The following is a 57,208-nucleotide window of genomic DNA, read 5'->3' as shown; positions in this document are numbered from 1 at the left end:
CCACGACTGCTGAGGCGAGCAAGGAGGGATCCGGTGCCGAGCGGGCGCCGGCCAGGGTTTCGATGACGGAAGAAGGGGTGGGATCGTGCACGGGTCAATAAGAGACAGCGGCCCTGATATTCAGTCAGCATGTGGGCGGTGACCCGGTCCGCTCCTGCGAGCCGGCGCTCCTGGCGAAGGACATCCCCGCTGTACCGGAGCAGGGGAACGGCACGGGGGAGATCACGATCGTTCTGGGCGAGGACTGAGCTCCTGCGCGCGCTGCAGTCAGGTGCCCACGAGGTCCAGTGCTTCGCCCAGGGATAGGGCCGAGACCACAGGGCTGGGGGCTGCGGCGAGGAGCTCCTGGAGGGGCCGGGACGGTGCAGCGACCACCAGCGTCGCATGCTTCTGCAGTGTCAGAAGCAGGTCGATGACGTTGCTGTCGGCGGACTGGACCGCCGTGCCATCCACGATCAGGGGCTGGCCGGCTTTGTTCAGGATTCCGTCGAACGTGTCTCTGACGGGGGGAGTGTGCGTTAGTTGAGGTCTCCGCCGAGGCTGACGACCCAGGCGCGGCCACGGCGTTGCCTGCTCAGGGCCTGTGGCGCGACAGGGGCTGCGGAAGCGTCGGGTTCAGGCATCCTCTACACCCAGCAGACCTTTCCGCGCCAGCCATGCCCCGGGCCACATGCCCACCACATGACGCCCCAGGATGGTTCGTGCCTTCGCCGGTGAGCGGGGGCACGGGTGGGCTTGGCCTCGTGCTGCGGGCTCAGAACTGGACTGAGCTGCTGTCCACGATGTCGGCGTCCATATTGGTGTGCATCATCTTCAGTGCTGCTTTGGCCAGGTCGTCATGGATGTGCGCGACGGTATCTTCCGGGACGGTTACTTGCAGGTGCCGGATGTGGGCGTCGAGCGCGGAGTACATGATGCATTGCTCGGTGACCTGCCCGCACAGGATGACGTGTTGCACCTCGAGTTGGTTCAGCAGGTAGGCCAGGGGTGTCTCGTAGAAGATCGAGTGTCGTGCCTTGACGACAAACAGGGACTTGTCATCGGGGCGAAGCGGCTCGACCAGTTCGGCACGGGGCCCAGCGAGCGCCGTCTCGAGGATCTCGCCGTGGTGTGAGCGCCATTCGCCGAAGTTGTCGTTGACGTAGATGACGGGGACTTCGTGCTGCCGGGCGCGGTGGATCAGCTGCACGATCGGCGGTATTGCCTTTTCGACCGAAGGGAGCAGCAGATCCGCATCGGCATGATCGTACGTATTGATCATGTCGATCACGATGAGGGCGCTGTTCCTGTGGCTCATGTCCTCATGTTGGCTGGCGTTCTCTGTTTGCAGGTTCGACGACAGGATCTCGGCTGCTGGCGCGCCGCGAGCCCATAGCCACGGACGCTGCTTACCGAGGCTCCTACGGTGCCCGAGGCAGGTGAGGCCCGGGGCACGGGGCGTCGGTCAGTCCGTGGACAGGGCTTCGAGCAGGTCGCCTACCTTTGGGTCCGGCAGGGTGCGGGCGACGTCGGCCTGGGCGACCATGCCGACCAGGGTGTGTCCGTCGATGACGGGCAGTCGGCGCACCTTGTGCTGGGTCATGGTGTGCAGGATCTCGTCGGCGTCGTCGTCGGCGCCGATGGTGACCGCTTCGCCCTGCGCCAGCTCGCCAGCCTTGACCGAGGCGGGGTCCTTGCCCGCGCCGAGGACCTTCACCACGATGTCGCGGTCGGTCAGCATGCCCTTGAGTTTGTTGTCGGTGCCGCAGATTGGCAGCGCGCCGACTTTGAGGTCCTTCATTTTGTGTGCCGCATCGAGAACGGTTTCCTCGGCTCCGATGCACTCCGTTTCCGGGGTCATGATCTCTCGTGCCGTCGTCATGGTGGCGGTCCTGCTTTCTGCGGATCGTGCCGCCGCGTGGCCTGGCCGCGGGCGGTGCAGGGGGTGACGCAGGACGTGTTCCCACGGCTGCGGGGTGGTAACACGGCAGATTGTCAGGGTTCGTAACCGGCTGCGCGGTCCTGGGGGGCCACGGGTGGAGGCGACTGTCGCACGGCATGGCCGCGGGGATGCCGTTCCCGCGGTGGTGATCCGGCTTGCCCTGTCGGGTGAGCCCAGGCGGCGACGCCGGAGTGCGGCCCCGGAAGTGCTGTGCACGGCGACTGCCACGCCTGGTGATCGCAACGGATATGAGCCGCTACCGTCGGTGCGGAGACAGCATCCATGTTGCCGCGTTCGGCTCGCGTCAGGTCCCGGCAGTTTCGGCCTCAACGAGCTGGACCAGGGCAGCGCGATGAAGGCCGGCAATCGGGTTGAGCAAGTCGGGGTGGCGCAGCAGGGGCGCCGCATCATGGTCGCGGGGGCCGGGGAAGGTCAGCCGACGTGCGTCTCCGACGGTGCCGGTGCCGTGCTCGGTAGTGGACAGCGCGGCTTGCGCCGCGGTGGCGAGGTGGGGGTCGGCGAGCAGGTTGGCTGCCCAGCTGACGACGGTTTCGTCGACCCAGGTGCGCCAGGAGTGTTCCGTCTCGTCCCTGTGCTGCTGGGCTGCCCCGGTGAGTGCGTCCAGTCGGTCGGAGCCCGTGGGGCCGAGTATGGCCAGCAACTCAACATCGAAGGTCGTGGGGTAGCGAAGCGAGGCGGCGATAGCGGCCGCCTGGTGTGCCTGGGCTTCGGCCAGAGCGTGATTCAGGGCGCCGGCTGGTGCCGGGAAGGCGGTCAGCAGCCAGCGCGTGGCGGCGGCGGTGACTGGCGTGAGATCACTGGGCATGTGAGAACCGTCCTTCAGTTGCGCGGCCGGTGCCCGTGGGTCGTGGGTGCCGGCCGCGCTGTCGCGCGAGACGCGTCAGCGTACGTGGCCCTTGTTGGGCATTGACAAGGAGCTGCGTCACAGGCGCCGGGAGCAGCTATCGCCCTGAGCGGTGCCCCGGGTCAGGACGTGCCGCGGCCGGTGACGAAGTCACGCACGCGGTCCACCAGGCCCGCTCCCGGGGCCAGCAGCTTGTTGGCGGGCGGGGTGTCTGGGGCGGAGGGATGCGGCCTCGTGGGCGCCATGGTCTTGGCGCGGCGGATCTTGTCGCCCAGGTCATCCAGCGCTTCGGTCGTGCACGCCTGGCGCAACTGGGGGAAAAGCTGTCCCTCTTCATCGCGGACGTGGGCGTTGACGTCCTCCATCAGCTTCTGCAGGGTCGAGTGGAACTGTGCGTCGTCGACCCTCATCTGTTCGAGCTTCTTCATGAGCTTCTCGGCCTCGGCGTGTTCACCGATCTCCTTGTCTGCGAGCTCAGCGCCATTGGCGACGTTCTCACGGACGGCCGGATAGAGGTACTGCTCCTCCGCTACCGAATGCCGCACCAGCTCGATCGTGACCTCGTCCACCAGGTCACGCAGTCGACTGTCACCGGTCGGTAGCGCCTCGATCTGGGAGAGGAGCTGCTCGACCTCACGATGGTCGGCCATGAGCTCCTCGATCACATCTCGGCCGTGCCCCATGCGTCTGTTCCTCTCACTCGTCCGACGACCGGGGACTGCCCCGGCCACGGCTGATGCGTTCCCCTCCGCCCACCGCCCCCTACGACATCCCGGTCAAGCCACCCTGTCGGCGGCAGCGGTCTTCCCCCGTCTCAGTGGCCCTGGCGCTTTCTCCAATGGCTCGAAGCCCTGCACCGAGAGTTCGCCCACGACCCCCGGCCACCTTGCCTGCGCCAAGATCCATAAGTGATCGCCGACCGACCGCCCGGGGGAGCCGGCCGCCTGCCCGGGGCCCTCACCGGGCAGGCGGCCACGCGCCCCCGCGCAGTGCTCCCGACGCCCGCGCTGCCGTGCCTTCCTTACCAGCACGCGGATAGGACTTGCGTTCGGTTTCCAGAGGCGTAAAACATGGTGAGTGAGGCAGACGAGGTGCCGACCGGCAGTTTCCCGGGACGCCTCCGGCACCAGTGGCGAGCAGTCGGGCGGGAGGACCTCGCGTGAACAGTTCCCTCGACATCGAAGTCATCGAGCACAGCCCCGGGTGTGTCGTGCTGGCCGTCAAAGGCGAGCTCGACGTGCAATCCGCATCGGCCCTCCACCGTCAGGGCATGGACGCCATCAAGGAAGGCGAAGCCCTCGTCCTCGACCTGAGCCAGGTGGGCTTCTGCGACTCTTCCGGCTTCAACGCACTGCTTCGGCTGTATCGGCGCGCAGTCCTGGACGGAGGCGGCAGCTTTGCCCTGCTCTCCCCTCCAGAACAGGTCAGCAGCCTCCTCGCACTCACCGGCGGCGAGCAGATGATCCCGATCCACTCGACATGGGAGCAGGCCTGCGAGGCCCTCCACACACCCAGGCCGGACCGAACGGCATGAGGTGATCCTTTGTACGCGATAGCCGTACGAAGAGGTGGGTGTCTTGGCGGGCCGGGCGGGCGGCTCGTTCGTTGACCACCCCGCATGTGCTGCCGTCGCGTGAAGAGAGCCGTCCGCACACTCAAGAGCGGACGCGCCCAGCTCACTGCTCGAGGTGGCCTTGAGAATGTGCTGTGAGAAGTAGTGCCTCATTCGGGGTGGTGACCCCTGGCTGTGGGGCCGTTGAATGTCTGGATGCCACCAGAGCAGACGGATCCGGAACGGCTGGGCGGTCGAGACGACCATGGTTGGGCCTCGTCTCAGCCGCCCGCCGTTCCGGAGGCCAGTGAGTTCTTCCCCCGGCTCGCGCCGGCTGGCCGAGGCGATGCGCGGACGGGGCCGGGAGCGGCGGCTGAGCACTTCCACGCCGAGTACGTGAAGGCCGACGCGGTGAGCGAGCGGGAGCCCGGGGGCGTCATCGGCGGACTACTCGGAAACGAGCCGTCGCTGGCGCCGGACATGGCATTCGGTCTGGCCGAGACCGCGTCGTGGAGGGCCCCTTGGACGCGCGCGTCGTCCTGGCCAGCGGGGGTCGTAGATCGCTGCGCTCGCCGCGGGACGCGTGCGGAGGGCCTCCAGCGGCAGCGGCCGTATCAGTATGCATCGGGTCAAGTCGGGTAGACGATCCACGGCACCTGTCTGTCGGGTCCGACCCAGGAGGAGCACATCGTGGACGCCCAGCACGAGCAGGAGGATCCCGTCACCCGGCATCCGCAGCCGGACTTCGCCTCGCAGGACCAGCCCCACCCGGGCTGGACCGGTCCGATGGACCCGCCCCCGGACCACGGCGAGGAGAGCTATCGGGGGCACGGACTGCTGCTGGACCGCGTGACCGTCGTGACCGGCGGCGACTCGGGCATCGGCAGGGCCGTCGCGCTGGCCTTCGCCCGCGAGGGAGCGGACGTGGTGTTCACGCACCTGCCCGAGGAGCGCGAGGAGGCGGACCGCACGATGGGACTTGTGGAGGGCGCCGGGCGCAAGGCGGTAGCCGTGGAGTGCGACATCCGCGAGGAGGACCGCTGCCGGGATCTGATCGACACCGTCGTGCGCCGGTTCGGCCGGATCGACGTCCTGGTGAACAACGCCGCGTACCAGATGTCCCAGCCGGATGGGATCGGCGCGATCACGACCGAGCAGTTCGACCGGGTGGTGCGGACGAACCTCCATGGCATGTTCTGGCTGTCCAAGATGGCGCTGCCGCACATGCGCAAGGGCGCAAGCATCGTCAACACCACGTCGGTGCAGGCGTACAAGCCGAGTCCGCACTTGCTCGACTACGCCATGACCAAGGGCGCGATCGTCACGTTCACACAGGGGCTGGCGCAGATGGTGGCCAAGCAGGGCATCAGGGTGAACGCCGTCGCGCCCGGCCCGGTGTGGACGCCGCTGATTCCGGCCACCATGCCGGACACCGTCGAGTTCGGCAAGCAGTCCCCGCTCGGCCGCCCAGCCCAGCCTGCGGAGATGGCGCCGGCCTTCGTGTTCCTGGCGTCGCAGACCGCGAGTTACATCACCGGCGAGATCGTGAACGCAACCGGCGGTACGCCGCTCCCGTGACGTCAGGTCTCGGCTCCCACCGAGGAGAGTCCATGCGGTTCCGGACGAGCCAGCCGTCGCGCCCCGATTACAGACGGCGCAATCGAGGCCGGGAATTCCACAGCGTCTCAGCACACCATCCATGGACAGGGCGGGGAGGATCGTTCACTCGGCAGCAGGAATCCGCCCGGCACACCTCAGGAGCGCCCATGGCCGTGCACCACCGGCTGATCGAGCGGTCCCCGAATGCGGTGTGGGCGGCGCTGAGCGACCCGATCCGCCACTCGGACTCGGTCGTCGGCACCTCCGACACGCACGGCGACGGTGGTGACTGGCCCGAGACCGGCGCCGCGCTGCGGTACACCGTGTCGCTGGGCCCCTGGCCGGGCAGCGGGCGGACCGTGGTGCGCCGCCGCGATCCGCCCCGCGCCCTCGAACTCGAGGCCGAGAGCGGACGGCTGGGCACCGTGAGAAAAGCCCTCGACGTGAGCCCCTGGGGCGAGGACACCGGCGGCGGGCTCGACGAGCACCCGCTGCGCGGCTCCGGTGCCCCGCTCCACAACACTGCGCTCGACGCGCTGCTCATGCTGCGCCACCGGCGGATGCTCAGCCGCCTCGCCGACACCGTGCAGCGCTCCACCCCGGCGCCCGCCGGACGGTCGTGAGCGCCATGCCCGACGTGGTGGTGATCGGCGCCGGCCCCAACGGGCTCGTCGCCGCCAATGTGCTGGCCGACGCCGGTTGGGACGTTGAGGTCCTGGAGGCCGGGACCACGCCCGGCGGCGCGGTCCGCAGTGACAACGGTGTGCATCCTGAGTACATCAGCGACGTGTGCAGCTCGTTCTACCCACTGGCGGCCGCCTCTTCGGTGATCAACGCGCTCGGGCTGGAGCGTGAGGGACTGCGGTGGAGCCACGCGCCTCGCGTGCTGGCCCACCCCTTGGCCGACGGGAGCTGCGCCGTGCTGGAGCGGCGTACGGCGGACACGGCGGCTGGCCTGGATTCCTTCGCTCCCGGCGACGGACGGGCGTGGCAAGACCTTTGCGACGTGTGGGACCGGGTCGGCGCCGACCTGCTGGGCGCTCTCTTCACACCGTTCCCGCCGGTACGGGCCGGGCTGGGGCTGGCGGCCCGGCTGCGCGGCGCGGGCGGACTCCGGCTGGCGCGGTCGATGTTGCTGCCAGTCCGGCGCCTCGGCGAGGAAGAGTTCGACGGTGAGGGCGGCAGGCTGCTGCTCGCAGGCAACGCGCTGCACGCCGACCTCGCTCCGGAGGCGGCCGGCAGCGGCGGTTTCGGCTGGCTGATGTCGATGCTCGGCCAGCGCTACGGCTTCCCGGCGCCGACGGGCGGCGCGGGCCGCCTGACCACCGCGCTGGTGCGCCGCCTGGAACGGCTGGGCGGCACCGTCCGGTGCGGCGAGCGGGTCGTGGAGGTCGTCGTGCGAGGCGGCCGGGCGGTGGGCATACGGACGGCCGGCGGCGAGAGCGTGCCCGCCGCCCGGGCGGTCCTCGCGGACGTAGTGGCGCCCGACCTGTACGGCGGACTGGTGGGCGAGGAGCATCTGCCGGACCAGGTCCTGCGGGACATGCGCCGCTTCCAGTGGGACTTCGCCACCTTCAAGGTGGACTGGGCTCTTGACCGGCCCGTGCCGTGGACGGCCGAGGCGGCGTCCGGCGCCGGTACGGTGCACATCGCGGACGGCGTCGACGGGCTGACCCGGTTCGCGGCGCAGCTCGCCACGGGGCACGTCCCGGACGAGCCGTTCCTGCTGTTCGGCCAGATGACCACGACGGACGCCACGCGTTCCCCGGCCGGTACCGAGTCGGCCTGGGCGTATACGCACGTCCCGCACCGCATCAAGGGCGACGCGGGGGACGGCGGGCTGACCGGCGAGTGGGACGAGGGGCAGCAGGAGGCGATGGCCGACCGGATGGAACGCATGGTCGAGCGCTTCGCACCCGGCTTCCGTGAAACGGTCAGGGCCCGTCGCATCCTCGCGCCGCCGACGCTCCAGGCCGAGAACTCGAACCTGCACGGCGGGGCGCTGAACGGCGGCACGACCGCCATCCACCAGCAGCTGGTCTTCCGCCCCATCCCGGGCACCGGCCGCCCGGACACGCCAGTCACCGGCCTCTACCTGGCCTCGGCGAGCGCCCACCCGGGCGGCGGCGTTCACGGCGCGCCGGGCGCGAACGCAGCACGAGCGGCGCTGCGCGCAGGCCCGGCCCGCACGCTCCTCAGCGGCGCACAGCGCGCACTGGCACGACGGGACCGCGCGGGACGGCGGACGCGGGACTGAGCAGCGCCCCCCGGGGGTGCTGGGCGCGGGCGCGTGGCCCCTTGCATCCGGGCCGGGGTCGTGGCAGCGGCTGGGTGGCCACCGGCCCCCGCCTGCCCCGCTCTGCCACCCGCCGCCGCGGATTGCCCGGCCTCCGTATCTGGTCCTCGCGCTCCACCTCCTCCTGGCGGCACAGATCCGCCCGCACCGCCCTCACCTGTGCGCCGGTCGCCCGGGATCTGCTCCCCGGCATGCTCCAGGCGGCTGTCGTCCTGGGCGTTCACCACCACGTCGAAGCCGCGTTCACCGAGCTGTCCCGCGATCTCGAAGCCGATGCCGCTGGACGCACCATGACAAGGACCAAGGACTGCTGTCGTCCATGCAGCGCCGAGCACCCGAGATGCCGGATTTCACCATCCGGGTTTCCGCTCCCTGAGCGCGCCGGGAGCGGTACGGAAGGGGCGGTACTGAAAGGCGCCGTCCCGGGCAGGCGTAACAGGAACATCAACGGACGCAACGGCAGAGGCCACCGCACAGGCTTCCCGGGGGACACATGTGGTGCACCTTGAGAACGGCGGCGACATTCACCCCCGCCCACGATCTCCGGCGGCGGACTGTGTGCGTGCCGCTGAGAAAAGACTGCCCGCTCCTGGCCTGGCCATTCGGGATGGCCGGCCCTGCGACGCGCCACTCCCTGGCAAGGCGTGGACGAGGGTGTCGACACAGTGCGCCAGGGAACCCGGCTCACGAAAGCAGTACGGCGATGCGCAGCGCGATTCGTTCACTCGAAGAGCAGGAGGAGCCATGTCGCATGGAACAACGCCCCCTGATTCGCCCGTTGCGGTCGTCACCGGCGCGGACTCCGGCATCGGGCGGGCGACAGCAGTCCGACTCGCGGACCAGGGGATGGACCTCGGCATCACGTTCCACACGGACGAGAAGGGGCGCAGGACACGGCAACGGAAGTTCGGGCGCACGGGCGGCGTGCCGTCGTGGCACGCATGGACCTGACGGAACTTCCCGAGGCAGCCGAGGTGGTGGATCGGTTGGCCGCAGAGCTGGGCCGACTCGACGTGCTCGTCAATAACGCCGGCACCGGAACCGCGACACCGTTCCTGGACCTTGACCTCGAGATCTTTCGCCAGGTCGTCGACGTCGACCTCCTCGGCCCCTTCCTCTGCAGCCAGCGGGCTGCGCACTGGATGATCGACCAGGGCGAGGGCGGCCGGATAGTGAACGTCACCTCCGTCCATGAACATCAACCGCGGGTCGGGGCCGCCCCCTACTGCGCGGCAAAGGGTGGCCTGGGCATGCTGACCCAGGTCATGGCGCTCGAACTCGCCGAGCATGGCATCACGGTGAACGCGGTGGCTCCCGGCGAGATCGCGACGCCCATGACCGGTCAGGAGGACGAGGACGTCCGGCAGGCGGAGCGCCCGGGGATTCCGCTGCGGCGCCCGGGAGATGCCCGAGAGGTCGCCGCCGTCATAGCGTTTCTTGCTGGCCCGGATGCCGCCTACGTCACCGCAGCGTCGTGGTCGGTCGACGGCGGGATGCTGCGCATGGGGCCGATGGCGGGTTCCCACCTTCACGAGGACGAATGGCGACGTCCGTGACGACCGGGATTGTTGTCGGCCTGGCGGGTCGCTCGCGCGGGGAGGTTCGTGGGTGAGGGACGGGGAACCCGGTGCTTCGTCCATCATCAGCCGTTCCACCGCGGCAGCGGCGAGGGCGGGTGGTGTCCAGCAGGGAAGGCGGGCGGTTGCTGCTGCGACGCTGCATGCCATGCCTGCCTTGCCCAGGCGTCGCCCCTGGGAGGAACGCATGCCGGAACTGCCGGATGTCGAGGGCTTCCGCAGGACGATGCGTGAGTGTGCCCGGGGTCGGCGTATCGCGAAGGTCGAGATACGCGATTCCGGAGTTCTGCGTGGCGTCACCCCGCAGCGGCTGCGTAGGGAATTGGAGGGGCGTCGCCTCGGAGAGCCGCGACGCCACGGCAAGTGGCTTCTCAGCCCGACCGGCGGGGGGCTCACTCTCGTGTGGCATTTCGGCATGACCGGCAAGCTGCTGTGCGTATCTCCGGACGACCCGTTCGAGCTGCATGACCGGGTTGCCCTGACGCTCAGCGGCGAGCGTCAGGTCCGCTATCGGGACCAGCGCAAGCTTCAAGGAATTCGGTTGGCCGACAGCGACGCCGCAGTCGAGCGCATCTTGGCCGACCTGGGCCCCGATGCCCTCTCCGTGGAGCGGGAGGAGTTCTTGGCGCGGCTGACCGGGCGTCGGGGAGCCGTCAAGGGCGTGCTGATGGATCAGTCCGTGGTCGCGGGCCTCGGGAACCTTCTCAGCGACGAGATCCTATGGCGGGCGCGGGTGTTGCCAGGGCGCCCGGCGCGGAGGCTTAGCGATGCGGAGGCTCGTGGGATCTACACGGCGATGCGCCGTGTTCTCACGTCGTCCGTGCGGGCCGCGTGCGTGCCGCCGCGTCGGAAGTGGCTCACCGGCCACCGGGACGAGGACGAACCGGTGTGCCCTCGTTGTGGCGGGCGGCTGCTGTCGCGCCGTATTTCCGGACGTCGTTCCGTCTGGTGCCCGGACTGCCAGGAGTGATCGAGGAATGCTCCGCAGAAGCAGAAGCAGAAGCAGAAGCAGAAGCAGAAGCTCGTTTACTGATGGCCGTGCCGGAATCCCGTCGGGGGAACGAAGGGCACGTCGGCGGGCACCACCGCTCGGACGGTCGTGAAGCCTGCTGGGCCTTCGATCCGCCGCCGCATGGTGAGCGGCTATCAGCCTTCGATGCCCGTCGAGGTGTGGGCGGCGCCGACGGGTTTGGATTCGGGTGAGCCGCGCTGTCGAAGGTAGGCGGAGAGGATGGCCATTGAGGCGACGGCGAGGAGTTCGGACTGCCAGTTCTGGAGCGATCGGCTCCAGAAGTCGGCCGAGATCAGGTACTCGCCCCAGCTGATGGGGGCCTGCAGTTGTCGGAGGCGTTGTTCGTCGTGAGCGGCCACGCCGGCGATCGACTGGGCGAGCCAGGACAGGAAGAAGAAGCTTGCGATGACCAGTCCGAGCGACCGGGAGAAGACTGTCTGTCGCCAGTCCTGTGTGCCGGCCCAGCGGGGGGTGCCCCTATGTGTTTGGTCAAGGTCCAAGGCCAGTAGGTTCGTGCGGTCGAAGGGCGGGCCGAGCCGTAGGGGTGTGCATGAGTGATAGCCAGGTCACGATCAAGCTCACGAGTGACGAGGCACTGGTGCTGTCGCACTGGCTGGAGAAGCTCCAGATGACGGACCTCAGCCGCGTTGTCGACGATCCGGCGGTCTGGGCGCCGATTCATCGGATCGCCGGAACGCTGGACAAGACGCTTCCTGAGCTGTTCGCGCCTGACTATGACCAGCGGCTTGAGGCTGCTCGTCAGCGACTTCGGCCGGAGGACTGACCGAGCGGAGGGCCACGCCGAAGGCAAGGGTCAGTGAGTTGTCCCGTACGAAGCAGCGCATACGTCCTGTCCTTGCCCTATTCATCGGTGCAGGAGTCCCAGCGCGATGAAGTAGGCAAGGCCGCCGAGGACCTCTGCCAGGCAGAGGGTGAACAGAATCCTCACCGCGCTCACGCCCCCTTGACGGTGCACTGATAGGGCTTGTCCGATTCCGGTACGCAGCCGGCGGCGACGACCGCCAGCCGGCCGGGAATTGCGACAGGAACAGCGTGTCGCCCTGAAGCGTGACCATCGCCTGACGGCCGTAGACCTCCACGCGCTGGACAGTGCCCCCGTCGGGCAACTCCTGCTCGCTCAGTGCAGTTCATTGCGTGGGGCACGTGGCCGAGGTCCAGGTTGTAGTCGGTGGCGGTATCCGTCAGACACCGGGCATGCGTGCGGGAGCGGTCGGCGAGGTCGAGGCCACGTGTGTTCGTCGCGATGTCGCTCGCGTGTGGCTGTCGGTCGCGGTGAACATCTGCACCGGCACCGTCACCAGCCCGAACGTCAGTACTCCGCTCCATACCGGACGTGCCATTGCCACCACCTCGCGCTGCGATACCCCGGCGCGGAGCCTCGCTTCCAGGACGCCGTGTACGGCGTCTGCCCTGTGGTCGACCGGGCCTGACCTGGGAGGACGAACGCCGGTGCTTCACCACAGGTGCCCAGAACATAACGCAACAAACTGCTCGGCAAACGGCTGAGGCCGGGTAGCGGTCCCCCATGCGATCGCAGTGCTGGCGAAGGGGTATGCCTGGCTGCCGCATGAGCGGCCCGGGGGTGCCGTCACGGATGCCTCGGAGCAGCGCGCCCCGCCGCCGTGCGGCCGGAGACCGGATCAGCCGTTCCATCCGGCGGGAAGCCGCATGAGTGGCGGGGGCCCTACGGGCTGATAGGCCCCCTGCCTTTGCCGGTGGCGGCCCATGCCTGGGAACGCGACAATGAAGCCCGGCGTCATCCTCAAGACCACGCATGGCAGGGCTGAGGACTACCGCCGCATTCCCACGCGGCCGACACTGCCGGGGAGGTCGTGATGTTGCTACCGGACGAGAACGCCGTCGCACAAGTCCTCGCCCGCTACCAGGAACAGGAACTCCTGGTGATGGCCGACCCGTGCGACCACAACGCCCGGAGCACCTTTGAAAGCACCGCCTACACCTTGTGTGTGTTGATGGGTGAGTGCACCGGCCGGTCCGCAGCCCAAGCTGCGCAACGATACGTCGCACGGCGGGCAGAGCATGGGCCAGCGTATGCGGTCGGTGACGGTTGCCGGCCACTGTGACCGACGCCAGCGGGGCGGGGCGGTGCTGGCGTCACGAGTCAGGCGGACGTGACCAGCAGTTCCCGACTGCGGATCCGTCGCCACCGTCACCTGTCCAGCCTGAGTCAGAATCGAGTTCAGACCCATCACGAGCGCCCGGCCAGCTTCCCGCACCTCCGCCAGTCGGCGCGCCTCGGCCTCGTCGCCATGGACCTGCATCACGGGGTCATCAGATGCCTCCCGGATTCAGCGCACGACCACTCGGTCCGCATCCAGGGCGCGGACCTCCAGTCCTGCATCTCCCACCGCCAAGCAATCGAGCCCTGCATGAGTAAACGTGGCCCGCACCCTGGACAGCAGATCAACAGCATCACTCTCCGCTTGCACCGCGCACTACGCTTTCCTCCTTGCACACTCGCCGGAAGCCTGCCAGCCCGCCATGTCAGGCCATCACAACTTCGTCGCGTCGCATGGATCCATCAGCGGCACTGACCCTGCGAACACCGGCGTACGCGGACCACATCGACCGCTCGCCCTTTCGGCTTCCTACGACTCGGGCGGTTCCTGCAGTGCTGGCTGCGCAGGCCGCTGCCGGTGGCCTGTGCCTGGTATTGGTGTGAGCCTGGGTTTGTGAAGCCGCCCGTTGCTGTCGCTCACGTCCGGTCGGTGCCGCGGCTGCCGGTGGGACCGGGCTGGTGGTACGAGGCGAAGTTCGACGGTCAGCGCTTGTTGATGTTCCGGACCCGTATCGGGGTGCTGTTGCAGGCCGTTTCGGGGCTGATCGTCACACCGTGGTGGACGGACCTGGCTGTGGCGGGAACGGCCCTGCCCAGGGGTGCGGTGCTGGACGGTGAGGCGGTCATCTGGTCCCGGGGCCAGCTGGACCGTGGCGCGGTGAGGATCCGCCTCGACAGCTCTGCGGAGCAGGCTTTTGAGCTGGCAGGCGTAGCGCCGGCCTCGTATGCGGTGTGGGATCTGCTGTCCCATCCCGCCGAGGGTGATCTGCGGCTGAGGCGGTATACCGAGCGGCGCCGCATGCTCCTTCAACTACTCGCCGACCATCAGGTTGCGGCGGCGATCCAGATGGTCCCCGCGACGGACGACATCGATGTGGCGAGGACGTGGTACAGCTCGCTGCAGGCGCAGGGCATCACAGGGATTGTGGCGAAACACAGCACATCTGCGTACAGCACCGCGGGCCACGTCTGGTTGTGGGCGCGGCATGCCGCGACCGTGACCGCAGAGGTAGCCGGTTTCACCGGCCCCCGTTCCCGCCCGCGGCAGTTGGCGCTACGCCTGCCCAATGGTCGTACCGCCCTGACCCAGCCATTGCCCGTGGCGATGTCCGCCGCGGCCGCCATGCGCCTCACCCGCACGGAATCCTCCGCCCACACCACCGACGGCCAGGCATACACCACCACATCGGGGCGGCTCACTGCTGACGTCGCCTGCGACACGATCAAGGACACTGTCGTCACGGTCGTGCGTATTCACTGAAGGACAGCCGGCCTGCGGCGTTGTGCGTCCGTGTCCTCGCTGCGGCAGCCGCCCGTCTGAAACAAACAACCGCCAGTGCTCCGGCCGGCATTGCCGCCCTGGGTGTAGTGCCCTGTGAGGTTGGGGACGCGGCTGGCGGGTGGTTTGCCTGCGAGCGCGGTGTGTCCGCGGTGGTGATTGTGGGAGTGCAGCCAGCCCGGGAACGCGTCGCGTCGTTCCTGCTCTGAGCGGTAGGGGCGGGCGTAGGCCCATTCGTCGAGCAGGGTGCGGTTCAGCCGTTCGACCTTGCCGTTGGTCTGGGGCCGGTAGGGCCGGGTTCGTCCGCTGCCAGGGCATCGCGCCAGGTGCGGGAGCGGTAGCAGCTGCCGTTGTCCGTCAGGACGCGTTCGACGGTGATGCCCGCGCCGGTGAAGTAGGCGTGGGCCCGCTGCCAGAAGCCGGTCGCGGTTTCCTTCCTCTCGTCGGTCAGGATCTCGCTGTAGGCGAGGCGGGAGTGGTCGTCGACGGCGGTGTGGATGTAGCTGTAGCCGGCGCCGGACCGGGTTGTGCGGCCTGCTTGGCGGCCCAGGGCCTTGTGGCCGCCGCCGTCGGGGATGTTGCCGAGCTTCTTGATGTCGACGTGGACGAGTTCGCCGGGACGCTCGCGTTCGTAACGGCGTATGACGTGGCCGGTTGCCCGGTCCAGATGTGCCAGGCGGGCCAGCCGGTAGCGGGTCAGGACGCGGTGAACGGTCGAGGGCACCAGGCCGAGCAGGCGGGGACGGCCTCCCGCCCACCGAGGGTCCAGTGCGGTCAGGCCCCTCTCGTTGAACGCGTGGATCACATCACGGACGGTGTCCTCGTGCGCGGCGACCAACCGGGCGATCGCCGTCACCGGAGTGCCCGACGCCGACGCCATGATGATCAAAGCCCGTCGGACTCGCACCGACTCGTGTCTGCCCCGCCGGACGATCTGCTGCAGCTTCTGGCCCTCGTGGTCACTCAACCGCCTTGCCCTGACTGGCTCTGTCATCCACGACCACACCCTCAACAGCGATCATCCGGCCATCGAGAGCGAGCCTGGCAGACCCGGAACCGCAAGCACCAACCCACGTGCCCCCGGCGAACGTTCGTGGACAACGCATTAGCGAGCACAAGGCGACCACTGCGCTGCGACCCTTGCCGCGCCCCTGCGCGAAGTGCCTCCCCCGGTGCATCGGTGACCGGGGGGTGCGTAGGGGCGTTGGCAGGGCTGTGACGATGTCCACGATCGGTATCGAGGGCGGCCCGCTCGACGGCGGCGCCGCCACGGTGGAGCGAACGAGGGCTGGTCTCCCTTCCGCGTCATGCGCGGCCGTCGGGGAGGGCCGATCAGGCCGACCGGCCTGTGCACCACCCAACCCCTGCCCCAGATCTGAACGCATGCCTTGGGGCAACGGGTGGGTTCAGGGGGGTGTGAGGGTGTCGAGCCGGGCGGCGAGGTCGGGGTGGGCGGCGGCCAGGTAGGGGCGGGTGGCGGTCAGGGGGGCGATGAGGTCGGCGGGGTCGTCGTGGGCGAGGGCCGCGTGGAGCTTGTTGAGCGGGCGACGGGCGGCGGCGGGCAGGTCGGTGAGGGCGGTGATCTGGCCCACGATGCGGCGCAGGTCGGCGGCGTTGGCGCGGGCCCAGGCCGCGGTGGTGCGTTCGGCGGCCCGGGCCTGGCGGGTGGCCGTCACGCGCTGCTCGCCGGTGGTCCCGGCGGGGCCGGGGCGGCCGCGCAGATAGCGGCGTTCGGCTGCCTGGCGGCTGGCGACGCCGAGGGGATGTGCGAGGTCGGCCCAGCTGGCGCCTGCGTCGCGGGCGGTTTCGATCAGGCCGGTCTCCCATCCGGCGAGCTGCTCGCGCACCTGCCGCAGCAGCATCAGGGAGGCCAGCGCTTGCTCCGGCCCGGGACCGAGGCCGTCGGACATGTCCGGAGAGTCCCGCTGGGCGTCACACAGGGCGTCGTCTATCGCGTTCAGGGCCGCCGCGGCGGCGAGGAACGACGCCGGGCTTTGGGCGTTCGTGCTGGTCGTGGACGGCTGGTCGGCTGCGGTCACGGATACCTCCCTCGGATTGTCATCACCTAGACGACATCATGTTTGTCATCCATTGGATGACATGTTACAACGGTGTCAGTGAGCGCATTGGCAGCAACTGCCTGAACCTGCTGGAGGTGTTTTCACGATGTTGATGCGCACTGACCCCTTCCGTGAGCTGGACCGGCTGACGCAGCAGTTGATGGGCCCGGGTACCTGGTCGAGGCCGTCGGCGATGCCGATGGACGCCTACCGCGAGGGCGACGAGTACGTGGTGGCCCTCGACCTTCCCGGTGTCACCGCGGACGCGATCGACATCGACGTCGAGCGGAACATGCTCACCGTCAAGGCCGAGCGCCGGCCGGTGACGAAGGCCGACGACGTGCAGATGGAACTGTCCGAGCGGCCGCTGGGCGTCTTCTCCCGCCAGATCGTGCTCGCCGACACCCTCGACACCGAGCACATCCAGGCCGACTACGACGCGGGCGTGCTCACCCTGCGCATCCCGATCGCCGAGCGCGCCAAGCCCCGCAAGATCTCCATCGGTGTCGGCTCCGGCCGTAAGGAGATCTCCGGCTGACACCAGCCGGACCGGTGCGGAGGACGGGCACCTGATCTCCCCTCACCCCGCCCTCCGCACCCCCGTGGGCAGTCCGAAGAAGAAGGGGTGACGGCCGAGATGACCCTGCGACGCGAAGCGTTCCTCGACCACGTGAAGGAACGCGGCGAATACGGCACTGCGGAGGAAGCCGAGCGCGCGGCCCGCGTGGTGCTCGCTCTGCTCGGCGCGCACCTGGTCGGCGAAGTCCGCGCCCAGCTCGCGGCGCGCCTGCCGGAGGGCTTCGCCCTGATCCTGCTCAACCCTCTCCAGAGCGCCGAACCTCTACCCACGGAGCGGTTCGTCCGGGCGACCGCCGCCTGGATCGAGGGCGCCACCGAGCAGACCGCGACCTGGGACGTCAGCGCCGTGCTGTCCACGGTCGCCGACGCAGCCGGCGATGACCTGCTGGGGCAGATCCTGCTCCAGCTCCCCGTCGGCTACGACCTCCTCTTCGGCCGCCCCCAGCCCACCTGACCGTGACTCGTGGTGCCGCACCCCTGGCATCACCCAACCCATCCCGGCTCCATGAAAGGCATGCTCTGCAGTGATCTCCGACGTGCGCATACCGCTTGAGCACCCGCAGCCGTGCGGGACGGCGTACCAGCAGATGCTGGAGAAGGTCCGCTACGAAGGCGCCTACCCCACCCGCGCGAAGGCCGAGGAAGCCGTCCGCCTGGTCCTTGCGGGGCTGGGACGCCAGCTGACCGGCGACGAACGCGTCGACCTGGCCGCTCACCTGCCCCTGGAGGCCGCACGCATCCTCACCACGCAGATCCCCGACACCCAGCCGCTGACCGGATGGGCCTTCGTCAAAGACCTCGCCGCCCGCTCCGGCGCCTCCCTGGCCACCACCCGCTGGGACACCGGATCCGTCTTCGCGGCCGTCGCCGCCCACGCCGGCCCAGACCTCATCACCCGCATCCTGGGCCAACTCCCCACCGGCTACGCCCTGCTGTTCGGCCGCGCCGAACTCACCCGGGCCGCGTAGACGGGTGACATGTGTTCTCGGGGCGGGCGCGCGCCTCCGCGCCATCCAGGCATCCCTGTTCACCCGCGGCATCCTCCTTCTGCGTGATCGCTGACCAGCCTGCGCTGAGCTCCCCGTCGGCGCAGCGGTCCCCGCGACGTGTCGGCTTTCATTACGGCGTAATACCGGACGGCCCATTACGCCACGCCCATCGCTGGCTTCGCCTGCTCCACGACGCCGGTCGCTCCAGACGCGGCCACGCGGCAAACGGCTTGCAGATCCTCCGCCGGCGCTCGCCCACGCTGCGCCCCCCGATGGCGCGCTCTCCCAGCGAGCGCGGCGGCGCACGTACCGCCCGGCCGGTGGCCGTTCGCGAGGTGGAGGGGTGGGGTTGGTGGCGGGGAAACGGATCACGAATCCGGCGGGGTCGTCGAACGAGTTGCGCGGCAATGTGCTGCGCGTGCTGGGTGTGTTGAAGGTCGCGACCGCCGATCAGATCCAGCGGATCGGCGCACCGCACCTGACCTTCCGGCACACGACGAAGCCGACGCTGTCGGAGCGGAAGACGGCCCGCACAGCTGCGCATGCCGGGGCACTCGCCGATCTCCGTAAGCACGGTCTGGTCGAGAACGGCGGCGGCACCAGGGCGGGGGAGATGCTGCGGGACCTGACCGTCAAGGGCCTGGAGGCCGCCTCGTTCGAGCTGGGGCGCCCGGTGTCGGAGATGGGCTCCACTGCGCGCGGCGCTGGCTCCAGTGGTGGCTCTCATTGGATGGCGGTGAACGAGACGGTGATCGCGCTGCTGCGCCCGAAGCCGAATCTGGCCCTGCTCGATGGTGAGCAGGCTGACGCGGCCGCGGCCGCCCAGACTGTCGTCGACGCTCCCGACGGTCTCGGCTCCATCGCCTCGTACGGGACCGAGGTCCCGTTGCCCGCCACCGGAACCTGGAGCGCGCCCGGCCGGGGTGGTGCTCAGGCCGACATGGTGCTGACCGCTCCGCAGGACGGGGTGCCTGTGTTGTTCGTGGAGGTCGACAACTGTCATGAGAGTGCTGAGGAGATCGCCACCAAGCTGGAGAGGTACGCCCGGTTCTTTCAGCGCGTGGTGAAGGACACCGATGGCATGGAGCGGCCGATGTGGCGGACCCGCTGGACGGCCCCCGATGGTCATTACGGTGACGCCCCGCACTCGCCCGTGCTGCTGGTGTTCCATCGCATCGGGGCCCGTTATCCGAACCGGACCGTTCCGCGGCTGCAAGAACTCACCCGCCACCGGTGGGCGGGGAAGCCGCACCGCGATGGGCATCGCCTCTACGACGGGAAGATCCCGGTCATCGCGACCGGACTGCAGTTCCTGCGCGAGCACGGACCCGCCGGCCCGGCGTTCCACCGCTTCGGCCGCAATGGCTTCCAGCCCCTCCTGGACGCGATCGGCAACCCCCGCCGCGACGCCGCCGACGCACGCCGCCGCGAGGAGGGGGCCGTCAAGGCAGCTGCGTACCAGGCCGAACAGCAGCGCCTGGCCGAGCAGAAGGCAGCCGAGCCTGAGTCCCGCCGTCCCGTCTGCGCCTCCTGCGGGGCGAAGTTCACCGACGACCGCTGGCAAGTCTCAGGAGACCCTGGGCAAGCCCTCCTGCGGACTGCTCAGGACAGGCAGCGTGGGAGGCGGGGGCCCTGAGCCGGGCGGGGTCAGGGCCCCCGGCGCGCATTCCGGTGAAGGACGGATTGTGCACGCGTCGGGTGCACAACGTGGCAGTACGCCGACGAGTCACGGGGCTTGGCCCGTCCGTGGTGGCTGCTGCTCCGGAAAACGAGGGTTCGGGTGCGAGAGGTGCTAGATAGGGGGGTCGATGTTCTCGCGGCCCTGGGCGGCGTGCTTGCTCTGCTCGCGGAGCCGGCGGGCCTGGTCCTGAAGGCGTCGGCGCTCGTCCGGGTCGGCCGTGCGCGCGGCGGCCTCCTGCATTTCCTGCGCCTTCTGACGCATCTGCTTGGCACTACCGCCGGGGTCACCTGAAACGCTCATGATTACTCCTCGATGTGGGGGAGCGGGCCGTATCAGCGAAGCAACGCCCCTGGGCTTGCGCATCCGGAACGGTTACACACTGCCATCACTGCAGGCCAGGTCTCTTCCGATCCGGCCCGCGGCTTGTCTCATGGCGCATTCGTCGCAGCGACGACGTGATGCTGTTCCGGTGAATGCCCGCCCCGACTGACTGATGCAATGGCGGCCGTGCCGTCCGCACCGGCCAGGCTCTGTTGCGGCAGGTAATGCGAGGGGGTGAGAGCAGGGTCTGGGTCCGGCAGGGCTGCGCTGGCGTGTCTGAGTGGTCGGCTGCTGCGGCGAGGGTCGCTCGAGGCTGAGGGCCGTGGATGACGACGGGTATGACATCGACGCTGCGCTGCAGGAAGCGTTGGACCGTCTGACCTTGCTGGCGGATGTCGGGGCGGCTCTGGCCGGCCCTCTCGACATCAGGGAGGCACTGCAGCGGGTGTCGCATCTGGTGGTCCTCCACATCGGTGACTGGTGTGCCATCGATCTGCTGGAGCCTGACGGAAGTCTGGAACGCGTCTGCGTCACGCATCACGACCTTGGCAGATGGGCCACCAGCGCGCTGGAGGGCCCGCTTCCCGTGCCGCCGGATGTCGCGACCGGCCCTGTGGCCCGGGTGCCGCGCGGTGCGGGGCCTCTGCTGCTGCACCGCAGCGACTTCCCTCCCGCCCTCGCCGATCCGCTGCGCTCCCGTCAGCTTGAGCTGTTTCGGCAGCTGGATGCCGAAACCGCGATCGTCGCCCCACTGCGTGCCAGAACAGATGTTCTCGGCGCCCTCACGATCGGCCGCATCCGCAGCGACGAGCCGCTCACCGAAACCGACAGCCCTCTTGCCGAGGAACTGGCCCGACGGCTGGCTCTCGCCGTCGACAACGCCCGTCTGTACCGGGAGACGTCCCGCATCGGCGAACGTCTGCAGCGCTCACTTCTGCCCAACCTGTCCGGTCAGGGGCGCGCCGCAGCGCGCGGCCCGCTATGTCCCCCCAGGCAACCGCGCAGGTGGGCGGGGACTGGTACGACAGTTTTCCGCTCCCTCACGGTCAAACAGCTGTGATCATCGGCGATGTGGCGGGCCACGATCTGCGTGCCGCAGTCACAATGAGCCAGTTGCGCAACATGCTCCGGGATCTCTCTGACCGTGAAGAACCTCCCGGCCACATCCTCAACCGCCTCGATACCGCTCACCACCAGCTCTCCCCCGATGTCACCGCCACGTGTCTGTACGGGGTCCTCCATGGCGGCGACGACATGCTGTGGGAATTGCACTACTCCAACGCAGGCCACCTGCCGCCCCTCCTGGTCACGCACGACGGCGACACCCAGTTCCTCGAGGACGGTCATGGACCCCTCCTCGGCGCTCTGCCCGAACTGCCCCGCGACAGCGCCCGTCTGGAGCTGCCCGCCGGTTCCACTCTCGTCCTCTACACCGACGGACTGATCGAACGCCGCGGTGAGCCCGTCGCTCGCGGCATGACGCGGCTGCGCCAGCATGCCGCCGCCATGGCACGCAACCGCTGGAAGACTTCAGCGACTAGCTTCTGACCGGCCTGATCACCCACGCCGCCGATGACATCGCGCTCCTCACCGTCCACTTCCCGGTCCACTAGCCCGCCGCATGACCCGGTGTGCCCGCGCGCTCTTCACCACGGTGAGCTTCTGCCGACGGCCCTGATCCTGCGAGAGACCTTTGGCCAGTGGGCAGCAGGGCACGGGGCCGCCCCGCCGATGCCGTTAGGGGGCCGGGGTGTGGGGGCACCCGTGTGCTCCCGGGCCTCTGCCCATGGGGGAGTGCCCGCAGCCCGAGAGTGAAAGGGAGTGCTGACCGATGACGAAGGCTCGCGACATCATGACGGCGGATACCGAGTGCATCGGCGCTCAGGAGACGGTGCTTGAAGCGGCGAAGAAGATGACTCGGCTGGGCGTCGGGGCACTGCCGATCTGCGGCCTGGATGAAAGGCTCAAGGGCATGCTCACCGACCGGGACATCGTGGTGAAGGTCCTGGGGGCGGGCAAGGACCCGGCCGAGGTGAAGGCCGGTGAGCTGGCCCAGGGCGAGGCGGTCACCATCGGTGCCGACGACGACGCCGAAGAGGTCCTGCGCACCATGAGTGAGCACAAGGTGCGCCGGCTGCCGGTCATCCATGGTCACACGCTGGTCGGCATGGTCGCCCAGGCTGATGTAGCCCGCGCCCTGCCGGACCCGAAGGTCGGCGACCTGCTCCAGGCATTGTCCACCGACTGACCGGGTACGCCGCGGGAGATGCCGCCGGTTCCGCAATGACGCGGCGCAGGGATGGCGTGGCGACGGCCGGAGCCCCGGGTGCCGAGGGTTCGCCCCTACATGTGTGGCTGGCGGTAGTAACGGGCGAACTGCTCTAGGTAGGTGGGTTCGCCGGTCTGCTGGGCAGGGTCGAATTCGGGGGCGTCCTTGATCTGGTCCTTGGTCCGGCTGACGTGGACCGTTTCCGCGGCCGTGTCGATGCGTTCGATGATTCCGGCGGGCAGCAGGACGTGCTTGCCGAAGATCCAGACTCCGGTGTCGACGACGATGTGGGAGGAGCCGACGTCCTCGGAGTGCCTGTCGACCGTGCCGATATGGCCGTCGGTGGCTTCGACCCGGTAGCCGACGAGATCGACCCCCCTCTGATATCCCGCGTCCGGTCGATAGCCCCAGATGTCTTCGGTCATCACAGTGCCTCTCGGTGTGTGTTTCGGCCGATTGCCGCTGAACGTATGTCCTTTGGTTACGGCGTGCCACTCGGCGCCGGTGTTGCTCCTGGCGCGTGCCCGGCGCCGGTCGGCTGCCGATCGAATGGCCGATCCCTGTGCTGTGTCGGTGATCGTGCGCCGTATCCGGACCTTGAGTACTGATGGTCGGTGGGCCCCATCAATCGACATACGAGGTGAGCGTGCCGCGACGCCGGATATCGAGCGTTGCGCAGTGGAATGAGCCGCCGAACGGCGCGTAGTGCAGCATGTTGCACGGGATCGGCTCGAACCCCCACTTCTCGAGTGCGCGCAGCATGTCAGTGTGGTGCTGCTCCGCGATGACCCGTTTCTCGTCGATCATGAGAACGTTCATGTTGAGCCACTTGCCGCACATCGACGTGATCTTGAGCAAGGGCTCCTCGATCGGGTTGGGCTCGGGGGCGAGGAGGATGTCCCACGAGCTCAGGACGTCGGGGAGGTGGTCGACGTCGATGTACTCAGGGTTGACCAGTGCCTTGCCGGGCGAGAGGGGGAGGAACGTCGTGTCGATGTGCATGGGCGTACGGTTGCGGCTCTCGATCTCGTGGATGCGATAGCCCGGTCCGAGATGACGGCGCAGCCAGTCGATACCCATGCGGTTGGTGACGTTGCTCCTCGTAACGAAAAGGTCCCGGCCTGCCCGCACGAAATCCGCTGCGTCGAATACCGGCTCGAACTCGGTGAGGAGGTGGCGCACAGGCTCGTCCGCCTTGGGGATACGGAAATCCGGCTCGTAGAGTGCGTCGGTGAGTTGCGGCTTCGGTGCCGCAGTCCAGCGTGCACCGCGCCGGAAGTAGTCCTTGAGGATCGCTCGGTAGGGGTGGGTCTCGAAATATCGGCACGGCCATGCCATGGGAGTCTCGATGATCTCGTCGCCGATCACGAGCATGCTGTCGCGGGGGCACGCGCTGCAGAATCCGCGTGACGACCAGTCGGCGGTGCCGAAGCGTTGCCTGTGGTCGACCACTTCCGGGCGCCTGACCGTGACGCCGAGGGACTCCAGGAGAGCGATGAACTCATCGAGCTCGTGCTGCGCACGCCGGATCAGCATGCGCGGATACCTGGAGCCGGCGACAAGCCTCTGAAAGCGCGCAGCCCATGGCGGGATGTTGCAGGACACGACCGGATGGTTGGAGGGGATCGTCGCGCCGTCGAGACGCCCGACGATGATCTCCTCGAGCGGATCCCACTCGTTGTGTGAATTTACGGGGGAAACAAGAGGATCCGCCGCGTCAGCTGTGACGGTTGGCGCCGGCATCATGCGCCGGCGCTTCGGGCAGTGGTGTCCGCCGGCGCTGTCAGAATGCTGAGCACTGCTCCTATGCTTGGGGCGTGCAACCCAACTACAGCTGTCGGCGTCCTGCCCGGCGCAGGGCGGTGTGCGGGTCGGCCGGTTGACTGGCACGTACGCGATCGGCCGCGGAGGCTTCCTACTGTTGGTCGCGAGGGGCCCGCACGGTGGAACCGCCGTTGCGTAGTCTCCAGGTCGCAGCTGCTTCCAGCTGGAGCAGGTTGAGTCCCGTCTCGTTGGCGAGTTGCTCGGTGGTCAACTCGTTGGGGTGCTGTCTCATGGCTCTGTCGATCTTCAGTAGCCATAGTTCCTCTTTGACGAAGGGCCGCTCGCGGTACTGCTGCTGCAGGTCGGCGAGGTGAGAGCCGGAGCAGGCGATCAGCAGGCGTTGGCCGTCCTGCTCGGGGTCGGCAGGATGGGCGAACGAGGAGTCACGGACCTCTCCGTAGACCGTCGCACCCGGCTCGACGGCCTGACGGCAAAGATCGCAGAGTTCCGGGAGAGTGAGATCTTCAGGCAGGGGTCCGTCGTCCACGACGGGGCTCCTCTCGACACGGATGGATCAAGGCGGGTGTGCTTACCCTGCGGCGGTCGCCGGTTCGGTCCACGGGGGCGTGCCGCAGACCGTCACGGCCGAAGGCTCATCCGTGTCTCCTGTGCCGCGTGCTTGCTGCCGGTTCGGTGGGTTCAGCGGCCGAGGGCCTGGCGCAGTTGTTGCTTGTTCATCGAGGAGCGTCCTTCGATGTTCTTCTTCTTTGCTTCCTCGTACAGCTGGTCCTTGGTGGGTCCTTGGGATCCGCTGTGGGACCGTTCGCCGCCGCGCTGCGATGCCGACTTCCGGTCCTGCGTGGACGTCTTGCTCGCCGTCTTCGACTCTCCGGATCGTGCGCGTTCCTTGTTGACCGTCCGTGCGGCGATTTCCTTGGCCCGCCCGGTGGAGGCGCCGCGCTTTTCGGCGCCTTCCTTGATGTGTTCGTATTGGCGCTCCCGCTTGGAGCTGGACCCTGCAGGCATGATGTCCTCCACCGATCTTCCCAATCCGCCGAGTCAATTCGGCGTCACCCTTCGCTTGCCCGCAACCCGGCCACGCACCGGAGAAGCGGGGAGCGGGGCGTCGTACTGGTGCACTGAGGGCCTCCCTGCCCGTCACGGGGCCGAGGCCGATATCCGTTGAGGCCAACGAGGCCCGTCCGCGGATGCGCCGCGCGCAGTCGGCTGGACGGTATGTTCGGCGGGGCCCTGGTTGAGCCTCAGGCAGCAGGGTCATGCACAGGCCGCGGACCGGGCCCGCGAGAATCTGCTCCCCGAGAGAGTGTGGACACGGTCGCCTCGGTGCTCGGCCGCTGAGTGGGACCCCCTTTCGGAGCAGCGAGCACTCCTCCTGGCCAGGCGTGACCCCGCCTTCGGTGATTGCCTGGCGAGAGGCAACCACCGAGCAAGGAGTGACCGTGACGCCCAAGGCACCTGACTACACCGTTCCGGGAATGACGAAGCAGGACAGCGCCGCGGTCATCGAACTGCTGCAGATGCGCCTGCACTCACTGAACGATCTGACGCTCACCCTCAAGCACGTCCACTGGAACGTGGTGGGACCGCACTTCATCGCCGTGCACGAGATGATCGACCCGCAGGTCGAGCAGGTCAGGTCGATGACGGACGACCTCGCAGAGCGCATCGCCACACTGGGCGGCGAACCGCAGGGCACTCCCGGCGCGCTCGTCTCCGACCGCACGTGGAACGACTACTCAATCGGCCGCGCCGAGGCCATCGAGCACCTGGGCGCACTCGATCTCGTGTACACGTCGATCATCGAGGATCATCGCGCCGCGATGAAGGCGACCGACGAGTCCGACCCCGTCACACAGGACATGCTCCTCGAGCAGCTCCGCGTACTGGAGCTCTTCCAGTGGTTCGTGCGCGCCCACCTCGAGAGCAGCGGCGGGCGGCTGAGCACGGCCGGCGCGTCGACGGAACGAAACGCCGCTGCGCAGGCCGCCGACGAGGCTCGCGGCCGTCCCTGACAAACCGGCGGGCACTCAGGGCATCGACGACGTCTTGCGCGCATGGCGAAGGACGCCGACGGGATGGAGCGGCCGATATGTCAGCGACGAACTCCTGACCGGCCTGATCACCCACGCCGCCGATCCCCTTGTGCCGGAACAGTGCTCCGGCATCTCAAAAGGACACTGATGACGACGCCGTTTGCGAAGTGGTGCCTGGCGCCTTGGACGGGTTCACCGACGGAAGGCGTTCGGGATGACAAGGTTCAGGGAGCCGGAGTCGCGACAGGGCTGCGGTCGGCGCCTGAGAGTTGGTGCCGTGGCATGCGATGAGGGATTGAACTGATGGCAACAGGCACGGTGAAGTGGTTCAACGCCGACAAGGGCTTCGGCTTCATCCAGCAGGACGACGGCGGCCCGGACGTGTTCGTCCACTTCTCCGCCATCCAGACCACCGGCTTCAAGGAGCTGCTGGAGGGCGACAAGGTCGAATACGACGTCACTCAGGGGCCCAAGGGGCCGCAGGCGGAGCAGGTCCACCGCCTGTAGAGCATTCTTGGCGCCTGGTCCCACCGGCTACCCGCTGAGACCGGGCGCCCGAGCCGATTCGTCAACAGCGTTCAGCTGCCTGCCGGGGCCTTCTCCGGTATCAGTCCTCCCTGGGTATCCAGGCCCGGTCCTCCCTGGGTATCCAGGGCCCGGATCTCCAAGCCCACGATCGGCGTACCAGGCTCGATGCGGCCGTTGTCGACCAGCTATTTCTGCACGACCGCGGTGACATCACCCGAGCCGCGTCGACCATGGCCTTGAACTCGCGGGCGTCGAAGCCCTCTTCACCGGATCCGGGGCCGCCACGGTTGTCCGCGTAGGTGCCTTCCTCGGTGCCGTCCCGCCGCTGCACGCGGGAGCGGGCCTCCTGCCAGTGCTCGGCGCAGAGTTGCGCCGCGCACGAGGTCATGCGCACGCGCTGCTCGGGCACCACGGTGTTGGTGCTGTGGTAGGCCCGTCAATCGGCATCAACGCCGCAGCGTGCGCCGCCTTCGGCCTTCTCGCCCTGCTCGTCGTGCGCCCCACAGGCCCCGGACCGTCGCCGTACCCGGCCGCGCCTCACTGCACCACGCCCTGGTAGACCGTCGACTCCGGCTCTTGTGGCTGGCAAGTGTCGCGGCCTGAATCTGGGCCGGGAGCATGTTCTCCGCTCTGCCCATGCTCATGGTCGCCCGCGGCTTGTGCGCCGCCGCCTACGGCTGGACTCAAGCCGTAGGCGCGGGCGTCGTCCTCGCGGTACCACCGCCGATCACGAGATGGCTCAGCCGCCGCGCAGCACACGGCCCCTGCTCGCGCCCTTTGCCGCGAGCTCGGTCATCCTCGGCGCAGGGGTGGCGGCCGCCGGTTTCGCATCCACGGGCCTTGGCTACATGGTGACCATCATCGTCCCCGGTGAAGGCATCCTCTTCATCGCGGCCGGCAAATTCCTGACGACCATCGCTCCCGCACACGCCCGAGGCCTCTACAACGGCGACTGGGGCAGCACACTGGCCGTCGCGGTCATCGTCGTGGGCTCAATGAGCACAGGTCACGTTGGCCGATGACGAGCAATCTGTGCCATCGCGGGATCGTCGGCGGTCACGGCAGTGAAGGCAGTTGAGTCCGTGTCAGGGCTGGTCGATTTCCGGGCTCGCGGGCGGGCGAGACCATCGAGAACGGTGACATGCTTTACTCCGGCTCCGCCTCGTGCGTGGCGGATCGGGCCAGCTCGGTAATGAGGTGCTCAAGCGCGACGGTGGCGATGGTGCCGGTGGCGGCGACTTCGGGCACGATGTCGCAGGCGGAGCGGCGCAGTTCGAGCCATCCGAGGAAAGCGGCGTACGCGGCGACTGCCTGGCGCCGGGCTGAGGCGGGGGCCAGGCCCAGGTCGGTGTAGAGGTCAGTGAGGTAGCCGACCCGCCGCTCGGTGACCCGGCGCAGGACCGGGGCGACGCCAGGGTGATCGGCATGGGCGACGATCGCGGGCTCCAGGCCGTTGATGCTTTCCGGCCCCAGCGCGGTGGTGAACAGGGCTGTCAGCCGCTGCCTGGGATCGGCGATGTCACCCAGCTCCGAGATCAGGGCTGTGGTGGTGTCCTGCTCCCACATTTCCAGCGCGGCCGTCAGCAGTGCATCGCGATCCCTGAAGTGCCAGTAAAAGCTGCCCCGGCTTGCCCCCAGCTCGCTCGCGAGCGCGTTGACCGATACTCCGGCGACTCCGCCGCGTGCCATCGCGCGCAGCGCCGCGGTCGACCAGTCCTGGGGGGTGAGGTGCCTCCTAGCCATGTCCGTACAGTACTGTATGGTCGTCCCATACAGGGCTGTATGGAATGGCTGGGGGAGCAGTATGACGCTGACGAAACTCGCCGGTGGGACGGCCGCAGTCGGCCTCGGCGCGGTTGCGGCACTGCACGGGATCTGGACCTTCTCTCCCTGGCCACTGGCCAGCCGTGCCGAGTTCGCCCGTACGGTCGTTGGAGTCGCTGAAGCCGACCTGCCCACACCGGAGTTGACGGCCGCAGTCGCGGTGGCGCTCGGGGCAGCGTCCTGTGTGGTCGCAGCCCAGGCCGACTTGTTCCCGCAGGTGCGGCCACGTCGATTGGTGCGCCAGTGCGTGTGGGGCGTATCAGGCGTGCTGCTTCTGCGAGGTGCGGCTGGCCTGGTTTCCTCCGCTCTGACCAGCCGACCGACAGATTTCACCCGCTGGGACCTGGCGCTGTACTCCCCGCTGTGTCTGGCACTCGGGGGGCTGACGGCGCACGTAGCCGCCTCCACTCGTGCCCCTCGCCGCCCAGACCGGCGCCACGTCACCAGGAGACTCAAGAACCGTGAGAACCAAGGAAGCTGACAATGACCCGGTTGATTCCCCGACTGGTGATCTTACTGACCGCAATGCACTTCGCGGTCGCTCTGATCGCCTCTACTACCTACGGTGACGTGGCCCGCGACGGATTCTGGAGCGCTGTTCCCGGAGAGCCCCAGCGCGAGTACGAGATGTGGTTCTTCCTCGCGGGGTTCGGCCTCCTCGCCTTGGGCACACTCAGCCAACGTATCGTTCGTGACACCGGCAGGCTCCCGGCACAGCTGGGCTGGTATCTGCTCGCCATCGGTGTGCCGCTGCAGATCCTCTATCCCGTCTCCGGCGCACCCGGACTGATCGTGCTCGGAGTGCTGGCCCTGATCGCGGCCCGGCGGGACAGCGCGGGGGAGGGCCGTCGGACACCCGTTCCGACAACTACCGACCGTCACCAGCGCTCATGATCAACCGGATCTGCTCGGACAGTGCTCATGATCCGCCGACACTGCTCACGAAATCGCGGATCCTGCAACCACCCCAAGGCCTGAAGCCGACACGATGACTCAGCCAGCCTGCCGGTAACCCGCTGCGGCGACGGCGCAGGGCGGTGTACCGGCGCGGCCGCGGTCCAGCGAGCGCCGCATACGTACCGTCCAGGTCTCGCTGGTTCTGGATCAGGTCATGCGGGTACGTCCGGTGCGCAACACCTCGAAGTAGTAAAATGTTTGTTCGATTTTCTGTGCCACCCGGACGCGTGCCAGTCCTGCCAGACCGACCGTGAGTGTCCTGTGTCATCGAACCTTGATCATTGCCACCGAACCTTGATGATCATTAGGTTTGTGCTATCGAAGTTCGAGTGGCACGGGGTGCCCGTGTGTCGGGGGTGATGGGGAAGCTCGCGGGTGCGTGCGCGGATCCGGCTGTTGGAGCGTTTGACCTTGGCTCCTTTGAAGGCGGCGTCCGGGTGCGACCGCTCCGATCCTACTGGGACGTCCGGTTCGAGCAGGTGACTGCGGGCCGGGACCAGCGACGCGCGTGCCGCCGTTGCCGCAGGATGTCAGAAAGTGAGCAGACAGATGCAACCGACGTTCGTACTGGTTCACGGAGCCTTTTCGAACTCCTTCTCATTCGCACCACTCCAGGCCGAGCTTGGCCTCCTCGGACACCGCTCGGTCGCCGTCGACCTGCCTGGCCATGGATTCCAAGCGACCTACACGCGCGCCTACCAGACCCCACAAGATCTCGAAGGGCTCGCTACGGCACCCGGCTCGATCAAGGGCGTCACGCTCGCCGACAATGCGGCGCACCTGATCGGGACCCTCGAAAGGGCCAAGCAGAACGGGCCGGTGATCCTCGTCTCCCACAGCCGCGGCGGCATCACGGCCACCGCGGCAGCCAACGCACGGCCGGACCTGATCGACCGCATCGTCTACGTCTCGTCTTGGTGCCCTGTCGATCTCGACGTCAACGACTACTACGCCGAGCCGGAGATGGCCACGGTCGACGCCGCTTCCCTGGGCCTGGCGCTGGCCGGGAACCCGGCCGAACTCGGTCTGCTCCGCGTCAACTTCCGCACCGCGGACCCGGACGCCCTCGCGGCCTTCAAGGCGGCCTTCCTCGCTGACGTCACCGACGAGGAGTTCCTGACCTTCCTGAACACCTTCCAGCCCGACGAGAACCTGGACGTCGGCACCTCCACCGACCGGGCACAGGCCGAAACCTGGGGCCGCATCCCGAAGACCTACGTCCGCCTGGCCGACGACACGAGCCTGCCGCTCGCCATACAGGACCGGTTGATCCGCGAGGGCGACGCGCTGAGGCCGGACAACCCGTACGACGTCCGCACCCTTGACGGCAGCCACCTGAAGTGGCTGGTCGACCCGGCACCAGCGGCCCGAGTCCTGGGTGAACTCGCCGCACTGGCGGGATAGCCGGGGGCAGGAAGAGCACGGCCCGATGGCGACATCAAGGCCACGGCGGACCACTCCATGCCGCCGTGGCCGGCCGAAACCTCGATGACACACGCTCAAGGTTCAGTGTCAGGACAGTGAGCTGGGAAACCTCGGCCCCCCACGCACCTGACTGTTCTCATCCAATCAGGTCGTTTCTCGGCGAACCCAGACGTTTGCGGTCATCTCAGCGAAAGTAGTCCGCGCCAGGGGGCTGGGATGGATGCCTCCCTACGCTTCGGCGGCGAACGCCTCGGCCGTGACATCTTGCTCGAGCTCGACCAGCTCATGCCCATAGACGCTTGGCGCCGAGACCCTAACGATCAGGCAGAACCGATCGACGGACGGCAGGGTATTCACCAGCTCCTGATGGTGGTGTTTGAGAAAGTGCACCGCCGCGCGATTCGTGTTCGCCACCTGGCCACAGATGAGGAACACCGGGCTGCTCGCACCCCGGGGCGTGAACTTGGCGACGACTGCGTACTCCCGCTCGCCACGCACCCACAAGAACTCGCGGCCCCCGACCACAAGCCCAAACGCGTCGGGGCCATCGCTGAAAGGCCGGAACATGACACCAGGCAGGTTATGCGCGAGGTGCCCTGCAGAACGCTCGTTGGCTTCTGGCCCACCGATGCAAAACTCGGTGCGATTTCCATTGCTGCCACGGATCTCGGTGACCGCTTCGAACGTGATCTGTCCGCGCATCTGGTCCACGAGGGCTGCCGCCTCGAGCAAAGCGTAAACATCGTAGCGAGACGTTACCCAAGGCGAGTCGTGACGATGACTCAAGATGATCAGGCAAGTCTGACCTGGGCTGATACCGAAGAACGCCCCCTGGCGCCGCCATACACGCGCTAACCTGGCACGCTGCCATGACCACACAGACGTGCCACTGATGACGCTGGTGATCAGTCCGATCAGGATGTTCGCAACAACCGACGACATCTGCTCCCCCCTTGCCCCTGAGGCTACTGACCACCGGGCCGCCCTCGCCATAGCCCCACCTTGCGCAACCACGGCGCAAGCTGCGCAAAGCCCATCGATTGGTTGCGTCCAGAGAAGTGGTGTACGGGTTCGACCTGATCCGGGGGTTTGCTCCCACGTCGGGGTGACGCCCGCATAGATGAACGGGCACCGGCTGATCTTCGAGACGTCGAGTCACGAAGGACATCAGCACGATGACCGCACCCGACAGTCTGCCCCTGCATGCGCTTGCGGAGGACAACCTTGCCGTGGCGAGTCCCGATCTGCTGCGCGCGATGGTCAAGACGTTCGCCGACGCCCTCATGTCCGCCGAGGCCGATGCCCTCTGCAAGGCCGAGTACGGGCAGGTCAGTGACGAGCGAGTCAACCACCGCAACGGATATCGCCCTCGCGAGTGGGACACCCGCGCAGGCACCGTCGAACTCGCCGTTCCCAAGCTGCGTCAGGGCAGCTACTTCCCGCACTGGCTGCTGGAGCGTCGCCGCCGGGCCGAGCAGGCCCTCATCAGCGTGGTCGCAACCGCCTACCTGCTCGGCGTCTCCACCCGCCGAGTGGAAAAGCTCGCCGAGAGCCTGGGTGTCACCCAGCTGTCGAAGTCCCAGGTCAGCGCAATGGCCAAGCACCTGGACGAACATGTCGCCGCGTTCCGCAACCGGCCCCTGGACGCCGGCCCCTACGCCTTCGTCTGGGTCGATGCCCTGACCCAGAAGGTCCGCGAGGGCGGCCGCATCATCAACGTCCACGCACTGATCGCAATCGGCGTCAACGCCGACGGCCACCGCGAGATCCTCGGCCTGGACGTGGCCACCGCCGAGGACGGCGCCGGCCGGCTCGCCGTCCTGCGCTCCCTGATCGCCCGCGGCCTGTCCGGCGTCCAACTGGTCATCTCCGACGCCCACATGGGCCTGGTCAACGCGATCGACGAGTTCTACGATCTTCGCCGGGACTTTCCTGCTTCCGTAGACGACTCGGTTCTCCGGCAGTTCGGCGATGTGCACGAGAGAGCAATTGAGAACGTGCGCGGGATGGCACGCCGATCCTGCGGTCGGCGCGGCACGGGGCGCATCCATGGATCAATCTGTTCTTCCGGGCTGACGAGATCGTCTCCAAGCAGCGGATCACGTGGCGACGTTACGCCTACTCGCTCGTCGTCTGGTTGAACTTCCTGGACCAGCGGGGACGGCTCTGGTTCGAGGCTAGTACACGCGACTACACGTACTTCAAGCACTGGCGGATGGCGGATTCCCGAAACTGGAGGCGGGTGGAGGGGACGTCGTTCGACACCGACCGTGCTGGGCTGAAGAGGTTCTATGCGTGGGCCTCCAGCGAGTATGAGGTCTTCAATCCGATCCCGTCGCAGTCCGTTCAGTCGTGCGCCCAGGGGTCAGGGCGTCGGGTTCTTGCGTCCTGCGGGAACTCCTCGACGTCAGGTGAAGTGGCTTCTGCGGAAGGCTTTCGAGCAGTGGCGGGACGTGGGGCTGAGGGGGTACGGGTTCGATGGCCTCCGCCCGGAGAGCTGGCACGGGTTCAATGAGGACCGCAACACCGCCTTCGTCGAGGGGCTGTGGGGGACGGGGCTTGCGGCTGGAGGAGTGGGCGAGCGTCCTGGACGTCGAGCTGCCGGCGGCCCACGTGGACGGCCGGTACCCGAAGGCGCGCTGGCGAAGGCGTGTGCCAAGGGTCGACGTTGTGGACGTAAACGCAGAGCGGGCTGGAGCCGCTCGCGGTCTGGTTGAGCGACGACGGCATGCCGCACCAAGCCCACTGCTGGGAGAATACGTTCGCCACCGCCGCCTCCAGAGTCGCTCGCCGTGGACGCCGTCGCACTCAACGCGATGGCGGCCGCCCTGTTCCACCGAGTCAGCACCCAGGTGTCCTAGCCGGCCCGATGGCGGCTTGTTCCCAGGCTCCGCCGAACTGAGCAGCCCTGCACGCCCGCTGGCGTCCGTTGCTGGCCCCCATGAGGCCCCGGCCGGGGCAGCGAGTCATCGCTCCGGCCTGGTCCCCGCCGTCCGGTCGTCGAGACCGAGGCCGAGGTCGTGCAGCGCGGCGACCACCAGGGTCTCCGGAAGTAAGGATCCTGATCGCGAGCTCTCGAAGTCGTGGGACGTAGCGGGGGAAGCTCGGCGCTCTCTCCCACGGCGAGCAGGTCAGGCAGCGCTGCTGTGTCCAGACCCGCCTTGCTGGCAAGCTCATCCGCCGGAGTAGGCGCATCCGGAAGATGGTTCTGCCCGCCCCGGCTTCCTCGGCACCACACCTACGTCGATGGCCTTCGCGCCGATCCCGTGTGCTTCTTGATCCGGAACAAAGGATCAGGCGAAGGTCGCCCTGACGTGCCGCCAATACTCAGCCAGGACAACACCGACGACAGGCCTTGGGTAGTCACGGGTTATGGGGACGAGCTAAGGACGGACGCAGGCTGGTTCGCTCTGGGCGACCGCTCGTCGGGTTGAACCCTCAGAACCGACAACTTCTAGACCGACACGGGACTTGACCAATGAACGGGGCGCCTGGCGGGGCTTGGGCTCCGGCTTGTCGGCCGCCTTGCGGGTGGTCTTCCTGCGCGGAGCCGCAGGTGCCTTGCGTGTCGTGGAGCGGCGCCGGGCTGCTGTCTTCTCCTGTGCGGGCGCGTTGGTGCTGTCCGTCTGCTGCGCTTCGACGGCCGGTGCTGGTGCGGGAATCGGGGCAGGCGTGGTGTCGGTGGCAGGTTCACCGAGGGTGGCTTGCGCGGTGGTGTCGGTGGGCTCTTCGGTCGAGGTGCGGGGCTGCGGGAGCATGGTGTCGGCGAGTGTGCTCAGTGCTGTCAGGGCGTCGCGTACGGACTCCAGCCGCTCGGTCACCTGGGCCAGTTCCTTCTCCAGCGACTGCTGGTGCGCCTCTAGTTTGGGAAGCTCGTCCTGCAGCGTGCGGTTGTGGTGGCGATGCTGGTGGTGCTGGTCATGGTCGCTCCCGATGAGGTGGGGCTGATGAGCGACGGGGTGATCGTTGTGATGCAGGGTGCGGCGCACGTTGGTTTGCGGCACAGTTGCTGCAGTTGGTGTGATCGGAAGCGTCCGACCGTCGGGCTGGGCTCGTTCTGGCAGCTCAGGTGCTTGTGCGGGGTGGATCAGCGGCGCAGTGACGCGATCAGTGCACCGCGGGCTGTCGCTGTGCGGATGGCGCGGTAGTGCAGTCGCGGGTAGCCCGAGTAACGCCAGGGAAGGGCACCGACGTATCCGTCTACGTGGCGGAACTGCGCGAGTGCTTCCCGGTGCCGCCCCTGTTGGTGCAGGCAGTAGGCGAGAAGGTGGCGTACTTCCGCCAGGCGTGGGTGGTCGCCGGCCGCGGCAACGTCCTCCAGAGCGGCGTCGACCATGGCGCGGACTTCCGGTGATCGGTAGCCGTTCGCGGCGGTCCCTCGAACGACGGTTTCGTACCAGGCGAGCAGGGGCAGGGCGGCCAACAGGCTGCCCCTGGGCGCGTCGGCGGCAGCCTTCTGCGCAAATTCGCGCGCCAGCTCGTCCGAGCCGCACCACTTGGCACTCCAGTACTGCAACGCGTGGAAGTGGGCCGCGTAGTGATGCGGTGCCCGGACGGTGACGGCGGCCCACAACTCGCGCATCTGGTCGTGGCGGTAGCCCAGACCGAGTGCTGTATGGATCTCGGCGATGTACGGGATGGGGTCGCCCGGATCGAGCGCGGCGGCCGCGGCTATCTCCTCGCGGGAGGTGATCAGTTGCCGGTGGAAGTCCCGGAGTCTGCGGGCAGGGGTGTGGCGCGCGAGGGCGGCACCGCGCAGCTTCCACGCGTACCTGATCCGGGAGCGTGCTTTGAGGAGGGCCACATCCGGGTCGGCGGGGCTGGCGGCGTGCCAGGACCGAAGCCAACGGCCCTTGGTCCATCCGGTGAGGGAGGACAGATGCTCGGTGTAGAGGGCACGTCGTTCCCAGTCCTGCCCCGCCTCGGCGAGGAGTGCCGCGGCAGGTCTCCAGGCACCGAACGAGGCGGCGACGAGCGCGCGCCGCAGCGCGGGGTCGGCACCGGCGAGCTTCCATCTCGGAAGCCGCAGGGGGAGGAGCTGGAACCAGAGCAAGGTTCCGCCCAGGAGCATGCCAACGGCGATGTCACCCAGCACGTCGAAAATTCCGTTCCGGTGTGAAGAGAGAGGGAGGAGGCGCGTTCCGCCGGGAAATGGCCGGAGCCTCGGCGTGGGGGGAGTTGCGCACGGCGAGTGTGGAGTATGCCCGACTGTTGATCAGCGCAGCAACGGCGGCCCGTCCTCGAGGCGCCACGCAGGCGAGGAGGCGGTGCCACATTGCCTGTCTGTCGGTGGGCGAGATGGCGACATTCGCGGGACCGGCGGGCGGGGTGATGGTGACGAACCGCCTATGACGCGCATTACTACATGCGCAGCGCTGGGGTTGGTCGCGGTGCGTAATTCGGAGCGGCCGAGTCCGCTCGCGGTGGTGGGCGGAGCCGGATAGAGAGTGCCGCCGTCTGTCGAACGCGCCCCTTTCAGTAGGGGGAGTTGTGCAAATTGGTCACTGCTTGGAGGCTGCTGCCTCGCCGTCTTGCTGAGGTGATGCACCGTCACTCTGGGTGTCGACGGGGAAGGTGGGGTGGGAAGTGCGCGATTCCGGCATGTGGCGGTATCTCGGGGGTCTGGATCAGCCGGCCATGTCCTGTCGCGGGGTCAGGCTTATTGACGTTCCGGGGTGTTACGCGTTTACTCACGGGACTTTTGAAGATCTTGTGACTCTGGGGTGGGGACTGTGGGGTTGTGGTGGGGGCGGTCCGTCCCGGGGCGTGTGCGTCGGAGAGGGGCGGTCGTGGGCTGCGTGTCTCTCGTGGCTGGCCTGTTGGCGCCGTCGGCAGCTGCAGCCGCCGCGGGCGAGCGTGCTGGTGTGCCGGAGCAGCCGGCTGTTGCGGGGGAGGAGGCGGCGATTGCACAGGCTGCGGTTTCGGGGGAGCCGGTGGAGGTGGTCGCGGAGCGGAGCGCGTATTCGACCACGATGGCGAATCCGGACGGGACGTTCACGCTGACCCAGTCGGCGGTGCCGCAGCGGGTGAAGGCTGCGGACGGTTCGTGGGGTGCGGTGGATGCGACGCTCGAGCGGCGGGCGGACGGCACGGTCGGCCCAAGGGCCGCGGTGGTCGATCTCGCCTTCTCCGGAGGCGGCGGCAAGGGCGACGATCTGGTGCGCCTGGCCGTCGGCGGGTCGTCGATGACGCTGGCCTGGCCGGGAACGCTGCCTACCCCGACGCTCGTGGGCCCGACCGCCACTTACCCCGAGGTCTTTGACGGTGTCGACCTGAAGCTGACGGCGACGGCGGAGGGCTACCGCGAGGTGCTCGTGGTGAAGTCCGCCGAGGCAGCCGCCAACCCCGACCTGGAGCAGGTCCGGCTCGCCGTTTCCTCGGAGGGCTTGGAAGTCGCTCCCGGGCCCGGTGGCGGTCTGCAGGCGCTGGACGGGCATGGGAATCCGGTGTTCAAGGGCCCGGCCGGGCAGATGTGGGACTCCGCGGGCGACGACAGCCCGGCTGGTGTGGAGCCGCAGTTGCTGCGCCCGGGTGCGGCTGGCGACGGGGAGCCGGCAGACGGCGGAGACCTGCCCGGCGAGGACCTGGCGCACCCGGGCGAGGGGGACAACAGCGCGATCCTTCCGGTCCAGGTGGCCGATGGCGCGGTGACAGTGGAGCCGGACCTGTCCTTGCTACGCGGCCAGGAGACGGTCTACCCGGTCTACATCGACCCGCCAGTGGGTCTGGGCGTCTCGGAACGCACGGTGATCTCCTCGGACGGGGACAAATTCTGGCAGTTCAACGGCGACTACGGTGTGGGCAAGTGCGGGTATGCGGACGGCTACACCTGCGGTGACGGCTACGTGAACCGGATGCTGTTCGAGTTCGCGCCCACCAAACTGGCCGGGAAGCACGTCCTGGACGCAACCTTCCGCGCCTATGAGACATGGTCCTTCAACTGCACCCCGTACGCGATCGATCTGGAACGCACGGACAACATCTCCGAGTCGACTCGCTGGCCCGGACCCAAGCAACTCGACCAGATGGGGGACCGGCTGGTCTCCGCTGGCCGGGGTACCCACTGTGACCCCGATCAGCCCGATTCGTGGATCGAATTCAACGACAACCCGGCCGAGGGGGACGAGAACCTCGCCTCCACGGTGCGTGCGTTCGCCGACGGCAAGATCTCGCGGATGACGTTCATGCTGCGCGCGAAGGACGAGAGCGAGCCGCGCGCGTGGAAGCGGTTCGACGACAATGCCGAATTGAAGGTCAACTACCTGCACAAGCCCGGGACGCCGACCGAGGTCGGTTTGATCCCCGGGAGCGGTGCGACAGGCCTGTGCAACAAGACGGAGTCGACGCCGCTGATCGTCACCCGCACGGATCCGAAGGTCCTCGCCCGGGTCCAGACGCTGGTCCAGCCGAAGGCGGATGAGGAGGTCGCCGCTCTGCAGGCCGAGTTCGAAATCGAGAGGAAGAACGGCACCTCCTGGCTGAAGCAGATGTCTGACTACCGGCCCCAACCCGGCTGGGACACGGACGGCACCCTCGAAGGCATGCGCACGCCCGCGCTCACTGACGGGACGCTGTACCGGTACAAGGCACGCACCCAGTCGCACTGGGCCTACGGAGGCAAGTCGGGCGACTTGTTCTCCCCGTACTCCGCCTGGTGCTACTTCAAGGTTGATTCGGAAGCGCCGGAGGCACCGCAGATCACCAGCGACGGGCCGTACGAGCTGTGCACTGCCGAAGCGTGCAACGCACAGGGCGGCCCGGGCGAAGCAGGCAGTTTCATGTTCAAGCCCAATGCCGCCGACAGCGACGTGACTGGCTACCGATACCGTCTGTTGACCGAGTCAGCGGCTCAGACGAAGGTGACCGACGCCGGGCAGCCTGAGCAGGGTGAGGCGCCGGGGGAGGCCAAGGTCAATAACGTGACTCCGTCGCTGCCCGGTATCCAGGTACTCATCGTCGAGGCCCGTGACGTGCGCCAGCGCTGGGGCACTGCGGCGGAGTTCCGCTTCAAGACAGCTCTGGGGGAGGCGGAGACGGGGCGCTGGCGGTTCGACGACGCTCCCACCGGCTCCAGGACAGCGAAGGACACCGCCACCGAGGGCACCACACGCCACGACGCCATCCTCCACACCGATGGTGCCGGCTGGTCGGCGCAGGGACGCCGCGGCGACACGGACCAGGCGCTGTGGCTGGACAGCACCGATCCCGCCCAGCAGACCGGCTACGCGGCCACCACTGCGGCACCGGTGAACACGGCCGACTCCTTCACCGTCTCCACCTGGGTGCACCAGACGGCCGCGTCGTCGACAGGTGTGGTGCTGTCCCAGCCGGGCAGCAAGTCGTCCGCGTTCGCCCTGTACTTCTCCACTTCGTCGAAGGCGTGGGTGTTCAACCGGGCGGACAAGGACCAGGACACTCCGGTGTTCGCGCGCTCCGTCTCCACTCAGACCGGTCCGCCCTTGCGGGTGTGGACGCATCTGGCCGGTGTGTTCGACACGAAGGGCGATACGGACAAGAAGAACGACACGCTGCAGCTGTTCGTCAACGGGCGCCCGCAGCAGGAGGTCGTGCTTTCCACGGTGTCGTCTGCGTATGAGCCGTGGACTGCGAGCGGTGGGCTGCAGTTCGGCCGTTCGGTGCGGGCGGGTGCCGGTGGCGAGTACTTCCACGGCCTCATCGATGAAACCGCCGTGTGGCAGCGCGTTCTTACTGCGGACGAGATCGCGGGCGAGGCCCAGCTCATTGGCAGCGACACTCCGACAAACGATCTGGTCGGCTCCTGGGATGCGGCAGGTTCGACCGGCACGGTGCTGCGTGAGACGTCCCCGTACTACAAGCAGGGTTTGCAGTTGTCGGGCGGAGCCACCCTGCCCGCGGATCAGGATGCCCTCGTGCTCAACGGAACCACCGCATACGCCGCCACTCCCGGTCCGTTGATCGATGAGACCGGCTCGTTCACCGTCTCGGCCCGCGTCCGGCTTGACCCGGGTCTACTGGAGAGCAAACCGGTCGGCTATCAGGGCCAGGTGGCGGGGCAGCGCCTGGGCGGCGAGTCGTCGTGGGCCCTGTGGGTGGTCAAGGTCGCCGAGGGCCAAGACGGCGAGCCGGGCGCCTATGCATGGAAGTTCACCCGCACCGCGGTTGACGGGACCGGTAGGCCGGTTCAGCAGGCTCAGGTGGCGCAGATGGACAGCTTCGCCGAACTGGGCACCTGGGCGGACATCACCGGCATCTTCGACGCCCAGCAATCCTGGGACTGGACCGACGCCACCGACCCGAACAGGGTTGAAGTCCGCTACGGCCAGCTCCGTTTCCACGTGGGACCTGCGGAAGTGGACGCCGGAACGACGAATCGTTTTACGGCCGCCCAGCACGGCAATGGCGAGATGGCTGTCGGACGGGGCGCCACGGCAGGCGGGACTGGTCATCACCTCCCGGGCGATCTGCAGCAACTGCGGCTCTGGACCGGCGCGATGACCCCGGAACAGGTCGACTCACAGGTTCTCCATTCTGAAGCCCTTTCCGCGCTGTAGCGCCTCCGGTTGCCCAGCCCAATAGGGCTGGGCAACCGGAACCGAACCCCCATTCCCCGTGCGCCCCGTAGCCACCCGAGGGCCTCGACCAGCGCCGTACCCGCCCGCCCAGGCGGGACGGCCCGGCCAAGAAGCGGACATGACTGTGCCTTCGATACCGCGGCTCCGCGCCGCTCACCGCCCCAAGAGGGGTTGGACACGCCGCATCGCGGCGCTGACCGGGCTCGCGTTGCTGCCCGGTCTGCTCACTCCTGTTGCGTTCGCCGCGGACGGCCCGGATCCGTTGGGCAGGCCGAAGGTGAATCATCGCCCGGACAAGGTCTCTGACCTCACGATCACGCCGGACCCCAAGGCGGCGGCACGCTCGAGGAAGGCCGAGGCGGCTGAACGGGCTGCCGTGGCGCGGGCGGCCAAGGACCAGGCACGAACAGTCACCTGGCCCACCACCGGCCAGGCCACCCTCACCATGAAGGACGGCACGGAGACTGCTACCGGGGCCCCTGGACGGCTGCCGATCACTTTTGCCGCCCCCGCTCCTCTCCAGGGCAAGAAGACCAAGCCGAAGACCGCTGCCAACATCACCACCCGCGTCCTGGATCGGAAGCAGACGGCTGCTCTCGGTATCAAGGGCGTGGCCCTTGCCGTAACTGGCCCTGCTGCCGGTGGCAGCGCTCGTATGGGTATCGACTACTCTGCCTTTGCTTCCGCTTACGGCGGTGACTGGGCCGGCCGTCTTGAGCTGCGCCGGCTGCCTGCCTGCGCGCTGACTGAGTCCGCGAAGGCATCATGTCGCGCAGGCAAGGCTGTGCCGTTCACCAACGAACGCAAAGACGAGAGACTCACCAGCGAGCTGACCTTCGCCCCGGCTGCAGAATCCGCGCGCGACCGGGAGGCGAAGACCGCCGTCCCATCGGGGCAGACGATGGTGCTTGCGCTGGCGGCCGGTACCAAGTCCGGCGGCGGCAACTACAAGGCCACCCCGCTCGCCTCGTCCTCGAGCTGGGAAGCTGGGGGCTCCGCCGGCACCTTCACCTGGTCCTACCCCTTGCGCGCCCCCGCGACAGCGGCCGGCCCCAAGCCCGGCCTGAGCATCTCCTACAACTCCGGCAGCATCGACGGCCGCACCGCCACGACGAACAACCAGGGCAGCCAGGTCGGCGAGGGATTCGACCTCGCCTCCTCCTACGTCGAGCGTAAGTACGGCGACTGCGATGATGACGGCCAAACAGACAAGCACGATCTGTGCTGGAAGTACGACAACGCCTCCCTCGTCCTGAACGGTCAGTCCACCGAACTGGTCAAAGACGACACCACAAATCAGTGGCGCCTGAAGAACGACAACGATTCCAAGGTCATCCACACCACAGGTGCCGGCAACGGGGACGACGACGGTGAGTACTGGACCGTCATCACCGGCGATGGCACCCACTACGTGTTCGGCAAGCACAAGCTTCCCGGCTGGCGCTCCGACAACCCCGCAACCACCGGCACTGACCCGGATCCCACCACCGACTCCACCTGGCTCGTCCCCGTCTTCGGCGACGACGCTGGTGAACCCGGCTACAGCAAGGGCGGCACGTTCGCCGACCGCTCCGCCGTGCAGGCCTGGCGGTGGAACCTCGACTACGTCGTCGACACCCGCGGCAACGCCATGTCGTACTACTACGGCAAGGAGACCAACTACTACGCGAAGAACGGCGCCGCCGCTCCCAACAGCGCCTATACGCGCGGCGGCTACCTCAAGCGCATCGAGTACGGGCAGCGCTCCACGAGCCTGTTCACCACCCCGGCCGGACAGAAGCTGACGTTCCTCTACTCCCAGCGCTGCACCGCCGCCGACTGCACCTCGCTGACCGAGGACACGCGCGACAACTGGCCCGACGTTCCCTTCGACACCATCTGCACCTCGACGGCCGACTGCTCGGCCAACGTCGGCCCCACCTTTTTCACCCGCTACCGCCTGACCACGGTCCACACCTACGCCTGGGACGCAGCAGCAGCAACTCCGGCCCATACGCCGGTCGACACCTGGACACTGAAACACCAGTATCTGGACCCTGGTGACACCGGCGACAGCGGCGACGAGTCCCTGTGGCTGGACGAGATCAAGCACACCGGCAGGCTCGGCGCCGACCTCTCGCTCGAGCCGGTGAGATTCACACACGAGATGCGGATGAACCGCGTCGACGACCCGGCTGACAACATCCTGTCCCTTGAGCGGCCGCGCCTGCGCCAGATTGTTTCCGAGACCGGCGCGCGGACAGAAGTCGACTACATGCCGGAAGACTGCATCGCCGGCCAGACCATGCCCAAGGTCGACGAGAACACCCGCCGCTGCTACCCCGTCTATTGGTCGCCCAACGGGGAAGAGGTCCCGATTCTCGACTGGTTCCAGAAGTATCCCGTCAGCGGAGTCCGGACCTATGACGAGAAGGGCGGCTCCGACGCGGTCGCCCACACTTACCAGTACTCCGGCGGCGGCGCCTGGCACTACAACGACGACCCGTTCACCCCGGAGAAAGAGCGCACCTGGTCCAGCTGGCGCGGCTACGAAAAGGTTACCCACCTCACCGGCAACACCGGCTACCCCGACCGCCCGCAACTGAAGACCGTCAACATCTACATGCGCGGCATGCACGGTGACCGCGTCCTGGGCGCCGACGGCAAGACACCGGACAAGGACAAGCGCACGACGGTCTCAGTCACCGGAATCACCGCCCCAGAGACCACAGACCACGACCAGTACGCAGGCTCGGTCCGCGAGAGCGCGACCTACAACGGCGCGGCAGAGGTCAGCGGAACCTACACCAACTACTGGTCGAAGAAGACCGCCACCCAGCACAAGTCCTATGCGGACACTGAGGCCTACATGGTCCGGCCCGCGACAACATACGAGCGCACCACCGTCACCAGCACGCTCCCGGCCACCAGCCGCGTGCGCACCATCGCCCGCACCTACGACGACCACGGCATGGTCGCCACCACCGAGGACCGCGGCGGATCCGCGAGCGGCGATGAGACGTGCAGCCGCACCTGGTACGCCCGCAACACCAACTCCGTGGACCCCGAAGACCCCGCGGACGCCGTCCACATCACGTCGCTCGTCTCCCGTACCCGCACCGTCGCCGCCGTCTGCTCCATTGCTGACACCGATCTCGATCTGCCCGCGGACGCAGCGCGGCCTGGCGACGTCGTTTCGGACACCGCTGCCGTTTACGACGACGCTGCAGCCACCTCCTGGTCCGCGACCAACAAGCCCACCACGGGCAACGTGGTGTGGAGCGGCCGCGCCAAGGGCTACAGCACCGCTGACGTTCCCGCTTGGCAGAAGATCGCCACCACAAATTACGACGCCCTCGGCCGACCGCTGGTTGTCAAGGACACCAACGGCCTGGCCACCGCGACCACGAGCTACAGCCCCGCAGCTGCCGGCCCGTTGACATCGACGACCGCGACAAATGCCAAGGGCCACCAGACGACCACCCAGGTCCACTTCGCCTCAGGCGCACCTGTCAAGGTCACCGACCCCAACAACAAGGTCACCGAGTCCGAGTACGACAGTCTCGGCCGCGTGACCAAGGTCTGGCTGCCCAACCGCATCAAGATCCTGGGCGCCACCCCGAACTACACCTACGACTACAAAGTCCACAGCGTGAACGTGTCCTGGGTTGCCACTGGCACCCTGAAACCCGACGCCTCGGGCTACAACACCACCTACGAGCTTTACGACTCGCTCCTGCGCCCCCGACAGGTCCAGGCACCGTCGCCCGTCGGTGGCCGTCTCGTCAGCCTGACGGAGTACGACGACCGCGGTCTGGCAGTCAGCTCCCAGTCGGATATCTGGGACAACACATCCGTCCCCAAGGGCGACAAGCTGGTGGAAGTCGACGGTGGCCAGGCACCGATCCAGACGGACACCACCTACGACGGCGCCGGCCGCGCCACCAAGACCGTCACCAAGACCCACGGCACCGCCCGGTGGACCACCGAGACCGCCTACCTCGGCGACACCGTCACCACCACCGCCCCCGCCGGCGGCCAAGCCACCGCATCCGTCACCAACGTGCTCGGTCAGACCACTGAGCAGCGCACCTATGGCGGCCCGCAGCCCACCGGTGACGACTTCACCGCCACCAAATTCACCTACACACCGGCTGGTCAGCAGAAGACAATCACCGGCCCGGACCAGGCCAAGTGGTCCTACACCTACAACCTCCACGGCCGTCAGGTCGCGGTGAGTGACCCTGACAAGGGCTCCTCCAGCACGGCCTACAACGACCTCGACCAGGTCATCTCGGCCACCGACGCGGAACAGCGCACGCTGTTGTTCGCCTACGACGAGCTCGGCCGCAAGACCGGCATGTGGAAAACCAGCAAGACCGACGCCAACAAGCTGACCGCCTGGACCTTCGACACCCTGGCCAAGGGCCAGCAAGACACCGCCGTCCGCTACGAAGACGGAGTCAACCAGACCGGCAGCAAGGCCTACACCCAGAAGGTCACCGGCTACGACGGCCTGTACAACGTCACCGCCAACGAGCTGCAACTACCGGCAAGTGATCCGCTCGTCCAGTCAGGCGTCCCCGCCACCCTCCCCTTCACCGCCGGCTACAACGCCGACGGCACCATCAAGAGCCACCGGGAGCCCGCCGCCGCCGGACTCCCCGCCGAAACCGTCTCCTACACCTCCAATGCCCTCGGCGGCCAGATCAAGTCCCAGGGCACGAGTGGCTACCTGCAGGGTGCGCTGTTCACGCCGCAGGGTGACCTGGCCCAACTGACGCTCGGCACCAACGCAACCTCCACGGCCCCGAAGACCCACCTGACCTACTCCTACGAAGCGGGCACCCGGCGCCTGACCGGATCCTCCGTCTCCGACGACGTCCACCCCTACCTCGCGCAGGACCTCAAGATCAACCAGGACGACGCGGGCAACGTCACCTCGATCTTCGACACTGCCACCCAGGGCGGCACCACCAAGGCCGACCACCAGTGCTTCACCTACGACGGCCACCGCCGCCTCACCGAAGCCTGGACCCCCAGGACCGCAGACTGCGCAGCCACCGGCCGCACCAACGCCAACATCGACGGCGCCGCCCCCTACTGGACGTCCTACACCTACAACCAGGCGGGCCAGCGCAACCGCGAGACCCAGCACAAGGCAAGCGGCAACACCACGACCGACCACACCTACGGAACCCCCACCGGCCAGCCACACCCGCTGACCGGCACCACCACCACAACAGCCGGCGTCGCCGTTTCCAAGGGCTACACCTACGACAAGACCGGCAACACCCTCACCCGCCCCGGTGACTTGGAAACGCAAAACCTGTACTGGAACACCGAAGGCAGGTTGGCGACCACCATCGAAACCGCCGACGAGACCGGCTACCTCTACGACGCCTCCGGTGAACTCCTCATCCGCCGCGCCAAGGGCAACGGCGACACTGTCCTCTACCTGGGCGGCATGGAAGTCCGCCTCACCACAGAGGGCACGACCAAGACCCTCTCGGGCACGCGGTACTACACCGCCAACGGCAAGACCATCGCCGTCCGCACGGCCACCGCCGGCACCACCGGCACAAAGCTGGACTTCCTGGCAGCCGACCACCACGGCACCTCCAGCATCGCCCTCGAGGCCGGCACCTACACGGCCACCAAGCGCTACAGCACCCCCTTCGGCGCACCCCGAGGCGAGACACCGGCCAACTGGCCCGACGACAAGGGCTTCCTCGGAAAGCCCACGGATGACACAACCGGGCTGACCCACATCGGCGCACGCGAATACGACCCGAAAATCGGCCAGTTTCTCAGCGTCGACCCCGTGTTCCAGCTCGAACTGCACCAAACCCTCAACGGGTACACCTACGGCGCCCAGAACCCCGTAACCAACGCCGATCCGACCGGAACAAAGATCCCTTGCCAGCCGGCCGGCAACAGCAATGGCAACGGCGGACCAGAAGGCTGCCCCAGCAATGACCCGAATGGAGACGGCGTAACCAGCCCCGGCAACTCGGACAGTAATACAGTCAACGCCGGCGGCACCGCTCCCACCACCAGCACCGGAACCACCTCCAAGAAGGACAGCGGTGGCTGGTGGAGCGACTTCACCGACACAATCGCCGATGAAGGAAAGAAATTTGTATCCTCCCTGTGGGAGACGACAACGTCCGAATTTTCCAACATCGGAAATTGCGTAACCCTTGACGGAACCTGCGGCGCTGCTTTCAGCGAACTCTGGTACCGCCTCCCGATGAACGCACCCCTCGTCATGGTGTCAGGACTCGCGGACCGCAGCACGGAAATAGCAGGAGACTTTGCATCCGGGAAAATCGCCGAGGGCGCTGCCAAAATCACGCACGATGCCGGCGTGGCCCTACTCACTCGCAAAATTCCCGTCAAGGTCGGTGGTAAGCCCAAAAGCAAGGCGAGCACTTGCGATCCGAACAGCTTCATTGGCGGAACCCTAGTAGTAATGGCAGACGGGACTTCCAAGCCCATCGAAGAGCTTTCGATCGGTGATGAGGTCCTGGCCACCGAACCTGAAACAGGCGAGACGGTCATTAAGGAGGTAACAGCCACGATCCTCGGGGAAGGCGAGAAGCATCTCGTCAAACTCACTCTCGACACCAGCGCGACTCAAAGTGCCGAGAGTAGCGAGGACGGAAAGACCTCCTCCGTCACGGCAACAAGCGGCCATCCCTTCTGGGTCCCTGCCCTCCGCAAGTGGGTCGATGCGACAGATCTTCGCCCTGGCCAGTGGCTCCGTACCAGTGCCGGCACACACGTCCAACTCACGGCGATCGAACGCTGGGCAGAGCAGAAAACCGTCTACAACCTGACCGTCGCAGACATTCACACGTACTATGTGCTGGCGGGCGAGACGCCAGTACTCGTGCACAACGTCAACGAAGGTTCGCTCTGCAATGTGACTCTTGGGCCGGCAATAAGGGGCCAGAAAGCAGAAGGAGTGACCGCTGAACGCGGTGACACTGTCCTGGCTCACGAGCAGCGGATGATGAACGAGTTCGGTGACCGAAATGGCTGCGCTTCATGCGGAGCGGCCGAATCGGGATACAAAGACGGTCACTGGACTGGTGACCACAATCCGCCGAATAGGCTCGCGCCCAACGGCCCGTGGACTCTGTATCCGCACTGCAAGGCATGTTCCAAACAGCAGGGCGGGATCGTGCGCACGCTACTCAAGGAGTATTATGACTTCCCGGTGTGGAAACCATGACTGTAGGTGGATTTAATGATGCTGTTCGCCTCGTGCACGACAAGATTCGCCCACGGTCTGGTTGTTGCTGCCGCGCCTGGGAGTGTCGACAACCATGCAGGCTGGGACGCGGCTGCTGATGTAGTGCATGGTGGTCCGGACTCCTTGTTCATCGCGGTGCAGCAAGCCGCCAGTGGTCCGGTGTCAGTCCAATGTGTGCAGGGTCCTTACCAGCCGAGTGGAAAGGTCCTTGTGTACTCAGGGAATCTGACTCTCCCCAAGGCGTCCCTCGAAATTTCGGATCCGAATGAATCGGTGAGACTGCTGATTCCCGTTCCGAATGTAGATAATCGAGTCGACATCTACGGAGACGGAACCGATGAGCCTGATGAGGTAATCATCGTTCTGACGGGTGATGAGTCGTGGTGATCCACAAGCTCTGACGAAGGGACCTGTCCGGCAAGCCGGGCGGTGCGATAACTTCTCATCTCTGCGTGACGCCCTTCGTCTTTGCATAGCGGTGAATCGCCCTCTCTCAGAGCGCAAGAAGCCCCGCCGGATTTCGTTCCGGTGGGGCTTCTGTGCCGTCTGACGGCAACGGTGACGGCAACGTCAGCGTACGACGGCTGCGGTGGGCGGGTCGTCCGGGGCGTCGGTCGAGCTGAGGACGTGGCCGTGGAGTTCCTTGATGACGACGAGATCGACGCCTTGCCCAAGGAGCAGGGTGGCGGTCGAGCGCCGGAGGCCATGGAAGCGGATCGTCCGGAGTACCGCGTTGTGGAGGAGGCGGCGGAAGCGGCGGGTGAGGTTTGGTGGGGTCGAGCGGCCTGAACCGTTCCGGGTTTGATCGAGACTCTAGGTCGTGACTGTGACCTGGGAGTTCGTGGTTTCGCGGTAATACTTGGTCTCGTATTCGGCAGGTGGGATGTGCCCTATTTCACCGTGGAGTCGGCGGTGGCAGTACCAGTCGACCCACTCGGCGGTTGCCAGCTCGACCTCGGAGAGCCTCCTCCAGGGTCGACGAGGCTTGATCAACTCAGTCTTGAACAGGCCGATAGTGGACTCCATCAGGGCATTGTCGTAAGCGTCGCCGACTGATCCGACCGATGCGGCGATGCCCGCCCGGTCCAGGTGCTCGGCGAGCGCGAACGATGTGTACTGTGACCCGGCATCGGAGTGGTGTATCAACTCGCCTTTCCGGTAAGGGTGTTGGTTTCGGTCGCGCTGCCACAAGGCCATCTCGAGTGCGTCCAGGACGAGCCGGGTCTCCTTCGATGTGGCTGCCGACCAGCCGACGATCCGGCGGGAGAAGGTGTCCACGACGAAGGCGACGTAGACGACGCCGGCGAACGTGGTGACGTGGGTGAAGTCGGCGACCCAGCAGCGGTTCGGGGCGGGGGCGACAAAGTCGCGGTCCACGAGGTCCGGGGCCCGTTCCGCGCTCGCGTCGGGGACCGTGGTGATCACCTTCTTGCCGCGGACCGCTCCGGTGATGCCAAGTTCACGCATGAGGCGTTCGACGGTGCAGCGGGCCACCGCGACACCCTGACGGTTCAGGTGCCGCCAGATCTTCCGGGCTCCGTAGACACGGTAGTTGGCCTCGTACGCCTCGGTGATGAGGGTCTTCAGCTCGATGTCGCGGACGGTGCGGGCCGCAGGTGCAGCCTGGCGTTTGTGGTGGGCGTAGTAGGTAGACGGTGCGATCTTGCAGTCGTGGTCGGTCAGAACACGGCAGATCGGCTCGACGCCGCCGAAGCGGTCCCGGTGCTCGTCGATGAACGCTACGAGCGTGTGTGTGGCCGGTCGAGCTCGGCCGCGAAGAAAGACGCCGCGGCCTTGAGGATCTCGTTGGCCCGCTTCAGCTCCGCGTTCTCCTTCTTCAGCCGCTTCAGCTCGGCTGATTCCTCGGTCGTGGTGCCAGGTCGCTGCCCGGCGTCGACCTGGTCCTGCCGCACCCACTTGCGCAGCGTCTCGGTCGTGCCGATCCCAAGCTTCAAGGCGACCGCCTTCATCGCGGCCCACTCGGTGTCGTACTCCGGCCGCACCTCGGCGACCATCCGCACCGCACGACGGCGCAGCTCAAGCGGGTACTGGGAAGGACGTGCCATGACTCGATCCTCTCAAATGATCGAGTCCCTACCGAACCCGGAACGGTTCAAGCGCTACGTCGTCAGCTTGGCCGTTGCTCGCTGCTGACGCCGAGGCGCACAGAGGGCTGGCCCGGGTCCGGTTTGACGCTTCCGCGGCGTCAATCCGGACCGGCTCTTCTGGATGCCACGACGGAGCAGCCGACCGAACCAGCTTGGCAAACCGCGTGCCGTCATTTCTCGTGAACACTCATGGCAACGCCGACCGCCGACTGCTGCTGGAACAGGTCGACAAACGCTGTCGTTGGTTGGAAGTGAACGGAGCCAATGTGTGGGTCAGCGGACCGTGCCATCTCTCAGTTGCCTGGCCCAGTCCAGCAATTCATGTTCGGCCAAGGTGGTGCCCAGCCAGTCGTGGTCGAGGTCGGCTCCTGGAAGGGAGGGTACGACCGCGACGTAGAGTCCGGCAGCACGCGCAGCGGTAATGCCCGTGGCCGAGTCCTCGAACGCGACGGAGTGCTGGGGAGTCGTACCGAGTGCCTCGCATGCTGTGAGATAGACCTCTGGTGCGGGCTTGGGGGAGCGCACTTCGTCGGCGGCGAACGAGTGGGTGAAGTAGTCGGCGAGACCGGCCGACCACAGTGCCGTGTCCAGCAGTTCCCGGGGGCTGTTGCTTGCTACGGCGATGGGTACGGCTGCCCGGCAGGCGCGCACCAGTTCCGCTGCCCCGGGGAGGGCTGCGGCGCCTCGGGAAAGCTCTTTGCGTACTCTTTCGAGGAGTTCGGCGGTGAGTTCGGCGCCGGCGTCGGGGCGCCCGAGGTATTCGGCCATGGCCTTACCAGCGGCTTCCACGGTGCGGCCGATGACCAGGGCTTTCTGTTCAGGGCCGAAGGGATGGCCATGCGCCGCGAAGATGGCCGTTTCCGCAACGGTCCAGCAGGCTTCGGTGTCGACCAACAGGCCGTCGCAGTCGAAGACCACAGCCTCGGCGCTGGTGGGGAGCGTGCCCATGCAAATGTCCTTTCACTTCGGGGGGTGTGCAGGTTGCCCGATCGGTGGCTGTCGGATCGTCTGCGCCGCGTCGACCGGTGGCTTACTGTCCGAGTGCGAGCCGGATGCCGAAGGCGGCGATGACCGTGCCGGTGATGCGGTCGAGGTGGCGGCGGGCCGAGGGGTGTCGCAGGCGGTCTCGGAGCACGTGCGCGAAGGCGATTAGCGCAAAGGCCCAGACGACGGCCAGGAGAATGTGCACACCGGCCAGCAGCACCCCTGGAGCAAGGTGCGAGGCACCGGAGGGGATGAACTGCGGGAGCACCGCAACGTAGAAGGCGCCCATCTTCGGGTTGAGGAGATTGGTCACGACCCCTTGTCGCCAGCCACCGAGCAGGGTGTCGCCGGCACCCGTCCTGGTCCTGGCCTTGCCCCCGGTCTCCGCTGTCCGCGGGCTCTCGCTCGATGGGTGGCGCCAGGTGGCCCACAGCAGCCTGCCGCCCATCCACACCAGGTACGCCGCTCCGGCCCAACGAAGAGTCTCGTATGCGAGGTGAGACGCGGTCAGCAGCGTGGTCACACCGAGCGAGGTGAGCACGCCCCAGACCAGTGTGCCGCTCTGGATGCCGAGGACCACGCCCCACGCGCGACGGCGGTGCCCGAGCGCCGCGGTGCGCAGGATGAGTGCGGAATCCAGTCCGGGAGTGAGCGTGAGGAGTCCCACTATTAGGGCGAAAGTCCCTATTGCATCTAGGGTGATCATGAGTGATCACCCTAGGTCGGGGGCCGTAGAACGTCTACATTTCTGCCCGACATCGGGCAGGAGTTATGGTGTTCGCCTCTGGTTCTACGCGTGGCGCCTCACGGTGACGCGCCTGCGACGCGTCTCAGGCGGTGAGGCAAGCTGATCAGCCTGGACTCCTCTGGATCGAGGGCGTCTACAGCCACGATGGAGCGCATGCGGGCCAGGCGACGCTCTGATTGCCGGGACTCGTCGGTCCGCCATCTCACAATCCGTTCGTGGCACCAGCGCACCGCAAGGGCCTCGGTCTCGCTCAGAGCTCGATCATCCTCGGCGCAGGGGTGGCGGCCGCCGGCGTCGCATCCACGGGCCTTGGCTTCGCCGTGAGCGTGGCCATCATTGTGCCCGGTGAAGTCGTCCTCTTCATCGCGGTCGGCAACCTCCTGACGGATCGCTCCCGCCCATGCCCGAGGCCTCTACAACGGCATCTGGGGCAGCGCCTGGCCGTCGCGGTCATCGTCGGATACCTCTCCACACACGCGCCGAAGGAACTGGCCGCGGCCATCGAAGCCCGTACCTGATCTGCCCCTCCCGTCAGCACCCAGCCAGGAGCACTTCATGCCCCTCCACCCGCAACGCCGCCGTACGTGCCGGTACGGCCCCCGGCACGCAGGACGACCAGCGCATCCGCCGCAACAAGACCATCACGGTCGGCATCTGCGCCTTGATCTTCGCCGTGCTGGCCGGCACGACCACGGTGCTGCTCTTCACCATCAAGGGCTAGCCGAGTCGTGGATCGGAGGTCGTCGACAAAGACGTTCACCCCTTCCGGCGGTCCTCCGGTCCCGCTGCTGTGGGAGGCGATGCGAGAGGAACCAGAGGGCAGCGCCGAAACCGTGGTTCGCCACGGAGGCGATGAGACCGCTCAGCCTTCGGTGAGACAGGACGCTGGCTACGTCACCATCCGGCAAGCTGAGCCGCCGAGGCGCCTACTGCAAGGAACTCCGCGGGATGCATGGCCGCGCGCCATCTTCTTCTGATCGGCCTGACGCACGGCAAGGCCTCGGACCGGCTCGTTAGACGCGGTCGGTCTGGGTGTGTTGGGGGAGATGACGCCGGACGGATGAACCAGGCGCTTTTGATGGGTTTGAGAATTGACGCTCCATCGCACGATGTGAATTCTTGGGCGCATCCCAAGAGCCCGCGTTCATCAGGCGAGGAAGAATGCAATCCATTTCGAAGTGGAGCGTGGTGGCAGCAACGGCGTTGTCGCTCGCGACTCTCGCCGGTTCCGCCTCTGCGTCGCGTGAGCCGTACTCCGTGGACTGGGGTGTGGACGTGAAGCGCAAGGAAGTCATCAGCCTGACGTCTACGGGCACAGGGACCACGGTGGTCGACAATGGCACACCTGGACGCGGGATCGGTGACCAGATCATCATCACTGCGAACCTCTTTCGCGGAGGTGTCAGCTATGGCACCGAGGGCGCAGTGTGCACCCGAGTGGCAGCGCAAACCACTCACTGCACAGGCACTTTCAGCCTTCCCCGGGGGCAGGTGACGTGGCAGCACCTGCAGACCACCCCTGCCGGCGCCCCGCCCAGCGACTTCGATCTCGCCCTCACCGGCGGCACCGGCGCGTACGCCACTGCCCGAGGTCATGCTCACGTCGCCAGCATCTCTGAGTCAGGTGGAGCACTCACCCTCTACCTCGTGCGCTGACCTGGGGTGATGCCCGGGTCAGTGCAGGGACTTGGTGCGCTGGTGGTGCCGGGACATGCCCTGCCGGGAGCGCCGATTCAGTCACGGTGGCGCCTGGCGAGGCTTCGCAGAATCCTTGGGACGGTGGCTCCTGCCGCAAGCGCCGCCAGCGGGACGACGACTGGCCTTTCTTCGAAGCGGACCTCGGCATTCCGCGCCTCCCCGACACCGCGAGAGCGCGTTCGTGGCCACCTCCGGCGGCCACGCGAAAGCGGCTGCCGTGACCGCAGCCAGACGGACGCTCTGACGGCTGGCACCGCATGCTGTCGCCGCCAAGGCCGAGGGCAAGCAGCCTGGCCCCGTCCGCGCAGGCGCAGGCGCCGGCCGGGCAGGTCGTCGATCTGATGGCCGCGCTGAACGAGAGCGTGGCCAAGGCACGTGAATCCCGGGGCGAGGGCGAGTACGCGATCGTGCACGAGTTGCCGAAGCCGAAGAGGACAGCCACCACGAAGCGTGGGGCCTGAAGAAGCGATGCCACCAAATGGGCCGCTGGACGTGCCTGGCGAAGACTACCTTTTCAGAGAAGTCTCCGCGTCATCCGCCCGACGCGGAGAGAGTCTCATTGGGCCGTGCAGGGCCGGATCGCGACGAATTCGGCGTAGTAGTCGCGGTTGGTCTCCGTGAAGGTCGACGGAGGGCACAGGCTGGCGCGGCGGCTCATGTCACGGGCGTCCTGCGGCAGGATGAATCCACCCTTTCGGTAGTCGCGGAGTTTGTTCTCGAAGGCCTTGGCGTAGGCCGGGTGGCGCTGAAGCCGAGTTGCTGCACGGTGCGTACGTTGTCGTAGCTACCGGTGAAGCCAGTGATGAAGCGGGCCTCGCCGAGTTCGACGAACGGCAGCCGGGGTACCAGCCGGCCGGTGCGGTCCTCGGTGATCGCGTTGCCGTTGGCGTCCCGGACGATGGTGTTGTCGCCCGCCGTGCGCAACTGCGTGCTCGTCGGCGGCGGTGACCCCTTGCGGACCCAGTTATGCCCCTGCAGGAAGTGCGCGCGCAGCGCGGGCACGAAGCTCGCCGGGGTCGTCCCCCTCACCGGGAACGGCACGTTCAGCGGGGCGTCCAGCGGGTCCGGAATGTGCGGGCTTCCCGCGACGACGTAGAACCGGTACCGATGAGTCACGATGCCGCGGTCGGTCAGGTTCGTTGAATCGTCGGCTTCCGAATTTACGATGAGCACCTTGCCCTTGTAGCGGCCGGCGGCGATGTCGGCCTGGGGGCGAAGCCCTCCGTGGTGATGGGCAGCACCAGCTCGAGCGCGCCTGTGGCATCGCCGGAATGGACCAGACGCAGGAGCGGATACGAACTGTCGGAGAAGCCCGTACCGTACCGTCGGGACACCTTGCCGACCAGTGGACGCGCGCCGGAAGAGCGGGAGGAGAGTGTCCCGGCGAAGTCCGTGATGATCTCGTCGTCGACCCTGGCTCCGTCCTCTTCGACTCCGCCCTCGATGAAGGTGCCGGGCACCGACGGGTCAAGGATGCGGTTGAAGTCGTGCCCGTTGGGCCGGGTCCGGTCGGAGCCGCCCGCTCCACAACCCAGCGTTGGGGTGCCCAGGCCGGAACCGTGCTCGGTGCCCGGCGGGCGATCACCGGCTTCACACCGAGCGCCTGGAGCAGGCGGCGGTACTTGTCGTGGCCGTAGCCGCGGTCACCCAGGACCGCGTTGGGGCGGTGCGAGGCCGGCCGCGCTTGCCTCGTACCCTGTCCAAGCCCAGCGATCCGCATGCGTGAACCCTGACGGCAAACCGCGGCCTCGACGCGCCACCGCCAACCATGCACGAGCTCGTTCGGGCTCGGTCGAGAACCTCTGACGTCGCCAAGGGCGTGGCAGCTGCCGCCCTCGGGACGACTGGGGGGAATATGCATGTTGCTGTCATGTGCGCGGGACAGCGTCGCCCGAAAGAGGTGTGTCTCGGTCGCACCGCCACGGCTCATTCACGGTCGTGATGCTGTCTGCCGAGCGGAAGCACATGTACGACGAACTGGCGTTAAACCTGTAGTGGGTGAACTCCACAATCCCGCGTCACGCCCTTTCGGCCGAATGTCCTCGTCCCCGATGTCCGAAGCCAGGGCCATCGATGTCATGTTCACGCGATACCTGAGCAACGCTGCAAGTTCCGTAGTCGAGACAAAGGAGACTGTGATGCGTCGCTCAGCAACCAAGGTCGCCTGCGTAGCGGGGGCGGTCGTCGGCGTCGTCGCTTTGACGGCCAGCTCTGCCGGGGCGAGTGAGCCCCGCAGCCTGTACGCGCCCTCCGCCATGGTGCTGACAGTTGGTCAGGGCGAGAGTGCGGCGACAGCGACCGTCGAACGGGCGGTCACCCTCACCTGCGAGCCGACCGCCAGTGGAACCCACCCGGGCGCCGAGGAGGCATGCGCGGACCTGGAACGCGCCCACGGTCAGCCCGCGCTCACGTTAACCGAGGGCTCGGATCGCATCTGTCCGCAGATCTATGCTCCTGTCACCCTCACCGCTGACGGTGTGTGGCAGGGCCACCGCGTCTCGTACGAGCACACCTTCGCCAACTCCTGTGTGGCACGGTCCCGGACCACGCATCTGTTCGCGTTCTGACAACCGGCATTCCAGCCCTCGCAGGGTGGGACGGTGGTGCGATCCCGGAAGGGTTGCATCACCGTCCCCACGCTGCCCGAGGTTACGGCGGCAATGAGGACGCGGGGAGCGAGGGCCCACATGGCAGGCCCGCCTGTCCACGCGGCGTCGGCGGCAGGGGCCAAGGGTGTAGGCGCGATATCCGGGCCCGTCATCCCCCACCTCTGCGGGCCCGTTCGTGGAAGGCTGCGGCCTTCCTTCATAAGGGGTGCGCTTGCGGGCGTTCGGGTGGCAAGGGCCCCTTGCTAGGACGGCCGGATGAGTGAGGTGTGCATGGCCAGGACACGCGAGCCCGGCACTATCCGCACGAGGGGCCTCGTTCGCCTTCCGCGGGTTCTCTTGCCCCGCCCGGGAGGAGGGACATCGGATGGTGCCGCTGCCGCATCAGTGTCGTCGGCGCATTGACTGCCGGCCGGTCGAACTCGACGCTCACGCCCCGGGCTCCTGAACGGCACAGGAATGCCGGCCGGCCGGGCGGCCGTGCACGGTGGGGCCGCGGCGGCCTGTGACCGGTCGACGAGTGGGGGGTACCGTGCGGTGCCCCCCGTTGCAGGGCGTGGATCGCCTGTTGCCCGTCCCCGAGTGGCCCGAGGATGCCTTCGGACGTGATCCGACAAGAGGAAATGACCCCTCGGTGGCCGGCCCGGCGTGGCAGCCGCCGCCCGACAAGGGGCGTGCCGCGCGTGGCAACCACAGCCACTGCTCGGGCGAACGAGCCCAGTCGAACGGGGCGGCCAGGGGCGGGTCATGCCTGCCCCCCGTGCGTAGTGTTGTCCTTTGGGCGGTGACGGCTCGCGGGAATCATCGGCGAAGCGACCCTGCGGGGGAGGGCCCGAGCCCAGTCCTTGAGTCGGCCAGGGGGCAAGCATCGGGGACGCAGCGCGACATCCGGCTCCATCAAGCCGATTCCCCCAGGACCCCGTGGCCCGTGCGGTACCCCGTGCGCGACTCCGTCCCGGCGGTCCGCCAGACGTTGCTCCTCCGAGCGCAAAGGGCCCAAGTCTTCCCGAACCCTCGTGTTCGACACGGGAACAGAAGCAGGGTTCACATCTCCTCATCCGAAGTTCCTTGGACGTGAAGGAATCACGACCGTCATGGGCATGAGAAGGTCCTGGCTGGTTTCTGCGTCGAACTGCAGCCAGGCACGCCTCACATGCATGAAATCCATGGCATGAGCGCATCAATGAGTCACCTTTGACGGCTGGAGATGTTCCGGCCGAGGGTCCACCCCCCACGGAACCTGACGAGGAGACCCAACTCCATGGCAGCTCATAAGCGCAGCAACCGTCGTATGAAGCTGACGGCGGCCATAACGGCCGTGGCAGCCGCAGCCGGTGTAACGCTTCTCAACACGTCCTTCGCCGGTGCTGCCGCGCCCGCCGAGGGCAAGATCTACGG

At 67.4% G+C, this 57,208-nt stretch carries 52 protein-coding genes and 5 pseudogenes (1 of these 57 cut by a window edge); 31 read left to right on the top strand and 26 right to left on the bottom strand.

Translation table 11 applies throughout. The features are described 5' to 3' along the window. The 6 genes from AC067Z_RS34905 to AC067Z_RS34880 form a co-directional block, all read right to left on the bottom strand. Positions 1-91, bottom strand: the start of a protein-coding gene (locus AC067Z_RS34905; RefSeq protein ID WP_478793652.1) for a hypothetical protein. The gene continues 107 nt to the left of window position 1, outside the view; only the first 91 of its 198 coding nucleotides appear in the window; it begins with the start codon at positions 89-91; its stop codon lies off the left edge, out of view. Positions 92-267: 176 nt separating this feature from the next. Continuing rightward, positions 268-453 (bottom strand): hypothetical protein, encoded by a 186-nt coding sequence (locus tag AC067Z_RS34900; protein WP_478793651.1) that lies wholly within the window; start codon positions 451-453, stop codon positions 268-270. Positions 454-754: 301 nt separating this feature from the next. Continuing rightward, complete coding sequence (locus AC067Z_RS34895; RefSeq protein ID WP_478793650.1) at positions 755-1,297, bottom strand: cysteine hydrolase family protein; 543 nt, start codon at positions 1,295-1,297, stop codon at positions 755-757. A gap of 147 nt (positions 1,298-1,444) precedes the next feature. Next, positions 1,445-1,861 carry a CBS domain-containing protein gene (locus AC067Z_RS34890; protein WP_478793649.1) on the bottom strand — a complete coding sequence of 139 codons (417 nt, stop codon included), beginning with the start codon at positions 1,859-1,861 and terminating at the stop codon, positions 1,445-1,447. A gap of 364 nt (positions 1,862-2,225) precedes the next feature. Beyond that, on the bottom strand, positions 2,226-2,747 hold the full coding sequence (locus tag AC067Z_RS34885) for a hypothetical protein (protein ID WP_478793648.1): 522 nt from the start codon (positions 2,745-2,747) through the stop codon (positions 2,226-2,228). 161 nt (positions 2,748-2,908) lie between these two features. Continuing rightward, entirely contained in the window at positions 2,909-3,469 is a 561-nt protein-coding gene (locus AC067Z_RS34880; RefSeq protein WP_478793647.1) for a hemerythrin domain-containing protein, read from the bottom strand. Positions 3,470-3,945: 476 nt separating this feature from the next. Here AC067Z_RS34880 and AC067Z_RS34875 point away from each other — a divergent pair, with 476 nt between their 5' ends. From AC067Z_RS34875 to AC067Z_RS34850, 6 genes and pseudogenes are all read left to right on the top strand, one after another. Then, positions 3,946-4,320 carry an STAS domain-containing protein gene (locus AC067Z_RS34875; RefSeq protein WP_478793646.1) on the top strand — a complete coding sequence of 125 codons (375 nt, stop codon included), beginning with the start codon at positions 3,946-3,948 and terminating at the stop codon, positions 4,318-4,320. 705 nt (positions 4,321-5,025) lie between these two features. After that, on the top strand, positions 5,026-5,916 hold the full coding sequence (locus AC067Z_RS34870; RefSeq protein WP_478793659.1) for an SDR family oxidoreductase: 891 nt from the start codon (positions 5,026-5,028) through the stop codon (positions 5,914-5,916). A gap of 188 nt (positions 5,917-6,104) precedes the next feature. After that, a complete protein-coding gene (locus AC067Z_RS34865; protein WP_478793645.1) occupies positions 6,105-6,560 on the top strand; it encodes an SRPBCC family protein in 456 nt (151 codons plus the stop codon). 5 nt (positions 6,561-6,565) lie between these two features. Further along, the gene (locus tag AC067Z_RS34860; protein ID WP_478793658.1) at positions 6,566-8,194 is read left to right on the top strand and encodes a phytoene desaturase family protein; all 1,629 of its coding nucleotides are present in this window, start codon (positions 6,566-6,568) and stop codon (positions 8,192-8,194) included. Positions 8,195-8,977: 783 nt separating this feature from the next. Beyond that, a pseudogene (locus AC067Z_RS34855) lies at positions 8,978-9,789 on the top strand (SDR family oxidoreductase). Between the two features lie 208 nt (positions 9,790-9,997). Beyond that, positions 9,998-10,780 carry an Fpg/Nei family DNA glycosylase gene (locus AC067Z_RS34850; RefSeq protein ID WP_478793644.1) on the top strand — a complete coding sequence of 261 codons (783 nt, stop codon included), beginning with the start codon at positions 9,998-10,000 and terminating at the stop codon, positions 10,778-10,780. Positions 10,781-10,956: 176 nt separating this feature from the next. Here AC067Z_RS34850 and AC067Z_RS34845 read toward each other — a convergent pair. Beyond that, positions 10,957-11,301: pseudogene (locus tag AC067Z_RS34845) on the bottom strand (DUF6766 family protein); the annotation flags it as partial. A 71-nt stretch (positions 11,302-11,372) separates the two neighbouring features. On the opposite strand from AC067Z_RS34845, the gene AC067Z_RS34840 reads away from it, so the two are divergent. The 3 genes from AC067Z_RS34840 (at position 11,373) to AC067Z_RS34830 (ending at position 14,403) form a co-directional block, all read left to right on the top strand. Continuing rightward, positions 11,373-11,606, top strand: coding sequence for a hypothetical protein (locus AC067Z_RS34840; protein WP_086737115.1), 234 nt, complete (start codon positions 11,373-11,375; stop codon positions 11,604-11,606). Positions 11,607-12,678: 1,072 nt separating this feature from the next. After that, entirely contained in the window at positions 12,679-12,927 is a 249-nt protein-coding gene (locus tag AC067Z_RS34835) for a DUF5133 domain-containing protein (RefSeq protein WP_478793643.1), read from the top strand. A gap of 609 nt (positions 12,928-13,536) precedes the next feature. Beyond that, positions 13,537-14,403, top strand: coding sequence for an ATP-dependent DNA ligase (locus AC067Z_RS34830; RefSeq protein WP_478793642.1), 867 nt, complete (start codon positions 13,537-13,539; stop codon positions 14,401-14,403). On the opposite strand, the pseudogene AC067Z_RS34825 reads toward AC067Z_RS34830, so the two are convergent. Together AC067Z_RS34825 and AC067Z_RS34820 are read right to left on the bottom strand one after the other, a co-directional pair. Continuing rightward, positions 14,397-15,415: pseudogene (locus AC067Z_RS34825) on the bottom strand (IS481 family transposase). The gene AC067Z_RS34830 and the pseudogene AC067Z_RS34825 overlap by 7 nt on opposite strands. A 412-nt stretch (positions 15,416-15,827) precedes the next feature. Continuing rightward, positions 15,828-16,460, bottom strand: a complete 633-nt coding sequence (locus AC067Z_RS34820; protein WP_478793641.1) for a type III effector protein — start codon at positions 16,458-16,460, stop codon at positions 15,828-15,830. Between the two features lie 127 nt (positions 16,461-16,587). Here AC067Z_RS34820 and AC067Z_RS34815 point away from each other — a divergent pair, with 127 nt between their 5' ends. From AC067Z_RS34815 to AC067Z_RS34800, 4 genes are all read left to right on the top strand, one after another. Continuing rightward, entirely contained in the window at positions 16,588-17,019 is a 432-nt protein-coding gene (locus tag AC067Z_RS34815) for an Hsp20/alpha crystallin family protein (protein WP_478793640.1), read from the top strand. A 99-nt stretch (positions 17,020-17,118) separates the two neighbouring features. Continuing rightward, complete coding sequence (locus AC067Z_RS34810; protein WP_478793657.1) at positions 17,119-17,514, top strand: DUF2267 domain-containing protein; 396 nt, start codon at positions 17,119-17,121, stop codon at positions 17,512-17,514. 70 nt (positions 17,515-17,584) lie between these two features. Then, on the top strand, positions 17,585-18,028 hold the full coding sequence (locus AC067Z_RS34805; RefSeq protein ID WP_478793639.1) for a DUF2267 domain-containing protein: 444 nt from the start codon (positions 17,585-17,587) through the stop codon (positions 18,026-18,028). A 373-nt stretch (positions 18,029-18,401) separates the two neighbouring features. Next, the gene (locus AC067Z_RS34800; protein ID WP_478793638.1) at positions 18,402-19,685 is read left to right on the top strand and encodes a replication-relaxation family protein; all 1,284 of its coding nucleotides are present in this window, start codon (positions 18,402-18,404) and stop codon (positions 19,683-19,685) included. 156 nt (positions 19,686-19,841) lie between these two features. Here the strand turns inward: AC067Z_RS34800 and AC067Z_RS34795 are convergent, their stop codons facing one another. After that, positions 19,842-20,030, bottom strand: a complete 189-nt coding sequence (locus AC067Z_RS34795; protein WP_478793637.1) for a DUF6381 family protein — start codon at positions 20,028-20,030, stop codon at positions 19,842-19,844. A 343-nt stretch (positions 20,031-20,373) separates the two neighbouring features. Between AC067Z_RS34795 and AC067Z_RS34790 the strand changes: the two genes are divergently transcribed. The 3 genes from AC067Z_RS34790 (at position 20,374) to AC067Z_RS34780 (ending at position 22,299) form a co-directional block, all read left to right on the top strand. Then, the gene (locus tag AC067Z_RS34790) at positions 20,374-21,111 is read left to right on the top strand and encodes a GAF domain-containing protein (RefSeq protein ID WP_478793636.1); all 738 of its coding nucleotides are present in this window, start codon (positions 20,374-20,376) and stop codon (positions 21,109-21,111) included. Then, positions 21,033-21,599, top strand: coding sequence for a PP2C family protein-serine/threonine phosphatase (locus tag AC067Z_RS34785; RefSeq protein WP_478793635.1), 567 nt, complete (start codon positions 21,033-21,035; stop codon positions 21,597-21,599). The genes AC067Z_RS34790 and AC067Z_RS34785 overlap by 79 nt, the downstream gene beginning before the upstream one ends. A gap of 283 nt (positions 21,600-21,882) precedes the next feature. After that, positions 21,883-22,299: a CBS domain-containing protein gene (locus tag AC067Z_RS34780; RefSeq protein WP_478793634.1), complete on the top strand. Its 417-nt coding sequence runs from the start codon at positions 21,883-21,885 to the stop codon at positions 22,297-22,299. Between the two features lie 95 nt (positions 22,300-22,394). Here the strand turns inward: AC067Z_RS34780 and AC067Z_RS34775 are convergent, their stop codons facing one another. The 4 genes from AC067Z_RS34775 to AC067Z_RS34760 form a co-directional block, all read right to left on the bottom strand. Next, on the bottom strand, positions 22,395-22,745 hold the full coding sequence (locus AC067Z_RS34775) for a PRC-barrel domain containing protein (protein WP_478793633.1): 351 nt from the start codon (positions 22,743-22,745) through the stop codon (positions 22,395-22,397). A gap of 199 nt (positions 22,746-22,944) precedes the next feature. After that, positions 22,945-24,066: an amidinotransferase gene (locus AC067Z_RS34770; RefSeq protein WP_478793632.1), complete on the bottom strand. Its 1,122-nt coding sequence runs from the start codon at positions 24,064-24,066 to the stop codon at positions 22,945-22,947. 169 nt (positions 24,067-24,235) lie between these two features. Further along, positions 24,236-24,631 (bottom strand): hypothetical protein, encoded by a 396-nt coding sequence (locus AC067Z_RS34765; protein WP_478793631.1) that lies wholly within the window; start codon positions 24,629-24,631, stop codon positions 24,236-24,238. A gap of 152 nt (positions 24,632-24,783) precedes the next feature. Beyond that, positions 24,784-25,110 carry a plasmid stabilization protein gene (locus AC067Z_RS34760; protein ID WP_478793630.1) on the bottom strand — a complete coding sequence of 109 codons (327 nt, stop codon included), beginning with the start codon at positions 25,108-25,110 and terminating at the stop codon, positions 24,784-24,786. 470 nt (positions 25,111-25,580) lie between these two features. On the opposite strand from AC067Z_RS34760, the gene AC067Z_RS34755 reads away from it, so the two are divergent. Both AC067Z_RS34755 and AC067Z_RS34750 read left to right on the top strand, forming a co-directional pair. After that, complete coding sequence (locus tag AC067Z_RS34755) at positions 25,581-26,117, top strand: Dps family protein (RefSeq protein ID WP_478793656.1); 537 nt, start codon at positions 25,581-25,583, stop codon at positions 26,115-26,117. 324 nt (positions 26,118-26,441) lie between these two features. Beyond that, positions 26,442-26,645: a cold-shock protein gene (locus AC067Z_RS34750; RefSeq protein WP_478793629.1), complete on the top strand. Its 204-nt coding sequence runs from the start codon at positions 26,442-26,444 to the stop codon at positions 26,643-26,645. Between the two features lie 100 nt (positions 26,646-26,745). On the opposite strand, the gene AC067Z_RS34745 is transcribed toward AC067Z_RS34750, so the two are convergent. After that, positions 26,746-27,075: a hypothetical protein gene (locus AC067Z_RS34745; RefSeq protein WP_478793628.1), complete on the bottom strand. Its 330-nt coding sequence runs from the start codon at positions 27,073-27,075 to the stop codon at positions 26,746-26,748. Positions 27,076-27,400: 325 nt separating this feature from the next. On the opposite strand from AC067Z_RS34745, the gene AC067Z_RS34740 reads away from it, so the two are divergent. Continuing rightward, entirely contained in the window at positions 27,401-27,688 is a 288-nt protein-coding gene (locus AC067Z_RS34740; RefSeq protein ID WP_478793627.1) for a hypothetical protein, read from the top strand. Between the two features lie 124 nt (positions 27,689-27,812). On the opposite strand, the gene AC067Z_RS34735 is transcribed toward AC067Z_RS34740, so the two are convergent. Next, positions 27,813-28,409, bottom strand: a complete 597-nt coding sequence (locus AC067Z_RS34735) for a TetR/AcrR family transcriptional regulator (protein ID WP_478793626.1) — start codon at positions 28,407-28,409, stop codon at positions 27,813-27,815. Here AC067Z_RS34735 and AC067Z_RS34730 point away from each other — a divergent pair. From AC067Z_RS34730 to AC067Z_RS34720, 3 genes are all read left to right on the top strand, one after another. Continuing rightward, positions 28,408-28,971 (top strand): DUF3995 domain-containing protein, encoded by a 564-nt coding sequence (locus tag AC067Z_RS34730; RefSeq protein WP_478793625.1) that lies wholly within the window; start codon positions 28,408-28,410, stop codon positions 28,969-28,971. The two genes, AC067Z_RS34735 and AC067Z_RS34730, sit on opposite strands and share 2 nt — an antisense overlap. Positions 28,972-28,973: 2 nt before the next feature. Continuing rightward, positions 28,974-29,384, top strand: coding sequence for a DUF6463 family protein (locus tag AC067Z_RS34725; protein ID WP_478793624.1), 411 nt, complete (start codon positions 28,974-28,976; stop codon positions 29,382-29,384). Positions 29,385-29,984: 600 nt separating this feature from the next. Then, a complete protein-coding gene (locus AC067Z_RS34720) occupies positions 29,985-30,851 on the top strand; it encodes an alpha/beta hydrolase (protein ID WP_478793623.1) in 867 nt (288 codons plus the stop codon). Positions 30,852-31,100: 249 nt separating this feature from the next. On the opposite strand, the gene AC067Z_RS34715 is transcribed toward AC067Z_RS34720, so the two are convergent. Continuing rightward, positions 31,101-31,814: a hypothetical protein gene (locus tag AC067Z_RS34715; protein ID WP_478793622.1), complete on the bottom strand. Its 714-nt coding sequence runs from the start codon at positions 31,812-31,814 to the stop codon at positions 31,101-31,103. A gap of 233 nt (positions 31,815-32,047) precedes the next feature. On the opposite strand from AC067Z_RS34715, the gene AC067Z_RS34710 reads away from it, so the two are divergent. Next, positions 32,048-33,013: an IS256 family transposase gene (locus tag AC067Z_RS34710; protein ID WP_478793621.1), complete on the top strand. Its 966-nt coding sequence runs from the start codon at positions 32,048-32,050 to the stop codon at positions 33,011-33,013. Positions 33,014-34,255: 1,242 nt separating this feature from the next. Here the strand turns inward: AC067Z_RS34710 and AC067Z_RS34705 are convergent. Beyond that, the gene (locus tag AC067Z_RS34705; protein WP_478793620.1) at positions 34,256-34,876 is read right to left on the bottom strand and encodes a hypothetical protein; all 621 of its coding nucleotides are present in this window, start codon (positions 34,874-34,876) and stop codon (positions 34,256-34,258) included. Positions 34,877-34,959: 83 nt separating this feature from the next. Next, entirely contained in the window at positions 34,960-35,967 is a 1,008-nt protein-coding gene (locus AC067Z_RS34700) for a hypothetical protein (protein ID WP_478793619.1), read from the bottom strand. A 769-nt stretch (positions 35,968-36,736) separates the two neighbouring features. Between AC067Z_RS34700 and AC067Z_RS34695 the strand changes: the two genes are divergently transcribed. From AC067Z_RS34695 to AC067Z_RS34685, 3 genes are all read left to right on the top strand, one after another. After that, entirely contained in the window at positions 36,737-40,405 is a 3,669-nt protein-coding gene (locus AC067Z_RS34695; RefSeq protein ID WP_478793618.1) for a laminin G domain-containing protein, read from the top strand. Positions 40,406-40,544: 139 nt separating this feature from the next. Further along, positions 40,545-47,645 carry a polymorphic toxin-type HINT domain-containing protein gene (locus AC067Z_RS34690; RefSeq protein WP_478793617.1) on the top strand — a complete coding sequence of 2,367 codons (7,101 nt, stop codon included), beginning with the start codon at positions 40,545-40,547 and terminating at the stop codon, positions 47,643-47,645. A 15-nt stretch (positions 47,646-47,660) separates the two neighbouring features. After that, positions 47,661-48,053 (top strand): hypothetical protein, encoded by a 393-nt coding sequence (locus AC067Z_RS34685; RefSeq protein ID WP_478793616.1) that lies wholly within the window; start codon positions 47,661-47,663, stop codon positions 48,051-48,053. A 183-nt stretch (positions 48,054-48,236) separates the two neighbouring features. On the opposite strand, the gene AC067Z_RS34680 is transcribed toward AC067Z_RS34685, so the two are convergent. The 4 genes from AC067Z_RS34680 to AC067Z_RS34665 form a co-directional block, all read right to left on the bottom strand. After that, the gene (locus AC067Z_RS34680) at positions 48,237-48,383 is read right to left on the bottom strand and encodes a hypothetical protein (protein WP_478793655.1); all 147 of its coding nucleotides are present in this window, start codon (positions 48,381-48,383) and stop codon (positions 48,237-48,239) included. Between the two features lie 96 nt (positions 48,384-48,479). Then, a protein-coding gene (locus tag AC067Z_RS34675; RefSeq protein ID WP_478793615.1) for an IS3 family transposase occupies positions 48,480-49,732 on the bottom strand; the annotation gives its coding sequence in 2 pieces (ribosomal slippage) (positions 48,480-49,450 and positions 49,450-49,732; 1,254 coding nt in all). 315 nt (positions 49,733-50,047) lie between these two features. Continuing rightward, the gene (locus AC067Z_RS34670; RefSeq protein ID WP_478793614.1) at positions 50,048-50,722 is read right to left on the bottom strand and encodes an HAD family hydrolase; all 675 of its coding nucleotides are present in this window, start codon (positions 50,720-50,722) and stop codon (positions 50,048-50,050) included. Between the two features lie 82 nt (positions 50,723-50,804). Beyond that, positions 50,805-51,464, bottom strand: coding sequence for a LysE family translocator (locus tag AC067Z_RS34665; RefSeq protein WP_478793613.1), 660 nt, complete (start codon positions 51,462-51,464; stop codon positions 50,805-50,807). Positions 51,465-51,721: 257 nt separating this feature from the next. Between AC067Z_RS34665 and AC067Z_RS34660 the strand changes: the two genes are divergently transcribed. From AC067Z_RS34660 to AC067Z_RS34650, 3 genes are all read left to right on the top strand, one after another. Next, positions 51,722-52,024, top strand: a complete 303-nt coding sequence (locus tag AC067Z_RS34660) for a hypothetical protein (protein ID WP_478793612.1) — start codon at positions 51,722-51,724, stop codon at positions 52,022-52,024. A gap of 643 nt (positions 52,025-52,667) precedes the next feature. Further along, entirely contained in the window at positions 52,668-53,162 is a 495-nt protein-coding gene (locus AC067Z_RS34655) for a hypothetical protein (protein WP_478793611.1), read from the top strand. A 299-nt stretch (positions 53,163-53,461) separates the two neighbouring features. After that, positions 53,462-53,665: a hypothetical protein gene (locus AC067Z_RS34650; protein WP_478793610.1), complete on the top strand. Its 204-nt coding sequence runs from the start codon at positions 53,462-53,464 to the stop codon at positions 53,663-53,665. A 193-nt stretch (positions 53,666-53,858) separates the two neighbouring features. Here AC067Z_RS34650 and AC067Z_RS34645 read toward each other — a convergent pair whose 3' ends face one another. The 3 genes and pseudogenes from AC067Z_RS34645 to AC067Z_RS34635 all read right to left on the bottom strand — a co-directional run. Further along, complete coding sequence (locus AC067Z_RS34645) at positions 53,859-54,377, bottom strand: alpha/beta hydrolase domain-containing protein (RefSeq protein WP_478793609.1); 519 nt, start codon at positions 54,375-54,377, stop codon at positions 53,859-53,861. Further along, positions 54,365-54,664, bottom strand: coding sequence for a hypothetical protein (locus AC067Z_RS34640; protein WP_478793608.1), 300 nt, complete (start codon positions 54,662-54,664; stop codon positions 54,365-54,367). Before AC067Z_RS34640 ends, AC067Z_RS34645 begins: the two co-directional genes overlap by 13 nt. 59 nt (positions 54,665-54,723) lie before the next feature. Beyond that, positions 54,724-54,899, bottom strand: a pseudogene (locus AC067Z_RS34635) (IS5/IS1182 family transposase); the annotation flags it as partial. A gap of 443 nt (positions 54,900-55,342) precedes the next feature. Between AC067Z_RS34635 and AC067Z_RS34630 the strand changes: the two are divergent. Next, positions 55,343-55,771, top strand: a complete 429-nt coding sequence (locus tag AC067Z_RS34630) for a subtilase-type protease inhibitor (RefSeq protein ID WP_478793607.1) — start codon at positions 55,343-55,345, stop codon at positions 55,769-55,771. A gap of 1,300 nt (positions 55,772-57,071) precedes the next feature. Beyond that, positions 57,072-57,208: pseudogene (locus AC067Z_RS34625) on the top strand (S8 family peptidase); the annotation flags it as partial.

Source organism: Streptomyces sp. NPDC043812, assembly GCF_056436245.1.
The sequence above is the reverse complement of the archived record's forward strand: the minus strand, read 5'-3'. Positions and strand labels throughout refer to the sequence as shown.

What these genes read in the sequence shown, in the direction of transcription:
- AC067Z_RS34895 (WP_478793650.1), bottom strand. Translation starts at nt 1,297, where the DNA reads ATGAGCCACAGGAACAGCGCCCTCATCGTGATCGACATGATCAATACG.
- AC067Z_RS34890 (WP_478793649.1), bottom strand. Translation starts at nt 1,861, where the DNA reads ATGACGACGGCACGAGAGATCATGACCCCGGAAACGGAGTGCATCGGA.
- AC067Z_RS34885 (WP_478793648.1), bottom strand. Translation starts at nt 2,747, where the DNA reads ATGCCCAGTGATCTCACGCCAGTCACCGCCGCCGCCACGCGCTGGCTG.
- AC067Z_RS34880 (WP_478793647.1), bottom strand. Translation starts at nt 3,469, where the DNA reads ATGGGGCACGGCCGAGATGTGATCGAGGAGCTCATGGCCGACCATCGT.
- AC067Z_RS34865 (WP_478793645.1), top strand. Translation starts at nt 6,105, where the DNA reads ATGGCCGTGCACCACCGGCTGATCGAGCGGTCCCCGAATGCGGTGTGG.
- AC067Z_RS34860 (WP_478793658.1), top strand. Translation starts at nt 6,566, where the DNA reads ATGCCCGACGTGGTGGTGATCGGCGCCGGCCCCAACGGGCTCGTCGCC.
- AC067Z_RS34850 (WP_478793644.1), top strand. Translation starts at nt 9,998, where the DNA reads ATGCCGGAACTGCCGGATGTCGAGGGCTTCCGCAGGACGATGCGTGAG.
- AC067Z_RS34840 (WP_086737115.1), top strand. Translation starts at nt 11,373, where the DNA reads ATGAGTGATAGCCAGGTCACGATCAAGCTCACGAGTGACGAGGCACTG.
- AC067Z_RS34835 (WP_478793643.1), top strand. Translation starts at nt 12,679, where the DNA reads ATGTTGCTACCGGACGAGAACGCCGTCGCACAAGTCCTCGCCCGCTAC.
- AC067Z_RS34815 (WP_478793640.1), top strand. Translation starts at nt 16,588, where the DNA reads ATGTTGATGCGCACTGACCCCTTCCGTGAGCTGGACCGGCTGACGCAG.
- AC067Z_RS34810 (WP_478793657.1), top strand. Translation starts at nt 17,119, where the DNA reads ATGACCCTGCGACGCGAAGCGTTCCTCGACCACGTGAAGGAACGCGGC.
- AC067Z_RS34795 (WP_478793637.1), bottom strand. Translation starts at nt 20,030, where the DNA reads ATGAGCGTTTCAGGTGACCCCGGCGGTAGTGCCAAGCAGATGCGTCAG.
- AC067Z_RS34785 (WP_478793635.1), top strand. Translation starts at nt 21,033, where the DNA reads ATGTCCCCCCAGGCAACCGCGCAGGTGGGCGGGGACTGGTACGACAGT.
- AC067Z_RS34780 (WP_478793634.1), top strand. Translation starts at nt 21,883, where the DNA reads ATGACGAAGGCTCGCGACATCATGACGGCGGATACCGAGTGCATCGGC.
- AC067Z_RS34775 (WP_478793633.1), bottom strand. Translation starts at nt 22,745, where the DNA reads ATGACCGAAGACATCTGGGGCTATCGACCGGACGCGGGATATCAGAGG.
- AC067Z_RS34770 (WP_478793632.1), bottom strand. Translation starts at nt 24,066, where the DNA reads ATGATGCCGGCGCCAACCGTCACAGCTGACGCGGCGGATCCTCTTGTT.
- AC067Z_RS34760 (WP_478793630.1), bottom strand. Translation starts at nt 25,110, where the DNA reads ATGCCTGCAGGGTCCAGCTCCAAGCGGGAGCGCCAATACGAACACATC.
- AC067Z_RS34755 (WP_478793656.1), top strand. Translation starts at nt 25,581, where the DNA reads ATGACGAAGCAGGACAGCGCCGCGGTCATCGAACTGCTGCAGATGCGC.
- AC067Z_RS34750 (WP_478793629.1), top strand. Translation starts at nt 26,442, where the DNA reads ATGGCAACAGGCACGGTGAAGTGGTTCAACGCCGACAAGGGCTTCGGC.
- AC067Z_RS34740 (WP_478793627.1), top strand. Translation starts at nt 27,401, where the DNA reads ATGGCTCAGCCGCCGCGCAGCACACGGCCCCTGCTCGCGCCCTTTGCC.
- AC067Z_RS34730 (WP_478793625.1), top strand. Translation starts at nt 28,408, where the DNA reads ATGTCCGTACAGTACTGTATGGTCGTCCCATACAGGGCTGTATGGAAT.
- AC067Z_RS34735 (WP_478793626.1), bottom strand. Translation starts at nt 28,409, where the DNA reads ATGGCTAGGAGGCACCTCACCCCCCAGGACTGGTCGACCGCGGCGCTG.
- AC067Z_RS34725 (WP_478793624.1), top strand. Translation starts at nt 28,974, where the DNA reads ATGACCCGGTTGATTCCCCGACTGGTGATCTTACTGACCGCAATGCAC.
- AC067Z_RS34715 (WP_478793622.1), bottom strand. Translation starts at nt 31,814, where the DNA reads ATGTCGTCGGTTGTTGCGAACATCCTGATCGGACTGATCACCAGCGTC.
- AC067Z_RS34710 (WP_478793621.1), top strand. Translation starts at nt 32,048, where the DNA reads ATGACCGCACCCGACAGTCTGCCCCTGCATGCGCTTGCGGAGGACAAC.
- AC067Z_RS34690 (WP_478793617.1), top strand. Translation starts at nt 40,545, where the DNA reads ATGACTGTGCCTTCGATACCGCGGCTCCGCGCCGCTCACCGCCCCAAG.
- AC067Z_RS34685 (WP_478793616.1), top strand. Translation starts at nt 47,661, where the DNA reads ATGATGCTGTTCGCCTCGTGCACGACAAGATTCGCCCACGGTCTGGTT.
- AC067Z_RS34670 (WP_478793614.1), bottom strand. Translation starts at nt 50,722, where the DNA reads ATGGGCACGCTCCCCACCAGCGCCGAGGCTGTGGTCTTCGACTGCGAC.
- AC067Z_RS34665 (WP_478793613.1), bottom strand. Translation starts at nt 51,464, where the DNA reads ATGATCACCCTAGATGCAATAGGGACTTTCGCCCTAATAGTGGGACTC.
- AC067Z_RS34655 (WP_478793611.1), top strand. Translation starts at nt 52,668, where the DNA reads ATGCAATCCATTTCGAAGTGGAGCGTGGTGGCAGCAACGGCGTTGTCG.
- AC067Z_RS34650 (WP_478793610.1), top strand. Translation starts at nt 53,462, where the DNA reads ATGCTGTCGCCGCCAAGGCCGAGGGCAAGCAGCCTGGCCCCGTCCGCG.
- AC067Z_RS34630 (WP_478793607.1), top strand. Translation starts at nt 55,343, where the DNA reads ATGCGTCGCTCAGCAACCAAGGTCGCCTGCGTAGCGGGGGCGGTCGTC.